The organism is Thalassobaculum sp., from assembly GCF_040219215.1.
GTDB lineage: Bacteria > Pseudomonadota > Alphaproteobacteria > Thalassobaculales > Thalassobaculaceae > Thalassobaculum_A.
Genome location: NZ_JAVJSX010000033.1, coordinates 111,161 through 159,752, shown reverse-complemented (window position 1 = coordinate 159,752; position 48,592 = coordinate 111,161). Strand labels below are relative to the sequence as shown.

The window sequence follows — 48,592 nt, the reverse complement described above, 5'->3', positions numbered from 1 at the left end:
CCGCGACCGCATGTAATCCCCGCAGCTTGTCCCAGTCCATGACCCGCGCGCCGGTCCTCGCGCGCCGCAGCGCTGCGCCCGTTTATCTCTACAGGAGAGAGGCCGCCGGGTTAACCCTTGCGTCCACGCAACCGGCTCACTCGGCGGCCGCGGCCTGGGTGGAGTCGGCGATTTCCGACCAGTAGCGTTCGGCCTCGAGTGCGGCCATGCATCCCATGCCGGCGGCGGTTACGGCCTGCCGGTACACCTTGTCGACGCAGTCGCCGGCGGCGAACACGCCCGGCACCGTTGTGCGGGTCGAGCCGGGCTCGACGATCAGATAGCCTTCCTCGTCGACTGGCAGATGCCCGCGGAACGGCTTGGTCGCCGGATCGTGGCCGATCGCGACGAACATGCCCTCGGCCGGGATGACCGTGGTGTCGGCGGTGTGGACGTTCTTGATGCGGACGGCTTCCACGCCGGCGAACTGCCCTTCGCCACCCAGCACTTCGTCGACCACATGGTCCCAGATCACCCGGATCTTCGGGTGCCGGAACAGCCGGTCCTGCATGATCTTCTCGGCCCGCAGCGTGTCGCGCCGGTGGACCAGCGTGACGGAACTGCAGATGTTGGCGAGGTACAGGGCCTCCTCCACCGCGGTGTTGCCGCCGCCGACCACCACCACGTCCTTGTTGCGGTAGAAGAAGCCGTCGCAGGTGGCGCAGGCGGAGACGCCGCGGCCGTTGAACTGCTGCTCGCTCGGCAGGCCCAGCCAGCGCGCCTGGGCGCCGGTCGCAACGATCACCGCGTCGGCGAAGTAGATGTCGCCGTTGTCGCCGACGCAGCGCATCGGCCGGGACGTCAGGTCGACGTCGACGATCACGTCATTGACGATCTGGGTGCCGACATGCTCGGCCTGCTTCTGCATCTGCTCCATGAGCCACGGGCCCTGGATGACGTCGGCGAAGCCCGGGTAGTTTTCCACGTCGGAGGTGATGGTCATCTGGCCGCCCGGCTGGAGTCCGGCCACCAGCATCGGTGAAAGGTTGGCGCGCGCGGCGTAGATGCCGGCGGTCAGTCCGGCGGCACCCGCGCCGATAATCAATACCTTCACGCGATGCTCGGCCATCGACTTCTCCACTCTTCAGGATGCGCCCAACATAGGGAGCCTGGACGGCGGTCTCAACCGGTTGCGTGCCGGTTTGCGGCATCGCTGCAATCGTGCCGAGTCGGTGATGGCCGAGTGCCGCTGCGGCGTTGCCCGCGGGGGCGGGTTCGGCGGCGACTCCGAGGGTCGGTCAGAACCCGAACATGTGATCCAGCGAGAACGCCACTCCGTCGCGGATCAGGCCGTGATAGCCGAACAGCCGGCAGGTGGTGTCTCTGATCAGCACATAGCCGCCGCCCCTGGCCCGGTCGAGATCGCGCTTCTCGAACATCTCGGACGCCCGCCACAGCCGGGACCCGCCACACGGAATGGCCAGCGGGGTGTGGGCGATCTCGGAGCCGTTGGCCCCGGTCAGCGCCAATTCGGTCGACGATGCCGCGTGCCAGGGCGTCGAGGCCGGGTAAATCAGGTGGCACAGGGTGTCGACCGCGTCGAGATCATGGCCAAGCCGCAAGAACAGGCGGGTCGACAGGCCGGGTGGCGGGCCGCCATAGCTCTGCGGCTCGCCCCGGAAAGTCAGCAGGCCGTTGAACACGTGGGCGCCGAAGCTGGTGTCGGCGGCGTGGCCGGTCTCGCGGTCCTCGTAGCGGAACAGGCCGTGCAACCAGCCGTCGGCCGCATCGTCGGCGCCGGCCTCGAAGTCGTAGATCAGTTCCATGTGGCCGTAGCCGGACGGCAGGGACGCGCCATTCAGGATCTCGCCGGCTTCGACCGCCACGCTGTCGCAGCGAGCCAGCACGCCGAAGCGGTGGCGGGCGGCCTCGGCGCCGTCGGCGTCGTAGATCACCGCCTGGACCGGCAGGCGGACCTGGGCCGTCGACATCGGAGTCGGCAGGGCGTGGGAGCGGTAGCGGGCCAACGGTAGGATCGGAGCCGGCAGGATCCAGCCCTTGCCCAGGTGCCGTGACGCCTCGGCGATCTTGGGGTCGGCCTTCAGGTCGACCCGCTCGACGTTGACGTGGGCGATGCGGTTGCGGCGGTTGCCGGCCTGCACCTCATAGCGCGGACGCACCACGTGCTTGCCGGCCTGCAACTCGAACTGGGCCGGCCAGCGCTCGTCCGGGAACAGTATCGCCGGATCCAGCGCCCGGCAGCCGAAGCCGGGGATCGCGGTGTCGAACGGTCGGACCACGTCGCTTCCCATGCGGTTCAGGCCGATGGCGCCCGCCGGCACGGGGGTCGGATGGGCGTTCTGCAGCCACAGGGTCACCCGTTCGCCGTCCTTCGCGGCCGGCAACCCGGCATACAGATCGGCCGGCCAGGCGTTGGCGTCGTGGGTGCAGGACAACTCGTCCCCGTCGTCGCCGTAGGTGTCGACCGCGTACTTGACGACGTCGTGGCCGCGCGCACCGATGGCATGGATGAACAGGGTGCCGGCGAACGCGTCCAGGCCGAAGCGCTGGCGGATCTCCGCGCTGTCGAGCACGATCCCGGACACCCCGTCGTCCAGGGACTGCTCCCAGGTCGCCAGCACGCCGCCGTCGGTGTCGAACAGCCGCATCCACAGCCGGAGCCCCTTGGCCCCGTAGCCGGTCCAATAGTTGGCTGTGACCAGCCGGGTGTGCCGGCCGTCCTGGTCGCGCAGGAAGGCGTGGTTGGTGGCGAAGTTCAGCGGGTCCAGATACTTGCGCGGGTTGGTCAGAAGGGCGTCCGGCAGCCGGACTGCGTCGAGGGTGAGCAGTTCCACGCCCGCCGGCAACAGGTGCCGGACGTGGTCGGCGGCGCGGCCGGCGTCGAACCCGGCGATCAGCACCGTTCCGGCCGTGGTGGCGGCCAGTTCGGTCACCGGCCGGGCGGTGTGTCCCAGGATGTCCTCGCCGATCCGCTCCACCGCCTGCACGAACACGTCGCTGATCGTCAGCGTGGACAGGTCGTGCAACTCAGCCAGGGTGCCGAGATGGCCCATCGGGTCGTACAATGCGACCGGCCCCGCCGCTGCCAGCCGGCCGAGCAGCGCGTCGATTGCCTCGGCTGTGAGCGGGTGCCCGACCGCCTTGAAGAAGCTGAAACCGCCGACCTGGTTCGAGAAGGTGTCGATCTTGAGGGCCATGGCGCGCGTCCGGCTGCGGTCGATGGGATCGGTGAGGATGCATACCCGACCGGCGCGGTCCGGGCAACGCGGTGCGGCAACCGGTCAGGCGTGGACGATGCCGGCGTCCAGCAGGCGTTGGCGCAGCAGCGCGCCGACCCGCGGGGTTTCGTCCAGCGGCGTGTGCGACCAGGTCTCGATCCGCCCCTCGAAAACGCGGGTATGGCCTGCGGTCCGCAGGCGTTCGTGGAAGGACGCCAGCCGGCCGTTCTCCGCCTCGACGGTCGCCACGTGAACCGGCTTGCCGGTAGCGCAGGCCTCCGACGCCATGTTCACGGAATCCGAGGTGACGACCAGGGCGTCGGCCAACGCAAGAAAACCGAGATAGGGGTTTTCTCCGGCGCCGTTCCAGACGATTGCCGGAACGTCCGCCAGTCCATCCTTCAGCGCAATACGAGTGGCGGCATCGGTGCGCCGCGAGGTTGCGACCAGCAGGCCGGCGCCGTCGTTCGCCACCTGCCGCAACTGCTCGACGAACCGGGCAACGGCGTCGGCCGAGAAGTCATAGCGCTTGTTGCTGCCGCCGACCATTACGGCCACGTAGGGGCGCGGCAGGCCGGCGACCTCGATCTCCCATTGCCGGGCGGCGTCGGCCAGGATGGCGGGGTCGTGCGGATTGAGGGCGCCGAGAGTTGTCACGACGTTCGGCCCCCGGGTCGGATCGTGCTCCGGCACCACCAGCAGGTCGAACCGTCGCGGATCAAGCCGCGGGTCCTGGATGTGCGCCAGGAAGGTACGGCCGCCCGACAACCGCTTGACCGCGATTGCCGCACCGGCGGTGCGGCGACCGCAGGAGATCACCACGTCGGGCCAGGGTTCCACCATCGGATCGCCGCCGGCGGATGCGGGGATGCCTGGAACCGCGCCGAGTACCGGCAGCGCCCGCAGCAACAGGCTCGGGTGGATGCGCTTGATGATCGGCATCAGACCGGCGGCCTTGGCCAGCCCCAGGCACTGGATTCGCATGCCGACGGTGCCGTCGGTGAGGATCCAGGTGATCGGCTGATGGGGTTCGGCAGCGGCCGCGACAGGCACCGACTCGGCGGGATTCTCGGACATTTATATCACGATCACGTAATAATCTTGCGTCGAAACCATGGTGAACCTATGTTGATTTCTCCGGCGCCGTACCGCGCCATCCCCCATCACCGACAGGGAGCCGCGCGATGCGTCGCGTGAAATTGGACCGGATCGATCGCCGCATTCTGCGCGATCTCCAAGACGACGGCCGGATGACCAACGTCGAACTGGCGAGCCGGGCCGGTATTTCGGCCCCTCCCTGCCTGCGACGGGTGCGGGCGCTGGAGGAGGCCGGCTACATCCGGGGATACCACGCCGACATCGCACCGGAAATGCTCGGCTTCTCGGTCACGATCTACGCCCATGTCGGTCTGACCAGCCAGGCCGAAGCCGATCTTGCCCGGTTCGAGAAGATGGTCGGCGATTGGCCGGAAGTCCGTGAGTGCCACATGCTGATGGGCGAGGCGGACTTCCTGCTGAAGATCGTCGCCCGTGACTGGGATGCCTTCCAGCGCTTCCTGACCAGCCGCCTGACGTCGGCGCCCCTGGTTTCCAACGTGAAGACCGTTTTGGTGATCCGCACCCGAAAGCGGTTGCCCGGTGTCCCGATCGACGAGGAACCCGACGACGAGGACGACGACGTCGAAGCCTGATGGAGGTCTCGACGAACGAAAAGGGATGGCGCGCCCGGGAGCTCCGCCATCCCTGAACCGTTTGAACGGGCTTACTGAATAGCGATCGACAGGATCTCCAGGCTTTTCGCGCCGCGCGGCGTCGCCACCTCGACGGAATCGCCGACGCGCTTGCCGATCAGTGCGCGCGCGATCGGCGAGGCGGTCGAGATCATGCCCTTCGACAGATCCGCTTCGTAGGGACCGACGATCGTGTACTTGGTCTCTTCGTCGGTATCCTCATCGGCGACTTCGACGGTCACGCCGAAGGTCACGGTGTCGCCGGTCAGTTTCTTGATGTCGATGACTTCGCATCGGCTGATGACATCCTCAAGCTCGGCGACCCGGCCTTCAATGAAGGACTGGCGGTCGCGCGCAGCGTGATACTCGGCGTTTTCCGACAGGTCGCCATGCTCGCGCGCCTCGGCGATCGCCTTGATGACGGCCGGTCGTTCAACCGATTTGAGCTGCCTCAACTCGTCCTGAAGACGCTGAAACCCGATCGCTGTAATAGGAACCTTGTCCATCGGCCCACGCTGTCCATTAACCCGCAAAAATCCAAACCGTCCGTCCCGGGCGCCGCAACCAACCGGCTATGTAGGGAAACCGCTATGGTCCCCCGCCCGTGCCGCGTCCGTCAGAACGATCCGGACAAGTAGGACTGCAGGGGAGCCACTTCAAGGCGCCCGGCCTTCATCGCCTCGATCGCTCGAACCGCCGCGCGAGCGCCTTCGACGGTCGTATAGTAGGGAATATTGTGGGTCAGCGCGGTATGGCGCAAGCTGAAACTGTCTCGTATGGCTTGCGCACCCTCGGTGGTGTTGATCACCAGATCGACATGACCGGACAGCATGTTGTCCACAATGTGCGGCCGTCCCTCGAGCACTTTCTTCACGCGATGCGAAGGAATTGACTGCGCATCCAGTGCGTCGGCGGTGCCGGCGGTGGCCATCAAGGTGAAGCCGATACGGTGCAGATCGCCGGCAATACGGACGATCGCCGCCTTGTCGGCATCGCGGACCGACACGAATACGGCACCGTGCGACGGCAGCACCACGCCGGCGCCGAGCTGCGACTTGGCGAAGGCCCGGTCGAAGGTCCTGTCGATGCCCATGACCTCGCCGGTCGAGCGCATCTCGGGGCCGAGGATGATGTCGGTGCCGGGGAAGCGGGCGAATGGGAATACCGCTTCCTTGACCGCGACGTGGCCGAGCTTCTGCTCCGGCAGGTCGAAAGCCGTCAGTTTCTCGCCGGCCATCACGCGGGCGGCGATCTTGGCAATCGGCGCGCCGGTGGCCTTGGCGACGAACGGCACGGTGCGGCTGGCGCGCGGATTGACCTCGAGGATGAACACCTCGCCGTCCTTGACCGCGAACTGCACGTTCATCAGCCCGACCACGCCCAATCCGTGGGCGAGCATGGTGGTCTGGCGCTTGACCTCGGTGATGATCGGGTCCGGCAATGATACCGGCGGCAGCGAACAGGCGCTGTCACCGGAATGGATCCCGGCTTCCTCGATGTGTTCCATGACGCCGGCAATGAACACGTCGGTGCCGTCGCAGACCGCGTCGACGTCGATCTCAGTCGCGCTGCGCAGGAAGCTGTCGATCAGCACCGGGTTCTTGCCGGAGACCACGACAGCGTTGCTCATGTAGCGGCGCAGGCCCTCGATGTCGTGGACGATCTCCATGGCACGCCCGCCGAGCACGTAGGAGGGGCGGATCACCACCGGGTAGCCGATGGTGTCGGCAACCTTTTCGGCCTGCTCGATCGAGGTGGCGGTGCCGTTCTCCGGCTGGCGCAGCTTCAGCTTGTGCAGCAGTTTCTGGAAGCGCTCGCGGTCCTCCGCCAGATCGATCGCGTCCGGCGAGGTGCCGAGGATCGGGATCTGCGCCTTTTCAAGCGCTGCCGCCAGCTTCAGCGGGGTCTGCCCGCCGAACTGCACGATGACGCCTAGAACCTCGCCGTTCGAACGTTCGCCTTCGACCAGTTCGATCACGTCCTCGGTGGTCAGCGGCTCGAAGTACAGCCGGTCGGAGGTGTCGTAGTCGGTCGAGACGGTTTCCGGGTTGCAGTTGACCATGATGGTCTCGAACCCGGCGTCCGACAGGGCGTAGGCGGCGTGGACGCAGCAGTAGTCGAACTCGATGCCCTGGCCGATCCGGTTCGGTCCGCCGCCGAGGATCACGATCTTGCGGCGGTCGGTCGGCTCGGCCTCGTTGTCGGCCGCCAGCGTGCCGTCCGGGCCGGACATACCAGTCTCGTAGGTCGAGTACATGTACGGGGTGTCGGATGGGATCTCGCCGGCGCAGGTGTCGATGCGCTTGTAGACCGGGCGCACCCCTGCACTGCGGCGGCGCGCCGAGACGACGTCCTCCTCATGCGCGGTAATCTGGCCGAGCCGGGCGTCGGAGAAGCCCATCGCCTTGGCGGCCAGCCAGCCGGCAGGGTCGGTGGGCAGGCCGTCGGCCGCCAGCCGCGCTTCGGCTTCGACGATCGCCTTGATGCGTTCCAGGAACCAGGGGTCGATCCGGCAGGCGGCGTGCACTTCCTCCACAGAGAGGCCGACGCGCAGCGCCTGGGCCACCTTCAGCAGGCGGTCGGCGGTCGGCTCGCTCAGCGCCGAGATGATCCGCTGCCGGTCGATTTCGCCGCCCTCGGTGCCGGGCAGGTCGATCGGGTCGAGGCCGGACAGGCCGGTCTCCAGGCTGCGCAGCGCCTTCTGTAGCGATTCCTCGAAGGTCCGGCCGATCGCCATCGCCTCGCCGACCGACTTCATCGAGGTGGTCAGCCGGGCGTCGGCGCCGGCGAACTTCTCGAAGGTGAAGCGCGGGATCTTGGTGACGACGTAGTCGATCGTGGGCTCGAAGCTGGCCGGCGTCACCTTGGTGATGTCGTTGTCGAGTTCGTCCAGGGTGTAGCCGACCGCCAGCTTGGCGGCGATCTTGGCGATCGGGAAGCCGGTGGCCTTCGACGCCAGCGCCGAGGAGCGCGACACTCGCGGGTTCATCTCGATGACGATCTGCCGGCCGGTCGCCGGGTCGACCGCGAACTGCACGTTCGAGCCGCCGGTCTCGACGCCGATCTCACGCAGCACCGCGATCGAGGCGTTGCGCATGCGTTGGTATTCTTTGTCGGTCAGGGTCAGCGCCGGCGCCACGGTCATCGAGTCGCCGGTGTGGATGCCCATCGGGTCGATGTTCTCGATCGAGCAGACGATGATGCAGTTGTCCGCGCGGTCGCGGATCACCTCCATCTCGAATTCCTTCCAGCCGAGGACCGATTCCTCGATCAGCACCTCGTTGACCGGCGATAGCCGCAGGCCGTTCTGGACGATCTGCTCGTATTCCTCGCGGTTGTAGGCGATGCCGCCGCCCTGGCCGCCCAGGGTATAGGACGGCCGGATGATCGCCGGCAGCCCGACATGGTCGAGCGCTTCGGCCGCCTCCTCGAACTTGCCGATCATCCGCGAGCGCGGGGTGTCGAGCCCGATCGCGTCCATGGCGACCCGGAACTGCTGGCGGTCCTCGGCCTTCTCGATGGCGGCCAGATCGGCGCCGATCAGCTTGACCCCGAATTCCTCCAGCGTGCCGTCGCGGGCCAGGGCACGGGCGGTGTTCAGCGCGGTCTGCCCACCCATGGTCGGCAGCAGGGCGTCGGGACGCTCGCGCTCGATCACCCGGCGGACCATCTCCGGGGTGATCGGCTCGATGTAGGTGGCGTCCGCCGTGCCCGGATCGGTCATGATCGTGGCGGGGTTGGAGTTCACCAGGATGACCCGGTAGCCCTCCTCGCGCAGCGCTTTGCACGCCTGGGTCCCGGAGTAGTCGAACTCGCAGGCCTGGCCGATGACGATCGGCCCGGCGCCGACGATCAGGATGCTCTGGATGTCGGTGCGTTTAGGCATTGCGTTCCATCAACTCCCGGAAACGGGCGAACAAGTAGTGGCTGTCCATCGGCCCCGGCGAGGCCTCCGGGTGGTACTGCACGGAGAACACCGGCTTGCCGTCGACCTTCAGGCCTTCGATCGAGCCGTCGAACAGCGAGCGGTGGGTCACGGTCACGCCGTCGGGCAGCGAGCCCTCGGCGATCACGAAGCCGTGGTTCTGGCTGGTGATTTCGACCTTGCCGGTTTCCAGGTCCTTGACCGGGTGGTTGGCACCGCGATGGCCCATATGCATCTTCTCGGTCTTGGCGCCCAAGGCCAGGGCCAGCATCTGGTGGCCGAGGCAGATGCCGAACAGCGGCTTGCCGCTGTCGACCAGCCGGCGCAGTTCCGGCACCGCGTACACGCCGGTCGCAGCCGGGTCGCCCGGACCGTTCGCCAGGAACACGCCGTCCGGGTTGTGGCCGAGGATCACGTCGGCGGTGCTGCTGGCCGGCACCACGGTCACCCGGCAGCCCTGGGAGGCAAGATTGCGCAGGATGTTGCGCTTGGCGCCGTAGTCGACGGCGACCACATGGAAGCGTGGTTCCGCAAGCGTGCCGAACCGGTCGCTGCGGCCGTCGTCGGCGAACTCCCACAACGTCTCGTCCCAGGCGTAGGTCTGGGTGCAGGACACCGTCTTGGCGAGGTCCATTCCTTCCAGCCCCGGCCAGTCGGCGGCCATCGCCTGTAGTGCCGCGACATCGATCCTACCGTCGGGGGCGTGGCACAGCACGCCGACCGGGGCGCCGAGGTCGCGGATCCGCCGGGTCAGGCGCCGGGTGTCGATGCCGGACAGGCCCGGCAGGTCGACCGATTTCAACCAGTCGTCCAGGTGGCGCTGCGAGCGGTAGTTCGACGGGTCGGTGACGTCGGCGCGCAGCACGCAGCCGAGCGAGGCCGGCGTGGTGCTCTCCAGGTCGTTTGGATTGGCGCCGACATTGCCTATATGAGGGAACGTGAAGGTGATGATCTGGCCAGCATAGGAAGGATCGGTCAGGATTTCCTGGTAGCCGCTCATCGAGGTGTTGAAGCAGACCTCGCCGACGCGGGTGACCGCGGCTCCGAACCCTCGCCCCCAGAAGACCGTGCCGTCGGAGAGCACGAGGGCGCCGGTGGCGCCGGGCGGTGGAGTGGCGGGCGCGGAAGGGTCGGACATGGGCAGGCTCCGGTCGGGCGGATGCCGCGCGCGCGTGGGGGGCCCGGCGGGTGCGCTGGGCTTGAAATCCTACTGCGAACGGGCAAATTGGCCGGTTGATAGGCGAAAGGCCGCCCGGCGTCAAGCTGGAAGAATCTGCGAGAATGCAGCAAAATCAATATGTTGCATTCATCTGCCTTGTTTGCATGGTCTGAAGCGATCCTGTAATGTCCGGCATCCGCCACCAGAGGCGGGGGACGGGCGACGGCTTCGGTCCTTGGGGAGAACCGGCTATGTTGCGCGAACAGCTTACCGCTGCGATGAAAGACGCGATGCGCGCGAAGGACACTCGCGCGCTCGCTACAGTGCGTCTGATCCTTGCTGCCTTGAAGGACCGCGACATCGCGGTTCGTGACAAAGGCAACACGGAGGGCGTTGGCGAGGACGAGATCCTGTCGATGCTGCAGACCATGATCAAGCAGCGCCAGGAATCGATCCGGCTCTACGAGCAGGGCGGGCGCTGCGAGCTCGCCGAGCAGGAGCAGGAGGAAATCGACGTCATCCGCCGCTTCATGCCGACGCCGATCGAAGGCGACGAGCTGGAGACGGCGGTGAAGACGACGATAAAGGAAATCGGTGCCGCCGACCTGAAGGACATGGGCCGGACCATGGCCGCCCTGAAGGAGCGGTATCCCGGGCGTATGGACTTCTCCAAGGTTTCCGGGATCGTTCGGTCGTCGCTGGTCTGACGTTTCGCGCCGTGAATTCTGGATCGGGCTGAAGCCTGTCCGGGATGACGGCGTTGGACGGCCCCGTTTCCGTCAGTCTCTCCGCGGCCTTCAGGCCAGCGCCAGCCAGCCGATATAGCCGCCGTACAGGGCAACGAAGCTGACGCCCTCGAGCCGGCAGATCTGCCGGCCGGTCGTCGCGAACACCAGCAGCAGCAGGGTTGCCGAGACCATCACCCACACATCGGTGGACGCGATGTCGTCCGGCATCGGGACCGGCTTGACCAGGGCGGTGGTGCCGAGGATGCCCAGCACGTTGTAGATGTTGCTGCCGAGGATGTTGCCGAGCGCGATGTCGGCCTGACGGCGCACCGCGGCGATCACCGACGTCGCCAGCTCGGGCAGGGAGGTCCCGATCGCCACCACGGTCAGGCCGATCACCGATTCCGAAACGCCTGAGGTGCGTGCCAGCGCGATGGCCGCGTCGACCAGCAGGTCCGCACCGCAGATCAGAACGGCGAGCCCGGCAACCGTCAGGAAGATCGCCAGCAGGATGTTGGTCTGGGGAGCCGCCTCCTCGGCGGCCGGGCACTCCGCGCAGGCCGGATGCCGGATGGTCACGTAAATGTAGGCCACCAGACCGGCGACCAGCAGCGCGCCGGTCAGTCGGTCGATCCCGTCAAGGGCCGCCAGGACGAGGCAGGCCACCGCCGCGGCGAGCGCGATCACCCCGTCGCGCCGCAGCACGGCGCGGTCGACCGCGATCGGCGCCAGCATGGCCGACAGGCCGAGGATCAGCAGGATATTCGCGATGTTGGAGCCGACAACGTTTCCGACCGCGATGCCGGGCGCACCGACCAGGGCCGCTTCGACGCTGGTAACCAGTTCCGGCATTGAGGTCCCGAACCCGACGACCACGACGCCGACCACGAAGTGCGGCATGCCGAGCCGTTCGGCGATCGAGGTGGCGCCGCGGACCAGCACCTCGCCACCCACCAGCAACAGGACCAGGCCGGCGAGCAGCAGCAAGATTGTCATCGGTTGATCCGTTCTGTTGCCGTATCTGCCGGCGGAGAATGCCATCCGTACGGGCGTAACGGCTTTAGATGGGCGGCGCGTCAGGTTGCGCCACTGACATTAACGCAATGCCAGCCCTGCGCCACGCGCATGACGCTCGATCGGTGCGGCCTACAGGCTGCCTTGACCGGCCGGGGCGTCGGGGGCAGGCTGCGGCCCTAAGTCGTATGACTACATGCCAATTCCCGTCACGAAGCCGCGCCAGCGACCGTCTCCCGGAGGAAACCGACCATGACCGACCGTCACGATCCCATGAAGGGCAAACGCCGTTCCTCGCAATGGTGGGGCAAGACGGACAAGGACGGGTTCGCGCACCGCTCCTGGATGAAGAACCAGGGCTTTCCGGCTCACCTGTTCGACGGCCGTCCGGTGATCGGCATCGCCAACACGTTCAGCGAGTTCAACCCCTGCAACGCGCATTTCCGCAAGATCGCCGAGCACGTGAAGCGCGGCATCTACGAGGCCGGCGGCTTCCCGGTCGAGTTCCCGGTGTTCTCGAACTCCGAGAGCCAGTTGCGGCCGACTGCCATGCTGTACCGCAACCTGGCCTCGATGGACGTCGAGGAGGCGATCCGTGGCCTGCCGATGGACGGCGTGGTGCTGCTGGTCGGCTGCGACAAGACCACCCCCGCCCTGCTGATGGGCGCGGCCAGCTGCGACCTGCCGACGATCTGCGTGTCCGGCGGGCCGATGCTGAACGGCCGCTACAAGAACGAGAAGATCGGGTCCGGCACCCACATCTGGAAGTTCTCGGAAGCGGTCCGCGGCGGTCAGATGACCATCGAGGACTTCATGAGTGCGGAGGCCGACAACTCGCGCTCGGCCGGTCACTGCATGACAATGGGCACCGCGTCGACAATGGCGTCGATGGCCGAGTCGCTGGGCATGGCGCTGCCGGGCAACGCCGCGATCCCGGCGGTCGACTCCCGCCGCTATGTGCTGGCGCACATGTCCGGCATGCGGGCGGTCGAGATGGTGATCGAGGACCTGAAGCTGTCCAAGATCCTGACCAAGCAGGCGTTCGAGAACGCCATCGTCACCAACGGCGCGATCGGCGGGTCGACCAACGCGGTGGTGCACCTGCAGGCGATCGCCGGGCGGGTCGGTGTCGAACTCGATCTGGACGACTGGGACCGGCTGGGCCGCGACGTGCCGTGCCTGCTGAACCTGATGCCGTCGGGCGAGCACCTGATGGAGGACTTCTACTACGCGGGCGGCCTGCCGGCGATCCTGCGCGAGATCGGCGACTTCCTGAACAAGGACGCCATTACCGCCAACGGCAAGACCATCTGGGAGAACGTCAAGGACGCGCCGTGCTGGAACCGCGACGTGATCTTCCCGCTGGGCGAGCCGTTCAAGCCGAACGGCGGCATCGCGGTGCTGCGCGGCAACCTGTTCCCGAACGGCTCGGTGCTGAAGCCGTCGGCGGCGACCCCGGAACTGCTGGTCCACAAGGGCCGGGCGGTCGTGTTCGAGGACATCGAGGACTACAAGGCGCGGATCGACGACGAGAGCCTCGACATCGACGAGACCTGCATCATGGTGCTCAAGAACTGCGGCCCGAAGGGCTATCCGGGCATGGCCGAGGTCGGCAACATGGGGCTGCCCCCGAAGGTCCTGCGCAAGGGCATCACCGACATGATCCGGGTGTCCGACGCCCGCATGTCCGGCACCGCCTACGGCACGGTGATCCTGCACGGTGCGCCGGAAGCGGCGGCCGGCGGCACCCTGGCGCTGGTGCGTTCCGGCGACATGATCGAACTCGACGTGCCGAAGCGCCGCCTGCACCTGGACGTGTCGGACGCGGAACTTGAGAAGCGCCGCGCCGCCAGCCCGGCGTTCAGCAACGGCTACGACCGCGGCTACACCAAGCTGTACGTCGATACCGTCAACCAAGCCGACAAGGGCGCTGACCTTGACTTCCTGGTCGGCAAGTCCGGCACCCCGGTGATGCGCGAGAGTCATTGATCAGCACCCCACCACGGCCGTCGGGAATGGCGGCCGTGGTGGGTGCAGGACGTCAAGCCCGCCTTAGACGACGGCCATGGCGCGCTTGACGGCCGGCCGGCTGCCGACCGCATCGGCCCAGCGCTTCAGGTCCGCCATGCCGCCCTTGGCTTCGACCAGGGCGCGGCGGCCATCATAGACCGGGTACAGGGCCATGTCGGCCAGGCCGTACTCGCCGGCTAGGTAGTCGCTCTGGCCCAGCCGCTGGTCGGCGTGACCCAGGAAGCCGAGCAGCCGCTCCTCGAAGAACGTCTGGGCGGCTTGGTCCTTGAGCTTGGTCGACGAATAGAAGATCGCGCTGCTGGTCGGCGCGATGTCGGTCAAGGCGAACAGCATCCACTGCAGGTGTGCCGCCTTGGTGGCAGCGTCCTTCGGCAGGAACTTGCCGGTCTTCTCGGCAAGGTACAGCAGGATCGCGCCGGACTGTGCGATCGCAACGTCCTTGCCGCCGTCGTGGTCGACGATCGCCGGGATCGCGCCAATCGGGTTGATCTTGAGGAACTCCGGGCTGCGCCCTTCGCCCTTCATCAGATCGAGCTGGTGGGTGGTGTAGGCAACGCCGCATTCCTCGAGCATGAGGGCCGGGCGACGACCGTTTCCGGTGCCGGCGGTGTAGAAGTCGATCATCGAGTGAAGCTCCGGGTTCGCTGAATGACGGGACCGGTGATGGCGGTCGAACGACCGCTCCGTCCCGACGCATCAGAGTACAACGAACCCGGCGCCCACCATACTGGGATCAGCCGACCCGCTTGCCCTTGTCGTCGTAGCGGTACCAGCCGCGGCCGTAGCGGCGGCCGAGGCGGCCGGCGGCGTGCAGTTGCTTGATGGTCGGCCGGGTGTGCATGCGGTCGCCGTAGGCGTCCTCCAGGATCTGCGACACCTTGAGCGTCAGGTCGAGCGTGATGTTGTCCATCAGCTCGAACGGGCCGACCGGGTGTCCGAGGCCGAGCTTGCAGCCGGTGTCGATGTCCTCCGGCGTACAGGCACCTTCCTCGACCAGGCGGATCGCCTCGTCCCACATGGCGAACAGGATGCGGTTGACCGCGAAGCCGACCACATCCTTCACCTGGATCGGGCTCTTGCCGACGTCCTCGCAGGCCTGGGTGGCGGCCTTCACGACCTCGGGGTCGCTGTCGAAGCCGGAAATCACTTCGACCAGCTTCATACGGGTGACCGGCGAGAAAAAGTGCAGGCCGAGGAAGTTCTTCTGCCGGGCCTCAGAGAAGTTCGACGCCAGCACCGAGATCGAGATCGACGAGGTGTTCGACGCGATGATCGCGTCCGGCTTCAGCACGGCGTCCAGGTCCTTGTAGACCTTGGCCTTAACCGCCTGATCCTCGGTCACCGCCTCGATCACCATGTCGACGTCGCCGAAGCTGGAAACGTCGGTCGAGGTCTCGATGTTGGCCAGCGCGCGCGGCTTGTCGGCCTCGGTGTAGAAGCCGCGGCCGATGCCGGAATCCAGCGTCGCTTCCAGTTTCTTCATCGCCTTGTCGACGAACGCCTTGTCGGTGTCCATCAGGCGGACTTTCCGGTCGGCGAGCGCAAACACCAGCGCGATCTCCGAGCCCATCATGCCGGCGCCGCACACGCCGATCTTCTGGATGGTCATCAAATTCCTCCGGGTTGGTCGTAACGGATCAGAACCAGGCTTCGCCCATGGTTGCCAGCGTATCGTCGAACGCGCCGAGCAGGGCCGCTTGCTGCGCCGTGCGCGGCAGTTCCCAGGCCGCGACGTAGCGCGCCGTGTGCAGCTTGCCCAGCAGGAAATCGCGCGGACGCCCCTCCGACGCCGCCGGCAGGTCCTCCAGCGCGGCCAGTGCCTGGCGCAACCACAGCCAGCCGAACACGGTCAGCCCGGCCAGATCCATGTAGGCGGCAGCGTTGGCCAGCAGGCGCACCGGGCCGATCTCGGGTGCGGCCTTCAGCAGCGCTGCTGTGACGGCGGTCAGCCGGTCGAGGGCCGCGGCGGTCTCGCGGTGGAGCGCCTCGATCTCCGGACGTCCGTCGGTGGCACTCAGCGTGCTTCGGATCTCCTCCACCACGGCGGCGAACGCCGCGCCCTCGGCCATGCCGGCCTTGCGGCCCAGCAGGTCGATGGCCTGGATGGCGTTGGTGCCCTCGTGGATCGGGTTCAGCCGGTTGTCGCGGTACAGCCGTTCCACCGGGTAGTCGCGGGTGTAGCCGTAGCCGCCGAGGATCTGGATGGCATTGGAATTGGCTTCCAGCGCCCGGTCGGTGAACCACGCCTTGATGATCGGGGTCAGGAAGTCGAGCAGCAGAGTCTCGCGCCGTCGCACCGCCGCGTCGGGATCCTGGTGCTGCCGGTCGATCCGCATCGCCAGATCCAAGGCGAGCATCAGCCCGCCCTCGGCCACTGCCTTCTGCTGCAGCAGCATGCGCCGCACGTCGGCGTGTTCGATCAGGGGCAGTTGCGGGGTGGTCGGGTCCTTGTCGCCGGGGTGCCGGCCCTGAGGCCGGGTGCGGGCGTAGTCGAGGCTGACCAGATAGCCTTGGTAGGCCAGCATGATCGCACCCATGGCCACGCCGACCCGGGCCTCGTTCATCATGTGGAACATCTGGGCGAGGCCGCGGTTGGGCTCGCCGACCAGCCAGCCGACGCAATCGTCGTTCTCGCCGAACGCCAGCGCGGTGTTGACCGTCCCGCGGTAGCCCATCTTGTGGTTCAGGCCGATCAGGGTGACGTCGTTCGGCTCCGCCGGTTCGCCCGCTTCGTCGAGGCGATAGCGCGGCACGATGAACAGCGACAGGCCCTTCACCCCGGCCGGCGCGCCCTCGATGCGGGCCAGGGTCATGTGGACGATGTTGCGGGTCATCTCGTGCTCGCCGCCGGAGGTCCACATCTTGGAGCCATTGATGGCGTAGCGCTCACCGCCGAGCGGACGGGCGGCGGTGCGGACGTCGGACAGCGACGATCCGGCATGGGGTTCCGACAGCGCCATGGTGCCGAAGAACCGGCCGTCCAGCATCGGCGCCATCCACAACCGCTGCTGTTCGGTCGAGCCGTGGGCATGGATCAGGTTGGCCGCCGCGATGGTCAGGAAGGCGTAGCCGACGGTCGGGGTATTGGCCGCCTTGAAATGCGCGAACGCCGCCTGCTGGATGGTCCACGGTAGTTGCATGCCGCCACGGTCGTGGTCGTGGTGGGCGGCCATGAAACCGGCATCGGAGAATGCCTGCAGCGCCTCGCCGATCTCTGGGATCAGCACGACCTTGCCGTTCTCCAGCCGGGGCTCGTTGGCATCGGACTTGGCGGCGTGCGGCAGGAACTTCGCCTCGGCGATCCGTCGGGCGGTGTCGATGACCTGTGCGAACGCCTCGCGGTCATGGTCGGCGAAGCGCGGATACGCCAGCAAGCTGTCGGCGTCCAGCACCCGCCACAGCGTGAAGGCGAGGTCGTCGGGATCGATCAGCGGCACGGCCATGGCGATGTCAGTCCAGCAGGAAGCCGCCGTCGACGGTGATCACCGCCCCGGTCATGTAGCGCGACGCATCCGACGCCAGCAGCAGCAGCGCACCGTCCAGGTCCTCGGCCTGGCCGAGCCGGCGCTGCGGGACGCCCTTGACCAGCTTCTCGCCGGCAGGGCTGTGGAAGAACTCGGAATTCATCGGTGTTTCGATATAGCCGGGCGCGATCGCATTGACCCGCACCCCGACCCGCGCCAGTTCCAGGCCCATCGCCTTGGTCAGGTGGATCAACCCGGCCTTGGACGCGCAGTAGCTGGACAGATGGCCGATGGGCGCCAGGCCGAGCACGCTGGCGATGTTGATGATCGAGCCGCCGCCCCTGGCACCGTCATGGCGCCCCGCCATGCGACGCGCCGCCTCCTGGCCGGCGAGGAAGCAGCCCTTCAGGTTGGTGTCCAGCACGGCGTCCCAGTCGGCCTCCGTCAACTCCAGGAACGGCTTGGGAACAGCGATCCCGGCGTTGTTGACGAGCACGTCCACCGGCCCGAGCGCCGCCTCGGCGTCGTCGAAAGCGGCGCGCACCGAGCCCGCGTCGGTGACGTCCATGGCGACGGCATGCGCCGTGCCGCCTGCATCTTCAATCTGCTGCTTGAGTTCGGCGAGCTTTCCGGTCTGCCGGGCGGCCAGCGCGACTTTCGCGCCGGCCTGGGCCAGGGTAACGGCAAAGCCGGCGCCAAGCCCCTGGCTGGCCCCGGTGATCAGGGCGATCCTTCCGGTCAGGTCGAAAGCGTCGGCCATGCGGCAGTCTCCGTCCGGTCGTGCGGCAAAGTGAACGCCGACTCATAACCGGGCGGGCGGAGGCTGGCAAACGCGGTAGCGCCGGTCGTCCCCGTCAGCGGGAGCCCTCATCGCCCAGGCGCCGGTTGACGGCAGCCAACTGCTCGGGCGGTGCGACCTGGGCGATGTAGTCGATCGTTTCCTTCCTGGTCCCGCATTGGGTGACAAGCATCGGATAAGGCCGGTCGAGGGACCGGTCGAGCAGATCCTCGGCCGATCTCTGGCATTCGGCCTGCGTTTCGAAGTACTGCGTCGGCTGCGCAAGCACGTCGCATTGCGTTACGGAGTCATCGCAGCCGAACAAGGTCAGTAAGATCAAAGCGTTCATCATGGCATTGCCTCTCTGGAGACCAATGCACGGAAGGCGTCGGGGGTTCCTGGCTAATCGCGAACTTCCGCGAACCGGCCTCGCTCTTCTGACTCAGTACATGGTGACCGTCGACCGGCTTTGCACGTCATCTTTGCCGGAAATCGGAGAGGCCCGGTCCCCGATTTGCCTGGAACGGTCACTCGACCGGATAGTCGCGCCCTGGTCTTGGCCGATAGGTCGGCAGCGACCAGCCGAAACCGATGCCGCCGGCCCGCACGGCGAAGCCGATGGCGAAGCCCAGGATCGCCGCCAGCGGCTTCTCGGCGCCGAGCGACAAAGTGATCACGTAGGCTCCGGCGCCGGCGGCGACCGCGGTTGCGTAGATCTCGCGGCGCAGGATAAGCGGTGTCTCCTGGCACAGGACGTCGCGGATGAGGCCTCCGAACGTGGCGGTCATGACGCCCAGAACGACGGCGACCGGCGGTGCCGCACCGGCGCGCAGTCCCAGTTCGGCGCCCATCACCGCATAGGCGGAAATGCCGATTGCGTCGGCCCACAGCAGGACCACGAACCGGCGCTGCACGATGTGGGCGGTCAGGTAGATCAGCACGGCGATGCCGAGGCAGACCGCGAGGTAGCGTCCGTCGGCGATCCAGAACACCGGACGCTCCAGCAGCACGTCCCGCAGGGTACCGCCGCCGATGCCGGTGGCGCTGGCCATCAGGCCGAAGCCGACCAGATCCATCTGCTTGCGCGACGCCACCAGCGCACCGGTCGCCGCGAACACCGCCACGCCCAGCAGATCAAGCCACGCCACCCAGCCAGCCATCGCGCACCTCGCGTCCCCGTTGCGCCACCTGTTTGGGCGCACGGGCGTTGTACCCGATCCACGCCGTGGGTGTCCGTTGTCGTTTGCCGCGGTAAACTCCACGAAGGAGGCGGGATGCACATACCTACTCGAACGACCGCGGGGCGACGGCGGGCGGTCATGCTGGCCCGGAACCCGGCGATCGGCACGTCATGATCGCGATCCTGCTGTCGATCGCCCCGATATTCCTGCTGATCGTGCTCGGCCATGGCCTGCGGCGCGGGGGGATTCCGTCGATCGAGTTCTGGAACCTGAACGACAAGCTTGTCTACTGGGTGCTGTTTCCGAGCCTGCTGTTCTACAAGACCTCGACGATTGCCCTGTCGGGTGACCTGGTCGGCGACTACGCGGTGGTGATCCTCGGCGGCTTTGCGGGGGCGGTCGGCTTCTCGCTGGTGTCGACGCTGGTCTTCAAGCTGCCCGGGCCAGCAGCGACATCGGTGCTGCAGGGCGCGGCGCGGCACAACACCTTCATCGCGCTGGCCGCGGCCGAGCGCCTGTTCGGAGCCGAGGGGCTGGCGCTGGCGGCGCTGGCGACGGCACTGCTGATCCCGGTCACCAACATCGTGGTGGTATCCCTGATGGTCGCCATGACCCGCAGTCCGGCGAGCGACGGGAGCCGTCAATCCGGCCTGGTCAAGGCGATTGCCCGTGACTTGGCGCGCAATCCGCTGCTGGTCTCGGTGTTCGCTGGAGTCGCCGTGAACCTCACCGGCATCGGGACCATCCCGGTGCTGCACGACGTGACCGCGATCCTGGGGCAGGCGGCGCTGCCGGTGGTGCTGCTGTGTGTCGGCGCCAACATCCGGGTGCGCGAGATGACCGCTTCGGTCGGTCCGGCCGTCCTGTCCATCATCGGGAAGATGGTTGTATTCCCGGCAATCCTGGTCGGGCTGGCGTTATGGATGGCGCTGCCGCCGACGGCAGCGATCGTCGCGGGATTGTTCGGCGCCGTGCCGACAGCGGCGTCCGGCTACACCCTGGCCCGCCAGATGGGCGGCGATGCGCCGTTGATGGCGACCATCATCACGGTCCAGACCGCGCTGGCGTTCCTGACGCTGCCGTTCACGGTCTGGCTGCTGGGGCGCCTCGTCGGGTAGGCTGACGACGCTACCGTTCCCAATGGCGCGCCGGCACGGTCATCCGCCGGCGGTGTTCAGGGCGGCGGTTCGGAACCGGATGCGGCACTCGGCCATGTTGAAGTTGCGCTTGTAGCTGGTCGGCGGCCCGTCGGTGACCCGCACCTGGATGAACCGCGGGCCGGGCATCTCCTCCAGGAACGCGGCGGCCTTGTCCAGATCGGCTTCCGTTTCGACGACGCTGGACGAGGCGATCCCGGCACCCCTGGCGATCTGTTCGAGATTCGCGGTCCGGGACGTGTGGCCGGTCTGTCCGCCGGTCTCGCCGTGGCAGCCGTTGTCGATGCAGACGATGGTCAGGTTCGGCGGCGCCATCGACGCGACCGTCACCAGCGAGCCGATGTTCATGAGCAATTCGCCGTCGCCGGTGACCACGGCGACCTTCCGGTCCGGTGCCGATAGCGCCACGCCGAGCCCCACGGTCGTCGCCGCGCCCATGGCTCCCGCCATGGTGAAGGTGTTGGCGCCGTCGTTGGTCAGGCCGGCAGTGTCCCGGGCCGGCCCGGCCAGGCCGGAAATGAACAGATAGCGCTCGGGGTTTGGGAAGATCCGGGCGAGGACGTCCCGCCGATCCAATGTCGCTTGCCGCATCGTCAGCGTCCTCCTGTCAGAACTGCTTGGCGCCCAGGAACCGTTGCGTCAGGACGATCGCGGTGGATTGTCCCGCCGCGAAAACCGCCGACAGGGCTGCCTGGGTGGCCGGGCGAAGGTCGTCCAGGCTGTCCACCTTGACGATGCCGACGCCCATTGCCGTGAGAATCGGTTCGACCGCCTGTCCCATCGGGTATTGCCAGGGGTTCTGCTCGCCGTAGTCACCGCGCATCGAGACGATCATCAGGATCGGAAAGTTTCCACCCTTCACGAAGGACAGAAAGTTCGGGACGTTGCCGACGCCGGACGACTGCATGCAGACGACCGATCTCCGGCCCACGAGGTCGGCGCCCGCGCAGATGGCGACGCCTTCCTCTTCCGTGGTCAGCAGGACAGCGGTCGTGTCGTTGCGCGCCGAGACATGCTCGATCAGCTTCTTGTTCCCGGCATCCGGGACGTATGAGAACAGCGTTACGCCGGCCTCGACCAGATCGTCGAACAACTGCTTCGACCAGTCGGTCATCGTCATGGCCGCGTCCCCTCCGTTTCGTGCGCTCGACACTATCCGGAAGCGTTGGTGGCTTGGCAATGCGTCGGAGGCTTCGCACCGCCGTCGGCTGACGTGCAGGGATGGAACCAAAGCGAGCATTGGCGGGTCCGGCACGATCCAATCAGAGGTGCCGGTTCAAGCCTGGAGCTCGGCCAGCAGATCCGCCAGCAATGCCATGCCTGCGCCCCAGCCCTTGTCCATACCGCCGATCGCAGCGGCGAAGCAGGCGACTTCCGCCGCATTCGCGTTGTGCGGCACCCAGGTCAGGCGAACGGCGGTCTGATCGCCACTCTCCTCGAACGTAACCGTCGTCAACAGCACCCGCGGCCAGTCGGGCATCATGGGATTCGCGATGATGTTCCACGCGGAATCCGAGACGGAGTGCAGCCAGACCAGCCGCTCGGGCGGCGTGACTTCGGTGTACTCGACCCGCTGGTAGTGGGAAGCGCCACCCCAGCGCATCTCCCCCAGCCACAGTCCGCCGGGCTTCAGCTCTAGCTGATGGACGATGGTCTCCACCCGAGGGCCGTACCAGCGCGGCAGCAGCGCCGGATCGGTCCATGTCTTCCAGACCAGCGCGCGGGGGGCCGCGAAGGTCCTCTCCAGCGCATAGATCGGCAAATCACTCATTCCGGGTCCCCTGGTTCTCTAGTCTGCTTCAGTTCCTTCAGCAGGTCGTCGAGCTGGTCGAAGCTTGACGACCAGAACTCCCTGAACTGTTCGAGCCATTCGACCGCTGCGGCCATCGCCTCGGCCTTCAACCGCGCCGGTCGGCGCTGCCCGTCGATGTCACGCTCGACCAGTCCGGCGCGTTCCAGGACTTTCAGGTGCTTCGAGACCGCCGGCTGACTCATCGCGAAGGGTGCTGCGATCTCGTTGACCGATGCCTCGCCCGCCGCCAAGCGGGCCAGGATCGCCCGCCGGGTCGGATCGGCGAGCGCGGCGAAGACCGCATCAAGATTCTCAGGTTGGGATACATAACGGGAGAGTTCCATAACTTGATAGTTATATAAAAATCCAAAGGCGTCAAAGCAGGCTTCCATCCCTGTCCGGAGCGTCGATCGTGATCGGCTGGTCGGAAGGGCGGCGCAGCATCTGGCGTACCGTGTGCCCATCGCACGGTGCCGCCGCGAGTTCGCTTGATTCAATGCACCTCGGCGTCTAGTTTCTCGCACCCGCGAGATACGCAGCGAGTCGTGTAATGCCGGATGGTGACCGACCGGACAGCCGGTTGGCCTTTCAGTCCCTGATCCTGACCTTGCAGGCCTACTGGGCGAGCAAGGGCTGCGTGATTCTGCAGCCGTATGACATGGAGGTCGGGGCGGGAACGTTTCACCCGGCAACCACCCTGCGTTCCCTTGGTCCGGACGAGATCTGGAAGGCCGCCTATGTCCAGCCGTCCCGACGTCCGACCGATGGGCGATACGGCGAGAACCCCAACCGCCTCCAGCACTACTACCAGTTCCAGGTGCTGGTGAAGCCGTCGCCGGTCGACAGCCAGGAGCTTTACCTGGGCTCGCTGCGCGCCATCGGCCTGGATCCGATGCAGCACGACATCCGGTTCGTCGAGGACGATTGGGAAAGCCCGACGCTCGGCGCCTGGGGGCTCGGCTGGGAGGTCTGGTGCGACGGCATGGAAGTGTCGCAGTACACCTATTTCCAGCAGGTCGGCGGCATCGACTGTTCGCCGGTCAGCCTGGAGTTGACCTACGGGCTGGAACGACTGGCGATGTACATCCAGGAGGTCGACGACGTCTACGATCTGGACTGGGACGGCGTGCCGAAGGACGAGGGCGGCAAGGTCTACGGCGACATCTACAAACAGGCCGAGCTGGAGTTCTCGACCTACAATTTCGAGTATGCCGACACCGAAGTGCTGTTCCAGCATTTCCGCGACGCCGAGAAGGCCTGCGCGGCGCTGCTTGCGGCCGAGAAGCCCATGCCGCTGCCGGCCTATGACCAGTGCATGAAGGCCAGCCACACCTTCAACCTGCTGGACGCGCGTGGCGTGATCAGCGTTACCGAACGGCAAGCCTATATCGGCCGGGTGCGGGCGCTGGCCAAGGCGTGCTGCGAGAAGTGGGTGGAGACCAGCACCGCCTGGAAGGCCGGCTGGGAGCAGAAGAAGCAGGAGCGCCGCAGTCATGGCTGAGCTTCTGGTCGAGCTGTTCTCCGAGGAGATTCCGGCCCGCATGCAGGCGCGCGCCGCCGATGACTTCCGAGGGCTTGTGACGGCGAAACTGAGGGCTGGGGGGCTCGTGTTCACCTCGGCCGAGGCGCACGTTACCCCACGCCGTCTGGCTTTGATGGTCGACGGCCTGCCGGCCCGCCAGCCAGACCAAACCGAGGAGCGTCGGGGCCCCAAGGTCGGCGCGCCCGACAAGGCACTTCAAGGCTTCATGAGGGCGGCCGGCATCGAAGCGATCGAGCAGGCCGAAGTCCGTTCGACCGACAAGGGCGATTTCTACTTTGCGGTCCGTCATGTGTCCGGCGCGCCCCTGGAACGCTACCTGCCGTACCTGTTGTTCGAGGCGATCTCGGAGATGCCCTGGCCCAAGTCGATGCGGTGGGGGCGCAACGACTTCCGCTGGGTTCGGCCGTTGCACGGGATCCTGGCGATGGTCGACGGCAAGGTGCTCGACCTGGACTTCCAATTGATTCGCAACCGCGAAGAGGTTCATCTGCCGACGCTCGAGGGGACGATCAAGGCATCCGGTGAGACTCGAGGTCACCGGTTCCTGGCGCCGAAACCGTTCACCGTCACGTCATTCGCCGACTACCGCACCAAGCTGCGTGACGCCTACGTGATCCTCGACCGCGAGGAGCGCAAGCGGATCATCGTCGACGGGATTGCTGCGCTTGCGAAGGAAGCCGGCCTAGTCGCACGGGACGATCCGGGCTTGCTGGAGGAGGTTTGCGGCCTGGTCGAATGGCCGGTGCCGATGCTGGGCCGGATCGACGCGCAGTTCATGGGTGTGCCAAAGGAGGTGCTGGTCACCTCGATGCGCAGCCACCAGAAGTATTTCGCGCTGGAGACGGCTGACGGCGCGCTGGCCGACCGGTTCGCCGTGGTCGCCAACATGGCGAGCGAACCGGCACGCGACGCCACCATCGTCGCCGGCAACGAGAAGGTGCTGCGCGCCCGGTTGTCGGACGCTAAGTTCTTCTGGGATCAGGACCTGAAAACCCCGCTGGCGAACCGGCGCGAGGCGCTCCGAACCGTCAAGTTCTACGACCGGCTGGGCACCATGGCCGACAAGGTGCAGCGGTTCGCGCAGTTGGCGGTCGAGATCGGCGACCGGATCGGTGCCGACGGCGACATGGTGCGGCGCGCGGCCACCCTGTCCAAGGCGGACCTGACCACCGGCATGGTCAGCGAGTTCCCGGAGCTGCAGGGCGTCATGGGGCGCTATTACGCGCTGGACTCGGGCGAGGACCCGACGGTCGCCGAAGCGATTGCCGAGCATTACTCGCCGCTCGGGCCGTCGGACCGTTGTCCGACCGCACCGGTGTCGGTGGCCGTCGCGCTGGCCGACAAGATCGACACGCTGGTCGGTTTCTTCGCGATCGGCGAAACCCCGACGGGCTCCAAGGATCCGTTCGCGCTGCGCCGCTCGGCGCTCGGCGTGATTCGCCTGATCATCGAGAACAACCTGCGTGTTCCGCTGATCGACCTGTTCGCCTCGGCGTTCGGCCGACTGCCGCGTGACGTCGTGGATGCCAGTCTTGAGAGCGCCGCCGCCAAGCTTGACGGCGGCGAGGTTCCGCCCGGCTGGTACACCGAGTTCACGGTTCTGCCATTCATCCGGCAGGAACTGCTCGGCTTCTTCGCCGATCGCCTGAAGGTCCATCTGCGCGAGCAGGGGGTTCGGCACGACCTGATCGCCGCAGTGTTCGAACTGGGCGACGAGGACGATCTGGTGCGCCTGCTGGCGCGGGTGCATGCGCTTGCCGACTTCCTCGGCACCGAGGACGGGGCGAACCTGCTGACCGGATTCCGGCGTGCCAGCAACATCCTGCGTGCCGAGGAGAAGAAGGACGGGGTGTCGCACGCGGCGGAACCGGAAGCGCATCGACTGGTTTTGAGCGAAGAGACGGCGCTGTACGAGGCGCTGGCCGAGGCGGAGCCTGTGCTGGAGTCCGCGTTGAAGGCCGAGGATTTCGCGGGGGCCATGGCCACCCTGGCGACCCTGCGGTCGCCGATCGACGCGTTCTTCGAGAAGGTCACGGTCAATGCCGACGACGCGGATCTGCGGGTGAACCGCCTGCGGATCCTGGCACAGGTCCGTGACGCGATGGGCCGGGTTGCGGATTTCGCCCGCGTGGATGGTTGAGTGCGTCGATCGCCGAGCGATCGCAAAGGAGTGAAGCGATGACCAAGTGGGTATACGGCTTCGGTGGTGGCACGGCGGACGGCCGGGCCGACATGAAGAACCTGCTGGGCGGCAAGGGCGCGAACCTGGCCGAGATGAGCTCGATCGGGCTCCCGGTGCCGCCGGGCTTCACCGTGACGACCGAGGTCTGCACCCACTACTACGCCAACGGTCGGCAGTACCCGGCCGATCTGAAGGACCAGGTCGAGGCCGCGCTCGCCAAGGTCGAGGCCGAGGTCGGCGCCACCTTCGGCGACGCCGAGAACCCGCTGCTGGTCTCGGTGCGCTCCGGTGCCCGTGCCTCCATGCCGGGCATGATGGACACGGTCCTGAATCTCGGGCTGAACGACACCACGGTGGCCGGCCTGATCGCCCGCTCCGGCGACCGGCGCTTCGCCTATGACAGCTACCGCCGCTTCATCCAGATGTACTCCGACGTCGTGCTGGGCGTGGACCACTACCACTTCGAGGAACTGCTGGATCTGGCCAAGGAAGAGAAGGGCGTCGACCTGGATACCGACCTCGACGCCGACGACCTCGCCACCCTGACCCGGCTGTACAAGGAGAAGGTCCAGGAAGAGAGCGGCCAGCCGTTCCCGGAAGATCCGCGCGACCAGCTGTGGGGCGCGGTCGGTGCGGTGTTCGGTTCCTGGATGAACCAGCGCGCCAACGTCTACCGTCGCCTGAACGGCATCCCGGAGAGCTGGGGCACCGCGGTCAACATCCAGGCCATGGTGTTCGGCAACATGGGCAGCGATTGCGCCACCGGCGTGGCGTTCACCCGCGACCCGTCGACCGGCGAGAACATCTTCTACGGCGAGTTCCTGGTGAACGCACAGGGCGAGGATGTGGTCGCCGGTATCCGCACGCCGCAGCAGTTGACCGTCGCGGCCAAGCGGGCCCAGGGCTCCGACCTGCCGGCGATGGAGGAGGTGATGCCGGAGGTGTTCGGGCAACTCTGCGAGGTGCGCGATACCCTGGAGCGCCACTACCGCGACATGCAGGACATCGAGTTCACGGTGCAGCAGAAGAAGCTGTACATGCTGCAGACCCGGGCCGGAAAGCGCACGGTGCACGCCGCCCTGCGGATCGCGGTGGAGATGGTCGAGGACGGCCTGATCACCCAGTCCGAGGCGGTGTCGCGGATCGAGCCGCGAGGCCTGGACCAGCTGCTGCATCCGACCCTGGACCCGAAGGCCGAGCGCAAGGTCATCGCCAAGGGTTTGCCGGCATCGCCGGGTGCGGCGTCCGGCAAGGTGGTGTTCTCCGCCGATGCCGCCGAAGCCGAGGCCCGCAAGGGCGAGCGGGTGATCCTGGTGCGGGTCGAGACCAGCCCCGAGGACATCCACGGAATGCATGCCGCAGAGGGCATCCTGACCACCCGTGGCGGCATGACCAGCCACGCCGCCGTGGTGGCACGCGGCATGGGACGGCCCTGCGTGTCAGGCGCCGGTCAGATCCGGGTGGACTACGCCACCGGCACGTTCTTCGTCGGCGACGTCACTGTGAGTCTTGGAGACCGCATTACCATCGACGGCGGTACCGGCGAAGTGATGCTGGGCGAGGTGGAGACCGTGCAGCCGGAGCTGTCCGGCAACTTCGCCACCATCATGGAGTGGGCGGACGGCCTGCGCCGGATGCGGGTGCGCACCAACGCGGAGACGCCGGCCGACGCCCGCGCAGCACGCGAGTTCGGTGCCGAGGGCATCGGCCTGTGCCGGACCGAGCACATGTTCTTCGAGGGCGACCGCATCATCGCCATGCGCGAGATGATCGTGGCCAGCAGCGAGAAGGGCCGCCGTACGGCGCTGGCCAAGCTGCTGCCGTACCAGCGCCAGGACTTCGCCGAGCTGTTCCAGATCATGGCCGGATTGCCGGTGACGATCCGGCTGCTCGATCCGCCGCTGCATGAGTTCCTGCCGCACACCGAAGCCGAGATGCAGCAGGTCGCCGAGGCGGCCGACGTTTCGGTCGAGACCGTGCGCCGCCGGTCGCTGGAGCTGAAGGAATCCAATCCGATGCTCGGCCATCGCGGATGCCGGCTGGCGATCACCTTCCCGGAGATCTGCGAGATGCAGTCGCGCGCGATCTTCGAGGCTGCGGCCCAGATTGCCAAGTCCGAGGGCGCGGCGCCGGTTCCGGAAGTGATGATCCCGCTGGCGGCGACTGCCAAGGAGATCTCGATCCTGAAGACGATCATCGACCGGGTCGCCGGCGAGGTGCAGGCGGAGTCGGGCATCGCCATCGAGTACATGGTCGGCACCATGATCGAACTGCCGCGCGCCGCCCTTCAGGCCGGCAAGATCGCCGAGGTGGCGGAGTTCTTCAGCTTCGGCACCAACGACCTGACCCAGACGACCTACGGTCTGTCGCGCGACGATGCCGGCTCGTTCCTCAAGGAGTACGAGGACAAGGGAATCGTCGACGTCGATCCATTCGTCAGCCTGGACCAGGAAGGTGTCGGCGAACTGGTCCGGATCGCGGCCGAACGTGGCCGGGCCGGGCGCCCGGGCCTGAAGCTCGGCATCTGCGGCGAGCACGGTGGCGACCCGGCGTCGATCGGGTTCTGCGAGACGGTCGGGCTCGACTATGTGAGCTGCTCGCCGTTCCGGGTGCCGATCGCCCGTCTGTCGGCGGCCCAGGCGACTATCGCCGCCAAGGCCGCGTGAGGACCGTCAGTCCGGCTTGAACGCGGCGAAGGCGTCGCGGTAGTCCGGATGCCAGCGTGACATCGGCGGTCGGTTCTCGGTGATGTCGCCGGCCGCCCACAGGATGCGCGCCCGGTCCATCTCCGGCGTCACCTCATTGTCCGGGCAGACGATGTAGAAGTCGTCGCGACGCAGAGCGGCCATCATATGATCGACCACCTGGTCGGCCGACCATGCCCCGGCGGCGGGCGCACGATCGCCGGTAGTCGTCCAGCCAGGCACGAGCAGATGGGCGCTGACACGGCAGCCTTCCGTATTGCGCAGCTCATGCTGCAACGCCTCGGTGTAGGTCTTTACCGCCGACTTGGTCACGTTGTAGGCGACGTTGCCGGGCGGGTTGGTGATTCCCTGCTTGGAGCCGCAGTTGACGATCATGGAGGGCTCCGACCGCTCGAGCATCAGAGGTGCGAACGCGTTGACTCCGTTCAGGACGCCCCAGAAGTTCACCTCCAGTGCCTTGCGCCAATCCGCCGGATCGGCCCACACGCCACCGCCGGTGCGGGTGACCGCGTTGTTCATCAGGATGCCGACGGCGCCGAACTGGTCGTGGACGGTGGCGGCGGCGGCGGCCATCTCGGCGGCGTTCGAGACGTCGGCGGCAATGCACAGCACATCCGTCGCGCCGTTCGGCGCCTTGTCGGCGACCTGGTCCTGCACACGCCTCAGGGCGGCGTCCGACAGATCGACCAGGCAGACCGGCATGCCGAGAGACGCGAACCGCAGGCAGGCGGCGAGCCCGATGCCGCTGGCGGCCCCGGTGACTACGGCGGCGCGGCGGGAGTCGAGGACGGGATGGGTCATGGCTGACGCTCCAACACGGCAAGTGGTCCGATAGTTCCGTTTCGACCGCCGATGGTCAATCGCAGCCGGCTCCGAATGGATCCCGGGTCAGACCCGCCCACAGCCGGGCTGATCCGGGATCCACCGGTCACACCTCACTCGGCGGCGACCGTGGCGTCGTCCTTCGCCAGGAAGCCGCCGGCCTGTCGGCTCCACATGTCGGCGTACAATCCGCCGCGCCGCAGCAGTTCACGGTGCGAGCCCTGCTCGACGATCCGGCCGCGATCCATGATCACCAGCCGGTCCATGGCCGCAATCGTCGACAGCCGATGGGCGATGGCGATCACCGTCTTGCCGGCCATCAGGTTGAACAGCTGCTCCTGGATCGCGGCCTCGACCTCGGAGTCGAGGGCCGAGGTCGCCTCGTCCAGGATCAGGATCGGCGCGTTCTTCAGCAGGACGCGGGCGATCGCCACCCGCTGGCGCTGGCCGCCGGACAGCATGACCCCGCGTTCGCCAACCTGGGCGTCGTAGCCCCGACGGCCGCGGCCATCCTCCAGCTCCACGATGAAATCATGGGCATGCGCCTGCCTGGCCGCGTCAGTCGCCTGCTCCATGCTGGCCGTAGGATGACCATAGCGGATGTTGTCGATCACCGAGCGGTGCAGCAGGGAGGTGTCCTGCGTCACCATGCCGATCTGGTGACGCAGGCTCTCCTGGCTCACACCGGCGATGTCCTGGCCGTCGATCAGGATCCGGCCACCGGACAGGTCGTGGAACCGCAGCAGCAGCTGGACCAGGGTCGACTTGCCGGCACCGGATCGGCCGACCAGCCCGACCTTCTCGCCGGCCGCGATGGTCAGCGACAGGTCCTCGATGACCGGCGTGCCCTCGCCGTAGTGGAAGCTGATCCCCTCGTAGCGGACCTCCCCCCGGTCGACGCGCAACTCCGCAGCCTCCGGACGGTCGACGACCGCGTGCGGCCGGGCGATGACGCCGATGCTGTCCTGGACGACGCCGACGTTCTCCGACACGCCGGTGGTCACGAACATGATCCAGTGCGACATGTTGGTGATCCGCATGGCGAGACCGATGGCCGCCGCGACCGCGCCGACCGTCAGGGCCTGCTGGCTCCACAGCCACAGTGCCATAGCCGCCGTGCCGCCCAGAAGGACGGCGGCGAGAATGCCGACCGTGGCGCTGATGCCGCTCATCGACCGCATCAGGTCGGCGGTCCGCTCGTTCTGCTCGGCGATGCCGGCGCGGGCGTAGTCATCCTCGCGGCTGGCGTGGCTGAACAGCTTGACGGTCAGGATGTTGGTGTAGCTGTCGACCACCCGGCCGAGCAGCCGGGAATACGCCTCGGACGATGCGGCCGAACGAACTTTGACGCGTGGGATGAAGTAGTGCAGGGCAAAGCCATAGGCGACCAGCCAGCCGACCACCGGCAGTGCCAGCCGCCAATCGGCCTCCGCCAGAACCACGAGCGCGCTGAACACGAAGACCGTGACATACCAGACCGCGTTGATCACATCGAGGACGGCCCGCCGCAGCGCCAGCCCGGCCTGCATCACCTTGTTGGCGATGCGCCCGGCGAAGTCGTTCTGGTAGAACGACAGGCTCTGGCGCAGGACGTAGCGGTGGTTCTGCCAACGGATCAGGTTGGTGAACGCAGGCACCACCGCTTGGTTGGTCAGGACCACGTGCACGACGTCGAGGGCCGGCGCCGCCGCCAGCAGGAACAACATCCACAGCAGCAGGTCGGCGTTCTCGGTGAAGAACGCCGCCGGGCTCGCGGCCTGCTGCGTGCGGTCGATCAGCACGCCGACATAGACGAACAGCGCGGTGTTGATGACGGCGATGAGCGCCGCCGTCGTCATGGCGATCGCCAGCAGGCCCCATGCCTGCGAGACATATCGCCAGAAGAACGCACCGAGGGTGCCCCGAGGCTGGTCCAGCCGGTCCGATCCGAAAGGGTTTATGAGTTGTTCGATCCAGCGAACCATCGCTTCGCTCCACACACGCAGGAAATCGGGGTGTCCACTCGGGACATCGCCGGTCGCGTGCTTGGGCGAAGCGGGTCAGGCGGGGTCAGCCGCGCAGTCCGCGTCGCAAGTCAGGCGCCGGCGCCTCAGGCCATTCGGCCGAGAATCGGGAACCAGATTTGAGACATCGTGAATCCTTTCACTGCTGCCGAGCGTCTAGCAGCTTGCTCGGCAGGGAAGTGAAACTGTCACAACCTTAGCGGGATGTCGACTGAAGAAGAGCGGGCTGGATGCTGGGCCGACCACGGTGTGATGAGAAAGACACACCGTGGCCCGTGCAGTGCGGGGCGCTCAGGTGCGCGCCAGCATCGCTGCGGCGTTCCCGCCGGCGATCAGCGCCCGTTCGTCTGGTGACAATTTAGACCGCCGAACCGCATCCAGGCACCGGCCATCGTCGAAGACGGGGTAGTCGCTGCCGAACAGCACCCGGTCGGCGCCATAGACTTCGGCGGCGAGCGCGATCGCCCGGGGACCGAGCGAGGCGGCGTCGACATAGAGCGAGCGCAGGCTGAGGGATGGCGGCGGCGCTTCCGGATGCCGGAGCGCGTAGACATGGTCCATCCGCTCGATCACGAACGGCAGGCTGCCGCCGAGGTTGGCGACCTGGACCGGTACGCTCGGATAGGGCGCCAGGAAGTCGGTGAGGGCGAGCGTCACCATCACCTCGGTCATGCGGTTCTGGATATCGACGGTTACCCGGCGGTGCACCACGCTGTCGGTGTGCGGCGCCGGCGCGTCGACCGCGCTGCCGGTCCCGTTGGGCAGGGGCCCCGGATGCACGAACACCAGGCCGCCGATTGTGGCGGCAAGCTCGAACAGCGGGCGCACCCGCTCTGCGGCCGCGACGCTGACGAAGGCGTCGCCCGGCAGGATCATGCCGGACAGTCCGAGGTCGCCGCGCACCCGCCGGTACTCCTCCTGCGCGACATGCAGATCGGCCAAGGGCAGGGCGGCAATGCCGGAGAACCGCTCCGGATGCCGTCGAACCAGGTCGGCGATGCCGTCATTGAATGCCCGAACCAGAGGCAACGCCTGAGGCGCGGGGCGGGAGTCGATGCCGAACAGCCCGGGCAGCGACAGGATCTGCCGATCGACGCCCAGTTCCTCCATCCGCGACAAACGGGCGTCCAGCGCGTCGTAGGTCCGGCCGTAGGGCATGCGGGTGCGGTAGATGCCGAAGCTCTCCCCGCCATCGGGCTCACGGCGGATGTCCGGGGCGTCGCTGCGCGACCGCAGGGCGGACACCAGGGACTCGGGCAAGAAGTGCGCGTGGGCGTCGATCACCGGCGGCATGGCGAAACTCCTGGAGCTGGCGCCTGAGGCAGGACGGCGAAGGGGGCCCGGCGGGCCCCCTTCAATGCGTTACCAACAATATAAGGCGAGGCCTTATGCCGCCTTCGCCTTCTGCAGGGCCGCCTGACCGTCGTCAAGCGCCTTGACCATCTTGTCGAACAACTCGTCGATCTGGCTGTCGTTGATGATCAGCGGCGGCGTGAAGGCGATGTTGTCGCCGATGGCGCGGACGATCAGTCCGTGCTCGGTCGCCGCCTTGTTGACCAGCGCCCCGGCGCCGGCCTTCGGGTCGAACGGCTTCTTGGTGGCCTTGTCGGCGACGATCTCAACCGCGCCGATCAGGCCGCGGCCGCGGGTCTCGCCGATCAGAGGATGGTCGATAAGCGCGTGCAGGCGCTTCTGGAAGTGCGGGCTGACGGCCTGGACATGGCCGACAATGTCGCGCTCCTCGTAGATCTTCAGGGTCTCCAGCGCCACCGCCGCGCACACCGGGTGGGCCGAATAGGTGTAGCCGTGGCCGAGGACGCCGAGGTCGGCGCTGGCCTGGGCGATCGGCTGGTAGACGTCGTCGCTGATCATCACCGCCGAGATCGGCAGGTAGCTGGACGACAGCGCCTTGGCGCAGGTCAGGATGTCCGGCTTGATGCCCATGGTTTCGCAGCCCCAGAAATTCCCGGTGCGCCCGAAACCGCAGATCACCTCGTCCGCGATCATCAGCACGTCGTACTTCTTCAGGACCGCCTGGACCTTCTCGTAATAGGTCTTAGGCGGCACGATCACGCCTCCGGCGCCCATGATCGGCTCGGCGATGAAGGCGGCGACCGTCTCCGGACCTTCGTCGAGGATCATCTGCTCCAGGTCGTTCGCCATGCGGGTGGCGAACTGTTCCTCGGTCTCGCCTTCCTGGCCGAAACGATAGTAGTGCGGGTTTGACGTGTGCTTGAATCCGGCGAGCGGCAGGTCGAAGCCCGGGTGGTTCACCGGGGTGCCGGTCAGGCTGGCCGACGCGATGGTGACGCCGTGATAGCCCTTCATGCGGCTGATGAACTTCTTCTTGGCATGACGGCCGCGGGCATTGTTGTAGTACCAGACCAGCTTGATCGCGGTGTCGTTGGCTTCGGAGCCCGAGCCGCAGAAGAACACCTTCGACATCGGCACCGGTGCCAGCTTGATCAGCCGCTCGGCCAGGTCGATGCCCGGCAAATGCGCCTTGTGCGCGAAGGTGTGGTAGTAGGGCAGCTTGTTCATCTGGTCGGTCGCGGCCTTGACCAGCCGGCTTTCGCTGAAGCCGAGCGACGCGCACCACAACCCGGCCATCGCCTCGATGTACGGCTTGCCGGCGTCGTCATAGACATAGACGCCCTCGCCACGCTCGATGATCATCGGGCCCTGTTCCTCGTGGGCGTTGGCGTTGGTGTATGGGTGCAGGACATAGGCGACGTCGCGCGCCGCCGGAGAGTTCGGCTGGAAGCTCATGGTGTTCTCCCGGAACGGGGTACGGTGTGTCAGGCGGCGACCTTATCACGCCTATTTTTCGGCGAAAGGGGGGCCATGGATGGTCGCCGACTCTCCTGACGGATTCCGGCAGTTGGCAGACCTGTCGGAGCGCGAACGCCAAGCGGTCCGCCACCTGATTGCCGGGAATCCGGTGTTCCGGCTGTACCTGGAGGCGGGTCTGGCGGCCGTCAGCGGTGGGGATCGCAGCCGGACGGTTCTGATCGGCCGGGGTGGCGCGGGCGTGGTCCTGGGCATCGACTTCGACGACGTGACCGTTCGAACCATCGTGGGCAGCCTGGACGCACACGAACTGGTCCTGGCCTGTTCGGTGGGCCGGCGCGCCGAGTTGCACGTGGCGGAGCCGCTGCGGGAACCAATCGTCGCCCTGTGCGGCCAGCGGGTGGTTGCCGATCAGAGCATCCGCTACTACCTGCGACCGGTCGCTGAACAGCCGCCGCCCGATCGGCGCTGCCGGCGCTTGGGCGAGGCGGACTATGAAGCCATCGTGGCATTCTATCGGACGCATCACCCGGCGACGATCTTCTCGCGCTGGATGCTGGACGACCTGCTGGTCGGACTCTTCGACAACGGCCGTCTGGTAGCCTGCGGCGGCGTGATTGCCCGGCATGCAGGCCTGTCGATCGCCAATCTCGGAAACTTCGTGACGGTTCCGGAGCGCCGCGGGCAGGGCCTGGCTCGGATTGTCATGGGCGCGTTGCTGTCGGCCCTGGCAGCCGACGGCATTCGTCTGGCGACCCTTGGAGCCACGGCGGAAAACCGGGCCGCGTGCCGCAGTTATGAGGCTATGGGCTTTGAACTCGTGGAGGAGCGTGCCGAGTTGGTGATCGGACCCGGATAGGGCCGTTCAGACATCCACCGGTTCGTCGCCCTCATCCATGATCCGGTCCAACGCGTCGCGCAGGGTGCGCAGCAGGTCCTCGGCCGCCCGGTCGTCGATATCGCGGAAGATTGCTTCGTAGTCCAGGAGCTCGCGCTCGAGCATCACTGTGCGATCGGTCCGGTTGGCCGCAATCAGCTGGTCGAGCTGGCGGCGTGCCTCGTCCACCATCTCGACCGCTTCCGCACGCTCCAGCAATCCCTTGCGCACCAGGGTGCGCAGGGTGTTCACCAACAGGACGAAGGAGGCCATGGCAAAGGCCTCGGTCTTGACGTCGCGGCTCAACGGGCAGTCTCCGGTTCCGAGGTGCGTCCGGGAAGGAAGTACCACAGCAGACTGGTACACTGCAGGGCCAGCAATCCGCCGAACGCCCAGCGATAGGCTTCAGGACGATAGCCGCCGGACTCGGCGAGCGGCCACAGGTCGATCGCCGCGCCCAACAGGTATTGACCGGCGAACGCCCCGAAGAACGCCAGCATGTTCAGACCGGTCGAGGCCCGCCCGGCCAGCGAGATCGCGAAGTGCCGGTTCAGCAGCGGATAGACCAATGCCGCTCCGTTGGCGAGCAGTCCGAAAGCCAGCCAGGGCATCATTGCCGTCGGCATCAACTCGAAGGTGATCACCGCCTGGGTCAGGATGAACGACCCGGCCATCCAGCCGATTACCGGGATCAGGCCAATGCCGCGCCGGCCGCAGACATCAGCCAGCGCGCCGGATGCGACGAAGCCGATTGTCATCGAGGTGGCAATGGCGAGCAGGTAGCCGGCGACTCCGTGACGGTCCAGCCCGGCGACGTCGCGCAGCCAGGGACCGGCCCACAGGCCCTGGATCGCCAGATTGGCGGTCATCGTGGTGATGGTCAGCGGCGCCACCCGCCAGAACAGTCGGTCGACGAACACGGTTTTGAACCCGGCGATCTGCTCCTGCAGGGTGCCGCCGGCGACGCCATGGGCGGCACGCTCCGGAACGACGAACCGGATGACCGCGGCAACCGCCACGGTGACGGCCGCCAGGATCAGGAACACGCCCCGCCAGTCCGTGACCTCCAGAGCTTCCTCCAGCGGCGCGGTGGCTGCGATTGCGCCGAGCCCGCCCATCGCCAGGAAGCATCCGTTGATCAGCGGCCAACGCTCCTTCGGGAACCACAGGGTGATTGCCTTGAACGACGACATCAGGCCGCCGGCCGCCCCGAGTCCGATCAGCGCACGGGCGATCGCCAATTCAGCCAATGAACCGCCGATGGCGAACAGCAGCGCCCCGATGGCGGCGGACAGCAACAGCACCGACTGCACGCGCCGTGGACCGTAGCGGTCGAGCAGCACGCCGAGCGGCAGCTGGAAGCTGGCGAATGCCAGGAAGTAGCAACTGGTCAGCAAACCGAGATCGGCGGCGGTCAGCCCCACCTCGGCGGTCAGCTGCGGCGCGATCACCGCGTTGATCGAGCGGAACAGATAGGACAGGAAATAGCCGCCGGCAAACGGCAGGAACACGATGACCAGCAGCCTCGGGATGCTGGGCGCCGCCGCGTCGGCTGTCTGTGCGTCGGCGGTCATCGGCTGGTGGTACCGGATTGCTGTACCAGGCGCACGGTGACGCCATTGGTGATCTCCGGCGCGATGATCACGGCATCGCCGTCGCGCCAGGCCCCCGGAATCAAGGCCGCCGCCGCCTCGATGTCGGCCACCGCGATCTCCATCGCCGGCATCGCGGGCGGGCTGCCGGGCACGACGTCGATCCGGTCCCGGTGCAAGGCTACGGCGTAGCTGCCATCAGGATCTGTCTCGGCGGCGGTGCCTCCTGAGTATCCCTCAAGAAATGGCCGCGCCGAATCGGGATCCGGTGCCCCCAGGGTGACGGCCGTGATCCGGTTCGCACCATTGCGGTGCTGCTGGTACGCAGGTTTCCAGAAGGCCTCCGGCGTGTGCTGCTGGCACACGAAGAAGCCGAGGCCCGCCAAGGCCGGATCGCCGGTAAACGCCAACGAGAATGCCACTCGTGTTTCGCTGCCGTCCGGCAGTTGCGCCTTGCGCTCGAAATCGACCGGCTCGTAGCTGCGCAGGCCCAGATCGATCCACCCGGCGCGGTCGGCATCCCGGTCGTTGCTGTTCAGGACCAGCATCGAGGCGCCTTCGCCGCTGGCCTTCAGGAACGCGCGGTTGTGGTCGGCGAAGCTGAAGAACCCGTCGGCCGTCGGGGGGATCCGCGCCGGATCGTCGATCTCCAGCAGCTCGACGAAGTTGCCCTGGAACTGAATCAGGCTGTTGGCCGTGCCGAACGGGTGGACGGCTCGCGGTGTCGTCGTAAACCCGAGTTGCTCCCAGCCGGCGCGTGCGGATTCGAGGTCGCCGGTCATGACGACGATGTGGTCGATGTCACGGGCGGGCATGCCGTGTCCTCCCCAGGGTTGTCCGGGCGACCATGCCACATTCCCGGGCGCCGTCCAGGGACCATGGTGCAGCGCCCGCCAGCTGGCGCTCCTCGGGTTGTTTCCGGCCAGAGCCATGGTCACACTTCGCGCAGGGACAATGCGGGAAGGGCGGCAATGGAACGGCTGCAGTCAGGCTTCGGGCTGATCGTCATCTTTGCGATCGCCTGGGCGATCAGCGAGAACCGGCAGACGGTGAGGCCGCGCACGGTTCTTGCCGGCATCGGCCTTCAACTCGCCGTCGCGGTGGTCGTGCTTCACGTCACTGCGGTACGCGATGCCTTTGCCGCCCTGAACGGCGGGGTGCTGGCGCTGCAGGCAGCGACCCAGGCCGGATCGAGCCTGGTGTTCGGCTACCTGGGCGGCGGACCGCTGCCGTTCGAGGAGACTCGGCCCGGAGCCAGCTTCATCCTGGCGTTCCGGGCCCTGCCGCTGGTGATCGTGGTGTCGGCGCTCACGGCACTGCTGACCTACTGGCGGATCCTGCCGTGGATCGTGAAGGGCTTCGCCTACGTGTTTGAACGGGCGCTCGGGATCGGGGGGGCGGTCGGTTTGGCCACAGCCGCCAACATCTTCGTCGGCATGGTCGAAGCGCCGCTGCTGGTGCGGCCTTACATCGCCCGCATGACCCGTGGCGAGCTGTTCATGATGATGACATGCGGCATGGCCACCATCGCCGGCACCATGCTTGTGCTGTACGCGACGATCCTTGGCCCCGTGTTGCCGGACGCGGTCGGCCACCTGTTGATAGCGTCGATCGTCAGCGCGCCCGCGGCGCTGGCGATCGCCGCGCTGATGGTGCCGGCGGAGGGCCCGCCGACCAGCGGGACGATCGACGTTGTGTCCGACGCGAGCGGACCGATGGATGCGGTCACCCGGGGCACCCAGGCCGGTTTGCAGCTGTTCCTCGGAATTGTGGCGATGCTGCTGGTCATGGTGGCTTTGGTCAGTTTGGTCGATGCGGTCCTCGATCTGTTGCCGATGGTGGCGGGTGAACCGTTGTCGCTCGGCCGGGTGTTCGGGTGGGTCATGCGGCCGATGGTCTGGCTGATTGGCGTGCCGTGGGACGAGGCGGCGGTCGGCGGTCGGCTGATGGGCACCAAGACCGCGTTGAACGAGCTGGTGGCGTATCTCGACATGGCGAAGCTGCCGGCGGACGCGCTGTCGGAGCGCAGCCGCCTGATCATGGTGTATGCGCTTTGCGGGTTCGCCAACTTCGGCAGCCTCGGGATCATGATCGGCGGCCTCGCGGCGCTGGTTCCCGAAAGACGCGGCGAGATCGCGGCGCTCGGGATGAAGTCGATCATCGGTGGGACATTGGCGACGCTCGCCACCGGGGCAACCATCGGGCTTCTGTAGCGGCTCGGATCGGGCACGATCGGCCCTGCATGCCGCCCGGACTATGATTGACGCGCTAGGCTTCACCCGCTTTATTGCCTGCACGCGTCGGCGGGACCGGCGCTTGCAGTCGAACGCCGTAGCTCGGACATCAGTTCCGGGAGGGCGATATAGGCGACACACGTGGGAGCTTTGACAATGCGTAAGACTTTGATGGCCGCCATGGCGGCGGCCGTGGTCGCGGGGGCGTTGGCCAGCCCGCCCGCCGAAGCCAAGACATTCCGATGGGCGTTTCAGGGCGATGCCCAGGCGCTTGATCCGCATTCACTGAACGAGACATTCACGCTCGGCCTGCTCGGCAACGTCTACGAGGGGCTGATCCGGCGCGATCCGGAATTGAAGATCGAGCCGGCTCTGGCTGAGAGCTGGGAGATCGTCGAGCCGACACGTTGGCGCTTCCACCTGCGCAAGGGCGTGAAGTTCCACAACGGTAACGACTTCACCGCCGACGATGTGCTGTTCACGGCCGCCCGCACCCGCGCCGACGGCTCCGATCTGAAGACCCGGCTCGCCGGTGTCACCGACATCGTCAAGGTCGACGACCACACGGTCGATTTCGTTACCGACGCGCCCAACCCGATCCTGCACTACGAGTGGGCGACCTGGTACATCATGGACAAGGAGTGGGCCGAGGCGAACAATGCCGGCTCGCCGACGGATGTGACCGGCGGAAAGGAAAACTTCGCTACCCGCAACACCAACGGCACCGGCCCGTTCATGCTGGTCTCGCGCGAGACCGACGTGAAGACCGTGTTGAAGCCGTATGACGCCTGGTGGGATGCGGCGAACAAGAAGCACAATCTGACCGAAGTCGTCTTCACCCCGATCGGCTCCGACTCGACCCGTGTCGCCGCCCTGCTGTCGGGCGAAATCGACATGATGTACCCGGTGCCGGTCCAGGACATGAACCGCCTGGAAGGCGACGCCAACACCAGCGTGCTGGCCGGTCCGGAACTGCGGACGATCTTCCTCGGGATGGATCAGGAACTCGACGAGCTCCAGTACTCCAACGTCAAGGGCAAGAACCCGTTCAAGGACAAGCGGGTGCGCGAGGCGTTCTACCGGGCGGTTGACGTCAACGCCATCCAGAAGAAGATCATGCGCGGCCTGTCCGAGCCGTCGGCGATCATGATCTCGCCGTTCCTGTTCTCGCGCTCGGCCGAGTTCAAGCGGCTTGAGCACGATCCGGAGATGTCGAAGAAGCTGCTGGCCGAGGCCGGCTATCCGAACGGCTTCGAAGTCGGCATGGATTGCCCGAACAACCGCTACGTCAACGACGAGAAGATCTGTCAGGCGGTGGTTGCGATGCTGGCGAAGGTCGGCGTCAAGGTCGACCTGCTGGCTCAGCCGAAGGCCCAGTACTTTGCCAAGATCCTGCGACCGAAGCGGGACACCAGCTTCTATCTGCTGGGCTGGACCCCGGGCTCGTTCGACAGCTGGAACGTGCTGTACAACATCATCGCCACCCCGGCGGACGATGGTCGCGGCAAGTTCAACGTCGGCGGCTACTCCAACGCCAGGATCGACGAGCTCACCACCCAGGTGTTGAGCGAGACCGACGCCACCAAGCGTGACGCGATGATCCACGAGGCGTTCAAGCTGCTCGACGAAGACCGCGGCTATATCCCGCTGCACCAGCAGGGACTGGCCTGGGGCAAGCGTTCGAACGTCGAGCTGGCCCAGCGCGCCGACAACCAGTTCATGTTGTACTACGTCAACGTGAAGTGACGACCTGACGCAATCCGGCACCGGCCGGCGGAGTCCCCGCCGGCCGGTTGCCGTTCTGGACCTCGGACCCAACGGGATTCCACGACCCCATGGTCGCATTCATCATTCGTCGATTTATCCAGTCGCTGTTCGTGATGTTCGTCGTCGCGCTGGTGTCGTTCGCGATGTTCCAGTTCATCGGTGACCCGGTGAACCAGATGGTCGGTATCGAAACCAGCCTCGCCGAGCGTGCCGCGCTGCGCGAGCGTCTCGGCCTCAACGATCCGATCTACGTGCAGTTCTGGCACTACATCGTCAACGCGGTGTCCGGCGATTTCGGCCTGTCGTACCAGCACAAGCGCCCGGTCTCGGATATGCTGCTGGAGCGGCTGCCGGCCACGCTGGAGCTGTCGCTGGTCTCGGCCTTGTTCTCGCTGATCGTCGGCATTCCGATGGGCGTCTACACCGGCCTGAATCGGGAAGGCTTCATCGCCAAGGCGTTCCTGACGATCTCACTGATCGGCATCTCGCTGCCGACCTTCCTGATCGGCATCCTGTTGATCTTCGTGTTCTCGGTGATGCTGGCTAACGCCCCGCCGATCCCGGTGTTCGACCTGTTCACCATCTATCCGTCGGCCCTTCAGCTGCCGTCGTTCGGGCGAGGCACGACGGTCGACATCGGCGGCTGGCGTACCGGCCTGCTGACCACCGACGGGCTGAAGGCCCTGATCATGCCGTCGATCACGCTGGGGCTGTTCCAGCTGACCCTGATCATGCGGCTGGTACGCTCTGAGATGCTGGAAGTGCTGCGCACCGACTACATCAAGTTCGCGCGCGCCCGCGGCCTTGCCAACCGGGCCATCAACTTCGGCCATGCGCTGAAGAACACCTTGGTCCCGGTGATCACCATCACCGGCCTTCAGGTCGGCTCGATCATCGCCTTCGCGATCATCACCGAGACGGTGTTCCAGTGGCCCGGCATGGGACAGATGTTCCTGCTGGCGGTCCAGAACGTCGATATCCCGATCATGGCGGCCTATCTCATGCTCATCGCCTTCTTCTTCGTGGTCATCAACCTGATCGTCGACATGCTCTACTACGTGGTTGATCCGCGCCTGCGCGTCGACGCCGGAAAGGTGAGCGGTCATGGCTGACGCGCGCATGCCGACCCCCGCTCCGGGCGGCGTTGCCGTGCCGGCGACCCGCTCCGGCCTTGCCGACAGCGTCCACCGGTTCTTCGACAGTGACGTCTGGTTCAGCTTCAAGCGCTCGCCGGTCACCATCGGGGCGGCGGCGGTCACCCTGATCTACTTCCTGATGGCGCTGTTCGGACCATGGATCGCACCGCACGATCCATTCGACCTGGCGAAGCTGGACCTGCTGGACAGCCTGATCCCGCCGGCCTGGATGGCCGACGGCGAGGCGCGCTTCCCGCTCGGAACAGACGATCAGGGGCGCGACCTGCTGTCGGCCATCATTTATGGCAGCCGGGTGTCGCTGGTCATCGGGTTCGCCAGCGTGCTGCTGTCGATGGTCATCGGCATCGGGCTAGGCCTCATCTCCGGATTCGTCGGCGGTGCGATCGACGCCTTCATCATGCGGATGGCGGAGATCCAGCTGTCGTTCCCGGCGATCCTGGTGGCCCTGCTGATCAACGGCGTGATCATCGGCTATTTCAAGACGCACCCGGAGTGGCAGGTCGACCAGGTCACGCTGGCCTATGTGGTGCTGGTGCTGTCGATCGGGTTGTCGAACTGGGTACAGTACGCCCGCACGGTGCGTGGATCCACGCTGGTCGAGCGCAACAAGGAGTACGTCCAGGCGGCCCATGTCATCGGCATCCATCCGGTCAAGATCATGTGGCGCCACATCCTGCCGAACGTCATGGGGCCCGTGCTGGTGATCGCGACCATCCAGCTGGCGCTTGCCGTCATTACCGAGGCGACCCTGTCGTTCCTCGGCGTCGGCGTGCCGCCGACCGAGCCATCGCTGGGCACTCTGATCCGGGTCGGCAACGACTACCTGTTCTCCGGCGAGTGGTGGGTCACGATCTTCCCCGGCGCTGCGCTGGCCATCCTGGTTCTCGCGGTCAATCTCCTCGGAGACTGGCTGCGCGACGCCCTGAACCCGAAGCTGCGGTGATGACCATGGCGAGCCCTCTGCTGCAGGTGCGCAACCTGGTCGTCGAGTTCCCGACCCGCCGCGGTTCGCTGACCGCGGTCGACGACGTGTCGTTCGACATCGCCGAAGGCGAGGTTCTGGGCGTCGTCGGCGAGTCCGGCGCCGGCAAGTCGCTGACCGGTGCCGCCATCATCGGCCTGCTGGAGCCGCCGGGCCGGGTGGCGAGCGGCGAGATCATCCTCGAGGGTCGGCGGATCGACACCCTGTCCTACGACCAGATGCGCCGGATCCGCGGCAAGCAGATCGGCGCGATCTTCCAGGATCCGCTGACCAGCCTCAATCCGCTGTACTCGGTCGGCCGCCAGTTGACCGAGACCATCCTGACCCACACCGACATGACTCCGACCAAGGCGCGCGCCCGGGCGATCGAACTGCTGACCGAAGTCGGGATTCCGGCGCCGGAGCGACGGGTCGACCAGTACCCGCACCAGTTCTCCGGCGGCATGCGGCAGCGGGTGGTGATTGCGCTCGCGCTGTGCGTCAACCCGCGGCTGGTGGTGGCGGACGAGCCGACGACTGCGCTCGACGTGTCGATCCAGGCGCAGATCATCGCCCTGCTGAAGAAACTTTGCCGGGAGCATGGGACCGCCATCATGCTGGTGACCCACGACATGGGTGTGATCGCCGAGACCGCCGACCGGGTGGCGGTGATGTACGCTGGCCGGATCGCCGAGATCGGCCCGGTGCGCGAGGTCATCAAGAACGCCAAGCATCCCTATACCCACGGCCTGATGGGATCGATCCCGGCGATGGGCCATGATGCCGAGCGGCTGGAGCAGATCCCCGGCTCGATGCCGCGGCTGACCGACATCCCGGTCGGGTGCGCCTTCAACCGGCGCTGCCTGCACGTCCATGACCGCTGCTTCAGGGAGCGGCCGGACGCGTTGCCGGTGGAGGACAGCCGGGTCGCCTGCTGGCTGTACGACTCCGCGAACGCCATGACGTTGGACGAAGCCAAGCGGGCGGTAGCGTCCAAGGATGCCGGAGCGGTGGAGCAGGCCAATGTCTGACGCGGCAGTGACCAAGTCTCCGTCGACCGAGGGCCGCTTCGGCCACGCCATGCTGAAGGTCGATGGGCTGCGACGCTACTTCGACGTCTCGGCGCCCTGGTTGAACCGGGTGATCGCCCGGCAGCCTCGGCAGATCCTGAAGGCGGTTGACGGCATCGACTTCGAGATCGCCCGCGGCGAGACCTTCGGGCTGGTCGGCGAGTCGGGCTGCGGAAAATCGACGGTGGCCCGCCTGATCGTCGGTCTGCACGGCCCGACCGACGGCTCGATCACCCTGGAGGGCCGCAACATCGCGGGCCTGACCCGCCGGCAGATGGCGCCGATGCGCCGACGCCTGCAGATGATCTTCCAGGATCCCTACGCCAGCCTGAACCCACGCTGGCGGGTTCGCGACATCATCGCCGAGCCGATCCGGGCGTTCGAGCTGGTGTCGGGGGATCAGGCGATCGCCACGCGGGTCGGGGAACTGCTGACCTTCGTCGGCCTGAACCCGCTCGACGGCGAGAAGTTTCCGCACGAGTTCTCCGGCGGGCAGCGCCAGCGGATCTCGATTGCCCGCGCCCTGGCGTCGGAGCCGGAATTCCTGGTCTGCGACGAACCGACCTCGGCGCTGGACGTGTCTGTACAGGCGCAGATCCTGAACCTGATGAAGGACCTGCAGCGCGAACTGGGGCTGACCTACCTGTTCATCAGCCACAATCTGGCGGTCGTCTATCACATCTCCGACCGGGTCGGGGTGATGTACCTGGGCAAGCTGGTCGAGGTGGCGCCGTCCAAGACGCTGTTCACCACGCCGCGCCATCCCTACACGCGGATGCTGCTGGACACGATCCCCGACCTGGACATGACCGGGCGCGAGCGGATGCCGGTGGCCGGCGAGGTGCCGAATCCGATCACCCCGCCGCCGGGATGCAGCTTCCATCCGCGCTGCCCGTTCGCCAATGACCGCTGCCGGGTCGAGGTGCCCAAGGCGCTGCCGGTGGCTGGCGGGGCCACGGTGGCCTGCCACGGTGTCGAGGAAGGTCGTGTTCCGTCAGGGCCGATCCTGGCGCCGCCTCCGAAGCCGGATGGTGTCGCCAGCGTGCACGGCTGATCCCCGCCGCCGACCGGAGTTGGTGCCATGATCCTGGTTCTCGGCTCGATCAACGCTGATCTGTTCTTCGCGGTCGACCGGCTGCCGGCGCGCGGCGAGACAGTGCTGTCGCCATCGGTCGTGATCCGCCCTGGCGGCAAGGGCGCGAACCAGGCCGCCGCCGCCGCGCGGGCCGGTGCCGCGACGGCATTCTTCGGCTGTGTCGGCGATGACAGCGTGGCGGATGATGTGCTGGCGGCACTGGCCGAAGCCGGCTGCGACGTTTCTGGCGTGCGCCGGGCTCCGGGTGCGACCGGCACCGCGATGGTCGTGGTCGAGAGCGGCGGCGAGAACCTGATCGTGGTGGCGAGCGGGGCTAACCGGCAGGTGGCTTCCGACCTGCTGCCGGCCGATCGCCTGGACGGGTCGGCGACCCTGGTTTGCCAGATGGAGATCCCGGCCGAACAGACCGTGCTCGCCCTGCGGCGCGCCCGGTCGGCCGGTGCGCGCACTGTGCTCAACCTGGCGCCGGCCGGGGCCATTCCGACGGCGGCGCTGGCCGATGTCGACGTGCTGATCGTCAATCGGCTCGAGGCGGTGTCCCTGGAGTCCGGTGCGGGCGTGCCGCTCGATCTGGCCCGCACGCTGGCCCGGCGTCACGGGCTGACCTGCGTGGTGACGCTGGGCGGCGACGGGGCGCTGGCGGTCGAGCCGGACGGCACCGCATGGTCGATCGGGACCTTGCCGGTGCGGGCGGTCGATACCGTCGGGGCCGGCGACGCCTTCGTCGGCGTTCTGGCGGCGTCGCTCGATGGCGGGGATATCCTGCCGGACGCCTTGCGCCGGGCCAGCGTGGCGGCCGGGTTGGCCTGTACGGTCGAGGGCGCCATGCCTTCGCTGCCGGACCGTTCGGCGATTGCGGCGCGGCTGAACGATCTTGCTCCGGCTCGCCCGCTCGACTAACGAGGATGCAACCAACCTGACGGCCGAACCGGCCGATATCATCACGCAGGAGAAGTTCATGACGACGCTGTACGCGGGCGGTCTGGTGTTCGACGGAACTGGGCAACTGCTGGAGAATCACGGCGTGCTGGTCGAGGGAGCGGCGATTGCGCGGGTCGCTCCGCTCGGCGAGTTCGACGGGTTCGCCGGCGACCGGGTCGATACCACCGGCGGCACGCTGCTGCCGGGTCTGGTCGACTGTCACGTCCACCTGTGCCACGGCGGCGAGGCCAACCCGCACGCCGCCATGGTGGTGCTGCGCGACAGCCAGATCACCATGAAGGCGCTGGCCAATGCCCAGACCACCTTGCGCGGCGGAATCACCTCGGTGCGCGATTGCGGCGGCAAGGACTATCTGGAATTCGCGGTGCGCGACGCCTGCAATTCCGGCCAGCAGCTTGGCCCGACCATCCGGGCGTCAGGCCGGATGATCTGCATGACCGGCGGCCATGGCAACCGGCTCGGCCGGGTCGCCGACGGGGTCGACGAGGTGGTGAAGGCGGTGCGCGAGCAGGTCCACGCCGGCTCCGACCTGATCAAGATCATGGCGACCGGCGGGGTGATGACCCCCGGCGTTAATCCCGAGGACGCGCACTACTCCGCCGAGGAGATGGCAGCCGGCATCTCTGAGGGTCACCGGTTCCACAAGACCTGCGCCAGCCATGCCCAGGGGTCGGAAGGCATCCTGAACGCGGTGCGCGGCGGGATCGATTCCATCGAGCACGGCATCTTCATGACCGACGAGTGCGTCGAGGAGATGACCCGGCGCGGCACCTACCTGGTGCCGACCCTGGCAGCGGTGAAGAACATCATCGCCCACAAGGACCAGGGCGTGCCGGCCTACGCGGTGGAGAAGTGCGAGCGCATCGTGGTCGACCACATCCGCTCGCTCCGCATGTTCTACGCGGCCGGCGGCAAGATCGCGATGGGGACCGATGCCGGCACGCCGTACAACAAGCACGGCCTGAACGCGCTGGAACTGCAGTACATGGTCGAGGAAGCCGGCATCAGCCCGACCGACAGCCTGATCATCTCGACCCGCAACGGCGCCGACCTGATGCGCCTGGACGACCGCGGCACCATCGCCGAGGGCAAGGCCGCCGACCTGCTGATCGTCGACGGCAACCCGACCGAGGACATCGCCATGGCCGCGATCGCCGAGAACCATCGCATGGTGGTGAAGAACGGGGTGGTGGCTAAGGCGCGGTGAAGACGCCCTCCGTCCCGTCAGTAACGCCCGAACGATCGCTTTACCAGGCCGGTTTTGCATCCGCCATCGACGTTCCGAATGAAGCGTACGCTGGCGGGATCAATGCCGGCCTGTCGGAGTTCGGCGTCGAGTACGGCGGGGCGGTCCTCAAAGTGAATAGCGGCAAGCCTTGCGGGATGCGTCACGCCGCCGTCGATCGCTGGATCGACTTTCAGGGTGATGGTGACATGCCCGAAGTACACGAAGTCGCCAGAGTTCACGGGGACCGGGATCACTCCGGGCAGCAGCGCTCCGTCGTTCGTCGTACAGGTCAACGCCAGCGACACAGGTGAGTCCTGATATACTCTGGTGATCGTATAGAGGCCGGACGGCACGTCGGACCACGCCAATCGGAATCCGTTGAAGTCCGACCTCGACAGGAACTGGGTGTAGTCGGAGTTCAACTCGGTGGCCGACGTAACGAGGCGTCTGGTTTGCGGATCGTAGCGGCCGACGCTGAACCGGACGAACGCGTCGTAGGTATGAATGCGGTTGTGGTGGGGGACCGCAGATCGATCGATCACGGTCGACACCGATGTCAGGATCCGGGCGTCGGTTGCCGCGGATCCGAAGGTCGGGACGGTTCCACGGCCGGTCGAGATGCATCCCGTGAGTGCCACGGACAGCAGTATGACGAGCAGTATCCTGATCATGTCTCGCCCCGGTACTACATTACGTTGTCAATCAACGGTCGATAGCCGCTGAACCGGATGTCGACAAGAGCATTGCCGACTTTCGTGGGATGACGACGTAGCCACCTGATCGTAATGTTTCGTCGACAAACGACCCCCAGGGAACAGCTATGCCCATCATCAACCGCATCGCCGATTTTCACGCCGACATGACCGCCTGGCGGCGTGACCTGCACCAGCATCCCGAGTTGTCCTACGAGGAGCACTGGACCAGCGACTTCGTGGCCAAGCAGCTCGAGTCGTTCGGCGTCGAGGTGCACCGCGGCCTGGCGGTCACCGGCGTGGTCGGCAAGCTGGTCGGCCGGTCCGACAGCGGCAAGGCCATCGGACTGCGCGCCGACATGGACGCGCTGCCGATCTTGGAGGCCAATGACGTCGCGTACAAGTCATTGAACCCCGGCAAGATGCACGCCTGCGGCCATGATGGGCACACCACGATGCTGCTGGGCGCTGCCAAATATCTGGCCGAGACCCGGAACTTCGACGGCACGGTTTATTTCATCTTCCAGCCGGCGGAGGAGGGCGGGGCCGGCGGCGATCGCATGGTCAAGGAAGGGCTGTTCGAGAAGTTCCCGGTCGAGACCGTTTGGGGCATGCACAACATTCCCGGCATGGCGGTCGGCGAGTTCGCGATCAAGGCCGGGCCGATGATGGCCGGCACGTCCAGTTTTGACATCACCATCCATGGCCGCGGTGGTCACGCCGCCATGCCGTACCAGACGATCGATCCGATCCT

At 66.8% G+C, this 48,592-nt stretch carries 42 protein-coding genes (1 of these 42 only partly in view); 17 read left to right on the top strand and 25 right to left on the bottom strand.

Annotated elements, in window-relative coordinates:
• Positions 1 to 136: 136 nt before the first annotated feature.
• From trxB to RIC54_RS22790, 3 genes are all read right to left on the bottom strand, one after another.
• Positions 137 to 1,108, bottom strand: a complete 972-nt coding sequence (gene trxB, locus RIC54_RS22800; protein ID WP_350096927.1) for a thioredoxin-disulfide reductase — start codon at positions 1,106 to 1,108, stop codon at positions 137 to 139.
• A gap of 169 nt (positions 1,109 to 1,277) precedes the next feature.
• Positions 1,278 to 3,197 (bottom strand): hypothetical protein, encoded by a 1,920-nt coding sequence (locus RIC54_RS22795; RefSeq protein WP_350096925.1) that lies wholly within the window; start codon positions 3,195 to 3,197, stop codon positions 1,278 to 1,280.
• A gap of 84 nt (positions 3,198 to 3,281) precedes the next feature.
• Positions 3,282 to 4,295: a mitochondrial fission ELM1 family protein gene (locus RIC54_RS22790; RefSeq protein ID WP_350096923.1), complete on the bottom strand. Its 1,014-nt coding sequence runs from the start codon at positions 4,293 to 4,295 to the stop codon at positions 3,282 to 3,284.
• A gap of 107 nt (positions 4,296 to 4,402) precedes the next feature.
• Here RIC54_RS22790 and RIC54_RS22785 point away from each other — a divergent pair, with 107 nt between their 5' ends.
• Positions 4,403 to 4,909: an Lrp/AsnC family transcriptional regulator gene (locus RIC54_RS22785; protein ID WP_350151449.1), complete on the top strand. Its 507-nt coding sequence runs from the start codon at positions 4,403 to 4,405 to the stop codon at positions 4,907 to 4,909.
• Between the two features lie 71 nt (positions 4,910 to 4,980).
• Here the strand turns inward: RIC54_RS22785 and greA are convergent, their stop codons facing one another.
• The 3 genes from greA to carA all read right to left on the bottom strand — a co-directional run bounded on the left by greA (position 4,981) and on the right by carA (position 10,011).
• Entirely contained in the window at positions 4,981 to 5,454 is a 474-nt protein-coding gene (greA, locus tag RIC54_RS22780) for a transcription elongation factor GreA (RefSeq protein ID WP_007672909.1), read from the bottom strand.
• Positions 5,455 to 5,564: 110 nt separating this feature from the next.
• The gene (gene carB, locus RIC54_RS22775) at positions 5,565 to 8,834 is read right to left on the bottom strand and encodes a carbamoyl-phosphate synthase large subunit (RefSeq protein WP_350096918.1); all 3,270 of its coding nucleotides are present in this window, start codon (positions 8,832 to 8,834) and stop codon (positions 5,565 to 5,567) included.
• Positions 8,827 to 10,011: a glutamine-hydrolyzing carbamoyl-phosphate synthase small subunit gene (gene carA, locus RIC54_RS22770; RefSeq protein WP_350151447.1), complete on the bottom strand. Its 1,185-nt coding sequence runs from the start codon at positions 10,009 to 10,011 to the stop codon at positions 8,827 to 8,829. Before carA ends, carB begins: the two co-directional genes overlap by 8 nt.
• A gap of 272 nt (positions 10,012 to 10,283) precedes the next feature.
• Between carA and RIC54_RS22765 the strand changes: the two genes are divergently transcribed.
• Positions 10,284 to 10,739 carry a GatB/YqeY domain-containing protein gene (locus RIC54_RS22765; protein ID WP_350096914.1) on the top strand — a complete coding sequence of 152 codons (456 nt, stop codon included), beginning with the start codon at positions 10,284 to 10,286 and terminating at the stop codon, positions 10,737 to 10,739.
• Between the two features lie 90 nt (positions 10,740 to 10,829).
• Here the strand turns inward: RIC54_RS22765 and RIC54_RS22760 are convergent, their stop codons facing one another.
• Positions 10,830 to 11,756, bottom strand: a complete 927-nt coding sequence (locus tag RIC54_RS22760; protein WP_350096912.1) for a calcium/sodium antiporter — start codon at positions 11,754 to 11,756, stop codon at positions 10,830 to 10,832.
• 270 nt (positions 11,757 to 12,026) lie between these two features.
• On the opposite strand from RIC54_RS22760, the gene RIC54_RS22755 reads away from it, so the two are divergent.
• Positions 12,027 to 13,763, top strand: a complete 1,737-nt coding sequence (locus tag RIC54_RS22755) for an IlvD/Edd family dehydratase (protein WP_350096910.1) — start codon at positions 12,027 to 12,029, stop codon at positions 13,761 to 13,763.
• Positions 13,764 to 13,826: 63 nt separating this feature from the next.
• On the opposite strand, the gene RIC54_RS22750 is transcribed toward RIC54_RS22755, so the two are convergent.
• The 6 genes from RIC54_RS22750 to RIC54_RS22725 form a co-directional block, all read right to left on the bottom strand.
• Positions 13,827 to 14,429 carry a glutathione S-transferase family protein gene (locus RIC54_RS22750; protein ID WP_350151445.1) on the bottom strand — a complete coding sequence of 201 codons (603 nt, stop codon included), beginning with the start codon at positions 14,427 to 14,429 and terminating at the stop codon, positions 13,827 to 13,829.
• 109 nt (positions 14,430 to 14,538) lie between these two features.
• Positions 14,539 to 15,414: a 3-hydroxyacyl-CoA dehydrogenase family protein gene (locus RIC54_RS22745; RefSeq protein WP_350096906.1), complete on the bottom strand. Its 876-nt coding sequence runs from the start codon at positions 15,412 to 15,414 to the stop codon at positions 14,539 to 14,541.
• 28 nt (positions 15,415 to 15,442) lie between these two features.
• Complete coding sequence (locus RIC54_RS22740; protein WP_350096904.1) at positions 15,443 to 17,248, bottom strand: acyl-CoA dehydrogenase; 1,806 nt, start codon at positions 17,246 to 17,248, stop codon at positions 15,443 to 15,445.
• A 7-nt stretch (positions 17,249 to 17,255) separates the two neighbouring features.
• Complete coding sequence (locus RIC54_RS22735; protein ID WP_350096901.1) at positions 17,256 to 18,029, bottom strand: SDR family NAD(P)-dependent oxidoreductase; 774 nt, start codon at positions 18,027 to 18,029, stop codon at positions 17,256 to 17,258.
• Between the two features lie 94 nt (positions 18,030 to 18,123).
• The gene (locus RIC54_RS22730; RefSeq protein ID WP_350151443.1) at positions 18,124 to 18,399 is read right to left on the bottom strand and encodes a hypothetical protein; all 276 of its coding nucleotides are present in this window, start codon (positions 18,397 to 18,399) and stop codon (positions 18,124 to 18,126) included.
• Positions 18,400 to 18,574: 175 nt separating this feature from the next.
• Positions 18,575 to 19,207, bottom strand: a complete 633-nt coding sequence (locus RIC54_RS22725) for a trimeric intracellular cation channel family protein (protein ID WP_350096897.1) — start codon at positions 19,205 to 19,207, stop codon at positions 18,575 to 18,577.
• A gap of 191 nt (positions 19,208 to 19,398) precedes the next feature.
• On the opposite strand from RIC54_RS22725, the gene RIC54_RS22720 reads away from it, so the two are divergent.
• Positions 19,399 to 20,346, top strand: a complete 948-nt coding sequence (locus tag RIC54_RS22720) for an AEC family transporter (RefSeq protein ID WP_350096895.1) — start codon at positions 19,399 to 19,401, stop codon at positions 20,344 to 20,346.
• A gap of 39 nt (positions 20,347 to 20,385) precedes the next feature.
• Here the strand turns inward: RIC54_RS22720 and RIC54_RS22715 are convergent, their stop codons facing one another.
• The 4 genes from RIC54_RS22715 to RIC54_RS22700 form a co-directional block, all read right to left on the bottom strand.
• Positions 20,386 to 20,976, bottom strand: a complete 591-nt coding sequence (locus RIC54_RS22715; protein WP_350096893.1) for a thiamine pyrophosphate-dependent enzyme — start codon at positions 20,974 to 20,976, stop codon at positions 20,386 to 20,388.
• Between the two features lie 16 nt (positions 20,977 to 20,992).
• Positions 20,993 to 21,505: a thiamine pyrophosphate-binding protein gene (locus RIC54_RS22710; protein ID WP_350096891.1), complete on the bottom strand. Its 513-nt coding sequence runs from the start codon at positions 21,503 to 21,505 to the stop codon at positions 20,993 to 20,995.
• Between the two features lie 156 nt (positions 21,506 to 21,661).
• A complete protein-coding gene (locus RIC54_RS22705; RefSeq protein ID WP_350096889.1) occupies positions 21,662 to 22,156 on the bottom strand; it encodes an SRPBCC family protein in 495 nt (164 codons plus the stop codon).
• On the bottom strand, positions 22,153 to 22,569 hold the full coding sequence (locus RIC54_RS22700) for an ArsR/SmtB family transcription factor (RefSeq protein ID WP_350096887.1): 417 nt from the start codon (positions 22,567 to 22,569) through the stop codon (positions 22,153 to 22,155). Before RIC54_RS22700 ends, RIC54_RS22705 begins: the two co-directional genes overlap by 4 nt.
• A gap of 158 nt (positions 22,570 to 22,727) precedes the next feature.
• Here RIC54_RS22700 and RIC54_RS22695 point away from each other — a divergent pair, with 158 nt between their 5' ends.
• The 3 genes from RIC54_RS22695 to ppdK are packed head-to-tail and all read left to right on the top strand — an operon-like array spanning position 22,728 to position 28,568.
• A complete protein-coding gene (locus RIC54_RS22695) occupies positions 22,728 to 23,678 on the top strand; it encodes a glycine--tRNA ligase subunit alpha (RefSeq protein WP_350096885.1) in 951 nt (316 codons plus the stop codon).
• Positions 23,671 to 25,860 (top strand): glycine--tRNA ligase subunit beta, encoded by a 2,190-nt coding sequence (gene glyS / locus RIC54_RS22690; protein ID WP_350096883.1) that lies wholly within the window; start codon positions 23,671 to 23,673, stop codon positions 25,858 to 25,860. Before RIC54_RS22695 ends, glyS begins: the two co-directional genes overlap by 8 nt.
• Positions 25,861 to 25,898: 38 nt before the next feature.
• Entirely contained in the window at positions 25,899 to 28,568 is a 2,670-nt protein-coding gene (ppdK, locus tag RIC54_RS22685) for a pyruvate, phosphate dikinase (protein ID WP_350096881.1), read from the top strand.
• 6 nt (positions 28,569 to 28,574) lie between these two features.
• Here the strand turns inward: ppdK and RIC54_RS22680 are convergent, their stop codons facing one another.
• The 4 genes from RIC54_RS22680 to RIC54_RS22665 form a co-directional block, all read right to left on the bottom strand.
• The gene (locus tag RIC54_RS22680; protein ID WP_350096879.1) at positions 28,575 to 29,408 is read right to left on the bottom strand and encodes an SDR family NAD(P)-dependent oxidoreductase; all 834 of its coding nucleotides are present in this window, start codon (positions 29,406 to 29,408) and stop codon (positions 28,575 to 28,577) included.
• A 134-nt stretch (positions 29,409 to 29,542) separates the two neighbouring features.
• The gene (locus RIC54_RS22675) at positions 29,543 to 31,393 is read right to left on the bottom strand and encodes an ABC transporter ATP-binding protein (RefSeq protein ID WP_350096877.1); all 1,851 of its coding nucleotides are present in this window, start codon (positions 31,391 to 31,393) and stop codon (positions 29,543 to 29,545) included.
• 330 nt (positions 31,394 to 31,723) lie between these two features.
• Positions 31,724 to 32,725: an amidohydrolase family protein gene (locus RIC54_RS22670; RefSeq protein ID WP_350096875.1), complete on the bottom strand. Its 1,002-nt coding sequence runs from the start codon at positions 32,723 to 32,725 to the stop codon at positions 31,724 to 31,726.
• 93 nt (positions 32,726 to 32,818) lie between these two features.
• Entirely contained in the window at positions 32,819 to 34,201 is a 1,383-nt protein-coding gene (locus RIC54_RS22665) for an aspartate aminotransferase family protein (protein ID WP_350151440.1), read from the bottom strand.
• Between the two features lie 79 nt (positions 34,202 to 34,280).
• Here RIC54_RS22665 and RIC54_RS22660 point away from each other — a divergent pair, with 79 nt between their 5' ends.
• Positions 34,281 to 35,081 (top strand): GNAT family N-acetyltransferase, encoded by an 801-nt coding sequence (locus RIC54_RS22660; protein ID WP_350096871.1) that lies wholly within the window; start codon positions 34,281 to 34,283, stop codon positions 35,079 to 35,081.
• Between the two features lie 6 nt (positions 35,082 to 35,087).
• Here RIC54_RS22660 and RIC54_RS22655 read toward each other — a convergent pair whose 3' ends face one another.
• From RIC54_RS22655 to RIC54_RS22645, 3 genes are read right to left on the bottom strand one after another with little or no spacing between them, the layout of a single operon-like run.
• A complete protein-coding gene (locus RIC54_RS22655) occupies positions 35,088 to 35,405 on the bottom strand; it encodes a hypothetical protein (protein ID WP_350096869.1) in 318 nt (105 codons plus the stop codon).
• Positions 35,402 to 36,673 carry an MFS transporter gene (locus tag RIC54_RS22650; RefSeq protein WP_350096867.1) on the bottom strand — a complete coding sequence of 424 codons (1,272 nt, stop codon included), beginning with the start codon at positions 36,671 to 36,673 and terminating at the stop codon, positions 35,402 to 35,404. Before RIC54_RS22650 ends, RIC54_RS22655 begins: the two co-directional genes overlap by 4 nt.
• Positions 36,670 to 37,506 carry a VOC family protein gene (locus tag RIC54_RS22645; RefSeq protein ID WP_350096865.1) on the bottom strand — a complete coding sequence of 279 codons (837 nt, stop codon included), beginning with the start codon at positions 37,504 to 37,506 and terminating at the stop codon, positions 36,670 to 36,672. Before RIC54_RS22645 ends, RIC54_RS22650 begins: the two co-directional genes overlap by 4 nt.
• 156 nt (positions 37,507 to 37,662) lie before the next feature.
• On the opposite strand from RIC54_RS22645, the gene RIC54_RS22640 reads away from it, so the two are divergent.
• The 8 genes from RIC54_RS22640 (at position 37,663) to RIC54_RS22605 (ending at position 47,125) form a co-directional block, all read left to right on the top strand.
• Positions 37,663 to 38,904: a NupC/NupG family nucleoside CNT transporter gene (locus RIC54_RS22640; RefSeq protein ID WP_350096863.1), complete on the top strand. Its 1,242-nt coding sequence runs from the start codon at positions 37,663 to 37,665 to the stop codon at positions 38,902 to 38,904.
• Between the two features lie 177 nt (positions 38,905 to 39,081).
• The gene (locus RIC54_RS22635) at positions 39,082 to 40,671 is read left to right on the top strand and encodes an ABC transporter substrate-binding protein (protein ID WP_350096861.1); all 1,590 of its coding nucleotides are present in this window, start codon (positions 39,082 to 39,084) and stop codon (positions 40,669 to 40,671) included.
• Between the two features lie 89 nt (positions 40,672 to 40,760).
• Positions 40,761 to 41,804: an ABC transporter permease gene (locus tag RIC54_RS22630; protein WP_350151438.1), complete on the top strand. Its 1,044-nt coding sequence runs from the start codon at positions 40,761 to 40,763 to the stop codon at positions 41,802 to 41,804.
• Complete coding sequence (locus RIC54_RS22625; protein WP_350096857.1) at positions 41,797 to 42,792, top strand: ABC transporter permease; 996 nt, start codon at positions 41,797 to 41,799, stop codon at positions 42,790 to 42,792. Before RIC54_RS22630 ends, RIC54_RS22625 begins: the two co-directional genes overlap by 8 nt.
• A 5-nt stretch (positions 42,793 to 42,797) precedes the next feature.
• The gene (locus tag RIC54_RS22620) at positions 42,798 to 43,841 is read left to right on the top strand and encodes an ABC transporter ATP-binding protein (protein WP_350151436.1); all 1,044 of its coding nucleotides are present in this window, start codon (positions 42,798 to 42,800) and stop codon (positions 43,839 to 43,841) included.
• The gene (locus RIC54_RS22615) at positions 43,834 to 44,934 is read left to right on the top strand and encodes an ABC transporter ATP-binding protein (RefSeq protein ID WP_350096853.1); all 1,101 of its coding nucleotides are present in this window, start codon (positions 43,834 to 43,836) and stop codon (positions 44,932 to 44,934) included. Before RIC54_RS22620 ends, RIC54_RS22615 begins: the two co-directional genes overlap by 8 nt.
• Positions 44,935 to 44,961: 27 nt before the next feature.
• Positions 44,962 to 45,876, top strand: coding sequence for a ribokinase (locus RIC54_RS22610; protein ID WP_350096851.1), 915 nt, complete (start codon positions 44,962 to 44,964; stop codon positions 45,874 to 45,876).
• 58 nt (positions 45,877 to 45,934) lie between these two features.
• On the top strand, positions 45,935 to 47,125 hold the full coding sequence (locus RIC54_RS22605) for a metal-dependent hydrolase family protein (RefSeq protein WP_350096849.1): 1,191 nt from the start codon (positions 45,935 to 45,937) through the stop codon (positions 47,123 to 47,125).
• Positions 47,126 to 47,142: 17 nt separating this feature from the next.
• Here RIC54_RS22605 and RIC54_RS22600 read toward each other — a convergent pair whose 3' ends face one another.
• Positions 47,143 to 47,697 (bottom strand): hypothetical protein, encoded by a 555-nt coding sequence (locus tag RIC54_RS22600; protein ID WP_350096847.1) that lies wholly within the window; start codon positions 47,695 to 47,697, stop codon positions 47,143 to 47,145.
• A gap of 269 nt (positions 47,698 to 47,966) precedes the next feature.
• Here RIC54_RS22600 and RIC54_RS22595 point away from each other — a divergent pair, with 269 nt between their 5' ends.
• Positions 47,967 to 48,592, top strand: partial view of a M20 aminoacylase family protein gene (locus RIC54_RS22595; protein WP_350096845.1) — the 5' portion only. It continues 553 nt past the right edge of the window; only the first 626 of its 1,179 coding nucleotides appear in the window; it begins with the start codon at positions 47,967 to 47,969; the stop codon falls past the right edge of the window.

Bases quoted from the DNA above. Each gene is read 5' to 3' on its own strand.
- RIC54_RS22795 (WP_350096925.1), bottom strand. From the start codon at position 3,197: ATGGCCCTCAAGATCGACACCTTCTCGAACCAGGTCGGCGGTTTCAGC.
- glyS (WP_350096883.1), top strand. From the start codon at position 23,671: ATGGCTGAGCTTCTGGTCGAGCTGTTCTCCGAGGAGATTCCGGCCCGC.
- RIC54_RS22760 (WP_350096912.1), bottom strand. From the start codon at position 11,756: ATGACAATCTTGCTGCTGCTCGCCGGCCTGGTCCTGTTGCTGGTGGGT.
- RIC54_RS22705 (WP_350096889.1), bottom strand. From the start codon at position 22,156: ATGAGTGATTTGCCGATCTATGCGCTGGAGAGGACCTTCGCGGCCCCC.
- RIC54_RS22720 (WP_350096895.1), top strand. From the start codon at position 19,399: ATGATCGCGATCCTGCTGTCGATCGCCCCGATATTCCTGCTGATCGTG.
- RIC54_RS22765 (WP_350096914.1), top strand. From the start codon at position 10,284: ATGTTGCGCGAACAGCTTACCGCTGCGATGAAAGACGCGATGCGCGCG.
- RIC54_RS22790 (WP_350096923.1), bottom strand. From the start codon at position 4,295: ATGTCCGAGAATCCCGCCGAGTCGGTGCCTGTCGCGGCCGCTGCCGAA.
- RIC54_RS22670 (WP_350096875.1), bottom strand. From the start codon at position 32,725: ATGCCGCCGGTGATCGACGCCCACGCGCACTTCTTGCCCGAGTCCCTG.
- carA (WP_350151447.1), bottom strand. From the start codon at position 10,011: ATGTCCGACCCTTCCGCGCCCGCCACTCCACCGCCCGGCGCCACCGGC.
- RIC54_RS22635 (WP_350096861.1), top strand. From the start codon at position 39,082: ATGCGTAAGACTTTGATGGCCGCCATGGCGGCGGCCGTGGTCGCGGGG.
- RIC54_RS22730 (WP_350151443.1), bottom strand. From the start codon at position 18,399: ATGATGAACGCTTTGATCTTACTGACCTTGTTCGGCTGCGATGACTCC.
- RIC54_RS22785 (WP_350151449.1), top strand. From the start codon at position 4,403: ATGCGTCGCGTGAAATTGGACCGGATCGATCGCCGCATTCTGCGCGAT.
- RIC54_RS22740 (WP_350096904.1), bottom strand. From the start codon at position 17,248: ATGGCCGTGCCGCTGATCGATCCCGACGACCTCGCCTTCACGCTGTGG.
- RIC54_RS22620 (WP_350151436.1), top strand. From the start codon at position 42,798: ATGGCGAGCCCTCTGCTGCAGGTGCGCAACCTGGTCGTCGAGTTCCCG.
- RIC54_RS22675 (WP_350096877.1), bottom strand. From the start codon at position 31,393: ATGGTTCGCTGGATCGAACAACTCATAAACCCTTTCGGATCGGACCGG.
- RIC54_RS22710 (WP_350096891.1), bottom strand. From the start codon at position 21,505: ATGACGATGACCGACTGGTCGAAGCAGTTGTTCGACGATCTGGTCGAG.
- RIC54_RS22645 (WP_350096865.1), bottom strand. From the start codon at position 37,506: ATGCCCGCCCGTGACATCGACCACATCGTCGTCATGACCGGCGACCTC.
- RIC54_RS22650 (WP_350096867.1), bottom strand. From the start codon at position 36,673: ATGACCGCCGACGCACAGACAGCCGACGCGGCGGCGCCCAGCATCCCG.
- RIC54_RS22625 (WP_350096857.1), top strand. From the start codon at position 41,797: ATGGCTGACGCGCGCATGCCGACCCCCGCTCCGGGCGGCGTTGCCGTG.
- RIC54_RS22715 (WP_350096893.1), bottom strand. From the start codon at position 20,976: ATGCGGCAAGCGACATTGGATCGGCGGGACGTCCTCGCCCGGATCTTC.
- RIC54_RS22700 (WP_350096887.1), bottom strand. From the start codon at position 22,569: ATGGAAGCCTGCTTTGACGCCTTTGGATTTTTATATAACTATCAAGTT.
- RIC54_RS22605 (WP_350096849.1), top strand. From the start codon at position 45,935: ATGACGACGCTGTACGCGGGCGGTCTGGTGTTCGACGGAACTGGGCAA.
- RIC54_RS22665 (WP_350151440.1), bottom strand. From the start codon at position 34,201: ATGAGCTTCCAGCCGAACTCTCCGGCGGCGCGCGACGTCGCCTATGTC.
- RIC54_RS22735 (WP_350096901.1), bottom strand. From the start codon at position 18,029: ATGGCCGACGCTTTCGACCTGACCGGAAGGATCGCCCTGATCACCGGG.
- RIC54_RS22680 (WP_350096879.1), bottom strand. From the start codon at position 29,408: ATGACCCATCCCGTCCTCGACTCCCGCCGCGCCGCCGTAGTCACCGGG.
- RIC54_RS22695 (WP_350096885.1), top strand. From the start codon at position 22,728: ATGCCGGATGGTGACCGACCGGACAGCCGGTTGGCCTTTCAGTCCCTG.
- RIC54_RS22725 (WP_350096897.1), bottom strand. From the start codon at position 19,207: ATGGCTGGCTGGGTGGCGTGGCTTGATCTGCTGGGCGTGGCGGTGTTC.
- ppdK (WP_350096881.1), top strand. From the start codon at position 25,899: ATGACCAAGTGGGTATACGGCTTCGGTGGTGGCACGGCGGACGGCCGG.
- RIC54_RS22660 (WP_350096871.1), top strand. From the start codon at position 34,281: ATGGTCGCCGACTCTCCTGACGGATTCCGGCAGTTGGCAGACCTGTCG.
- RIC54_RS22640 (WP_350096863.1), top strand. From the start codon at position 37,663: ATGGAACGGCTGCAGTCAGGCTTCGGGCTGATCGTCATCTTTGCGATC.
- RIC54_RS22750 (WP_350151445.1), bottom strand. From the start codon at position 14,429: ATGATCGACTTCTACACCGCCGGCACCGGAAACGGTCGTCGCCCGGCC.
- RIC54_RS22630 (WP_350151438.1), top strand. From the start codon at position 40,761: ATGGTCGCATTCATCATTCGTCGATTTATCCAGTCGCTGTTCGTGATG.
- RIC54_RS22755 (WP_350096910.1), top strand. From the start codon at position 12,027: ATGACCGACCGTCACGATCCCATGAAGGGCAAACGCCGTTCCTCGCAA.
- RIC54_RS22745 (WP_350096906.1), bottom strand. From the start codon at position 15,414: ATGACCATCCAGAAGATCGGCGTGTGCGGCGCCGGCATGATGGGCTCG.
- carB (WP_350096918.1), bottom strand. From the start codon at position 8,834: ATGCCTAAACGCACCGACATCCAGAGCATCCTGATCGTCGGCGCCGGG.
- RIC54_RS22615 (WP_350096853.1), top strand. From the start codon at position 43,834: ATGTCTGACGCGGCAGTGACCAAGTCTCCGTCGACCGAGGGCCGCTTC.
- trxB (WP_350096927.1), bottom strand. From the start codon at position 1,108: ATGGCCGAGCATCGCGTGAAGGTATTGATTATCGGCGCGGGTGCCGCC.
- greA (WP_007672909.1), bottom strand. From the start codon at position 5,454: ATGGACAAGGTTCCTATTACAGCGATCGGGTTTCAGCGTCTTCAGGAC.
- RIC54_RS22610 (WP_350096851.1), top strand. From the start codon at position 44,962: ATGATCCTGGTTCTCGGCTCGATCAACGCTGATCTGTTCTTCGCGGTC.